Source organism: Candidatus Alcyoniella australis, assembly GCA_030765605.1.
Lineage (GTDB): Bacteria > Lernaellota > Lernaellaia > JAVCCG01 > Alcyoniellaceae > Alcyoniella > Alcyoniella australis.
Window position 1 is genome coordinate 1 of the sequence record JAVCCG010000117.1, and the last position, 50,816, is coordinate 50,816.

Annotated in this window: 43 protein-coding genes; 17 read left to right on the forward strand and 26 right to left on the reverse strand. The window is 62.9% G+C overall.

The window, feature by feature from the left end:
* The 10 genes from P9M14_13915 to P9M14_13960 all read right to left on the reverse strand — a co-directional run.
* Window positions 1-1,015: hypothetical protein (locus P9M14_13915; protein MDP8256841.1), on the reverse strand; the 1,015-nt coding region annotated here is incomplete at its 3' end.
* Window positions 1,008-1,640 (reverse strand): hypothetical protein, encoded by a 633-nt coding sequence (locus P9M14_13920; protein ID MDP8256842.1) that lies wholly within the window; start codon window positions 1,638-1,640, stop codon window positions 1,008-1,010. The genes P9M14_13915 and P9M14_13920, both read right to left, overlap by 8 nt.
* 132 nt (window positions 1,641-1,772) lie before the next feature.
* Window positions 1,773-2,465: a hypothetical protein gene (locus tag P9M14_13925; protein MDP8256843.1), complete on the reverse strand. Its 693-nt coding sequence runs from the start codon at window positions 2,463-2,465 to the stop codon at window positions 1,773-1,775.
* Between the two features lie 155 nt (window positions 2,466-2,620).
* Complete coding sequence (locus P9M14_13930) at window positions 2,621-3,250, reverse strand: tetratricopeptide repeat protein (protein ID MDP8256844.1); 630 nt, start codon at window positions 3,248-3,250, stop codon at window positions 2,621-2,623.
* A gap of 221 nt (window positions 3,251-3,471) precedes the next feature.
* Window positions 3,472-4,158 carry a hypothetical protein gene (locus P9M14_13935; protein ID MDP8256845.1) on the reverse strand — a complete coding sequence of 229 codons (687 nt, stop codon included), beginning with the start codon at window positions 4,156-4,158 and terminating at the stop codon, window positions 3,472-3,474.
* A 78-nt stretch (window positions 4,159-4,236) separates the two neighbouring features.
* The gene (locus P9M14_13940) at window positions 4,237-4,893 is read right to left on the reverse strand and encodes a hypothetical protein (GenBank protein ID MDP8256846.1); all 657 of its coding nucleotides are present in this window, start codon (window positions 4,891-4,893) and stop codon (window positions 4,237-4,239) included.
* 235 nt (window positions 4,894-5,128) lie between these two features.
* Window positions 5,129-5,659 (reverse strand): hypothetical protein, encoded by a 531-nt coding sequence (locus tag P9M14_13945; protein MDP8256847.1) that lies wholly within the window; start codon window positions 5,657-5,659, stop codon window positions 5,129-5,131.
* A gap of 2 nt (window positions 5,660-5,661) precedes the next feature.
* Window positions 5,662-7,665, reverse strand: coding sequence for a GMC family oxidoreductase N-terminal domain-containing protein (locus P9M14_13950; protein MDP8256848.1), 2,004 nt, complete (start codon window positions 7,663-7,665; stop codon window positions 5,662-5,664).
* Window positions 7,666-7,844: 179 nt separating this feature from the next.
* Complete coding sequence (locus P9M14_13955; protein MDP8256849.1) at window positions 7,845-8,705, reverse strand: hypothetical protein; 861 nt, start codon at window positions 8,703-8,705, stop codon at window positions 7,845-7,847.
* 92 nt (window positions 8,706-8,797) lie between these two features.
* Window positions 8,798-9,664, reverse strand: a complete 867-nt coding sequence (locus P9M14_13960) for a hypothetical protein (GenBank protein ID MDP8256850.1) — start codon at window positions 9,662-9,664, stop codon at window positions 8,798-8,800.
* Window positions 9,665-10,010: 346 nt separating this feature from the next.
* Between P9M14_13960 and P9M14_13965 the strand changes: the two genes are divergently transcribed.
* Both P9M14_13965 and P9M14_13970 read left to right on the forward strand, forming a co-directional pair.
* The gene (locus P9M14_13965; protein MDP8256851.1) at window positions 10,011-10,292 is read left to right on the forward strand and encodes an enoyl-CoA hydratase/isomerase family protein; all 282 of its coding nucleotides are present in this window, start codon (window positions 10,011-10,013) and stop codon (window positions 10,290-10,292) included.
* Window positions 10,211-10,621 carry an enoyl-CoA hydratase/isomerase family protein gene (locus P9M14_13970; protein MDP8256852.1) on the forward strand — a complete coding sequence of 137 codons (411 nt, stop codon included), beginning with the start codon at window positions 10,211-10,213 and terminating at the stop codon, window positions 10,619-10,621. Before P9M14_13965 ends, P9M14_13970 begins: the two co-directional genes overlap by 82 nt.
* On the opposite strand, the gene P9M14_13975 is transcribed toward P9M14_13970, so the two are convergent.
* Entirely contained in the window at window positions 10,610-10,996 is a 387-nt protein-coding gene (locus P9M14_13975; protein MDP8256853.1) for a hypothetical protein, read from the reverse strand. The two genes, P9M14_13970 and P9M14_13975, sit on opposite strands and share 12 nt — an antisense overlap.
* Window positions 10,997-11,378: 382 nt before the next feature.
* Here P9M14_13975 and P9M14_13980 point away from each other — a divergent pair, with 382 nt between their 5' ends.
* The 6 genes from P9M14_13980 to P9M14_14005 are packed head-to-tail and all read left to right on the forward strand — an operon-like array spanning window position 11,379 to window position 19,997.
* Window positions 11,379-13,148: a radical SAM protein gene (locus tag P9M14_13980; protein ID MDP8256854.1), complete on the forward strand. Its 1,770-nt coding sequence runs from the start codon at window positions 11,379-11,381 to the stop codon at window positions 13,146-13,148.
* Window positions 13,145-14,902 carry a radical SAM protein gene (locus P9M14_13985; GenBank protein MDP8256855.1) on the forward strand — a complete coding sequence of 586 codons (1,758 nt, stop codon included), beginning with the start codon at window positions 13,145-13,147 and terminating at the stop codon, window positions 14,900-14,902. The genes P9M14_13980 and P9M14_13985 overlap by 4 nt, the downstream gene beginning before the upstream one ends.
* Window positions 14,899-16,716: a radical SAM protein gene (locus tag P9M14_13990; protein MDP8256856.1), complete on the forward strand. Its 1,818-nt coding sequence runs from the start codon at window positions 14,899-14,901 to the stop codon at window positions 16,714-16,716. The genes P9M14_13985 and P9M14_13990 overlap by 4 nt, the downstream gene beginning before the upstream one ends.
* Window positions 16,709-18,361: a radical SAM protein gene (locus P9M14_13995; GenBank protein ID MDP8256857.1), complete on the forward strand. Its 1,653-nt coding sequence runs from the start codon at window positions 16,709-16,711 to the stop codon at window positions 18,359-18,361. Before P9M14_13990 ends, P9M14_13995 begins: the two co-directional genes overlap by 8 nt.
* Window positions 18,358-19,836: a methyltransferase domain-containing protein gene (locus tag P9M14_14000; protein ID MDP8256858.1), complete on the forward strand. Its 1,479-nt coding sequence runs from the start codon at window positions 18,358-18,360 to the stop codon at window positions 19,834-19,836. The genes P9M14_13995 and P9M14_14000 overlap by 4 nt, the downstream gene beginning before the upstream one ends.
* A gap of 2 nt (window positions 19,837-19,838) precedes the next feature.
* A complete protein-coding gene (locus P9M14_14005; protein MDP8256859.1) occupies window positions 19,839-19,997 on the forward strand; it encodes a DUF5989 family protein in 159 nt (52 codons plus the stop codon).
* A gap of 58 nt (window positions 19,998-20,055) precedes the next feature.
* Here P9M14_14005 and P9M14_14010 read toward each other — a convergent pair whose 3' ends face one another.
* A complete protein-coding gene (locus P9M14_14010) occupies window positions 20,056-20,928 on the reverse strand; it encodes a radical SAM protein (protein MDP8256860.1) in 873 nt (290 codons plus the stop codon).
* A gap of 321 nt (window positions 20,929-21,249) precedes the next feature.
* Here P9M14_14010 and P9M14_14015 point away from each other — a divergent pair, with 321 nt between their 5' ends.
* The 9 genes from P9M14_14015 (at window position 21,250) to P9M14_14055 (ending at window position 35,507) form a co-directional block, all read left to right on the forward strand.
* Window positions 21,250-23,904, forward strand: a complete 2,655-nt coding sequence (locus tag P9M14_14015) for a HEAT repeat domain-containing protein (protein MDP8256861.1) — start codon at window positions 21,250-21,252, stop codon at window positions 23,902-23,904.
* A gap of 23 nt (window positions 23,905-23,927) precedes the next feature.
* Complete coding sequence (locus tag P9M14_14020) at window positions 23,928-24,680, forward strand: hypothetical protein (protein ID MDP8256862.1); 753 nt, start codon at window positions 23,928-23,930, stop codon at window positions 24,678-24,680.
* Window positions 24,681-24,740: 60 nt separating this feature from the next.
* The gene (locus P9M14_14025) at window positions 24,741-26,744 is read left to right on the forward strand and encodes an aldehyde ferredoxin oxidoreductase family protein (protein ID MDP8256863.1); all 2,004 of its coding nucleotides are present in this window, start codon (window positions 24,741-24,743) and stop codon (window positions 26,742-26,744) included.
* Window positions 26,745-26,746: 2 nt separating this feature from the next.
* Window positions 26,747-27,031 carry a MoaD/ThiS family protein gene (locus P9M14_14030; protein ID MDP8256864.1) on the forward strand — a complete coding sequence of 95 codons (285 nt, stop codon included), beginning with the start codon at window positions 26,747-26,749 and terminating at the stop codon, window positions 27,029-27,031.
* 2 nt (window positions 27,032-27,033) lie between these two features.
* Window positions 27,034-27,312, forward strand: coding sequence for a hypothetical protein (locus tag P9M14_14035; protein MDP8256865.1), 279 nt, complete (start codon window positions 27,034-27,036; stop codon window positions 27,310-27,312).
* A 45-nt stretch (window positions 27,313-27,357) separates the two neighbouring features.
* Window positions 27,358-28,434 carry a pyridoxal-phosphate dependent enzyme gene (locus P9M14_14040; GenBank protein ID MDP8256866.1) on the forward strand — a complete coding sequence of 359 codons (1,077 nt, stop codon included), beginning with the start codon at window positions 27,358-27,360 and terminating at the stop codon, window positions 28,432-28,434.
* Entirely contained in the window at window positions 28,424-31,465 is a 3,042-nt protein-coding gene (locus P9M14_14045) for a PD-(D/E)XK nuclease family protein (protein MDP8256867.1), read from the forward strand. The genes P9M14_14040 and P9M14_14045 overlap by 11 nt, the downstream gene beginning before the upstream one ends.
* Complete coding sequence (locus tag P9M14_14050) at window positions 31,462-34,833, forward strand: UvrD-helicase domain-containing protein (GenBank protein MDP8256868.1); 3,372 nt, start codon at window positions 31,462-31,464, stop codon at window positions 34,831-34,833. The genes P9M14_14045 and P9M14_14050 overlap by 4 nt, the downstream gene beginning before the upstream one ends.
* A gap of 71 nt (window positions 34,834-34,904) precedes the next feature.
* Window positions 34,905-35,507, forward strand: a complete 603-nt coding sequence (locus P9M14_14055) for a TetR/AcrR family transcriptional regulator (GenBank protein ID MDP8256869.1) — start codon at window positions 34,905-34,907, stop codon at window positions 35,505-35,507.
* Between the two features lie 2 nt (window positions 35,508-35,509).
* Here the strand turns inward: P9M14_14055 and P9M14_14060 are convergent, their stop codons facing one another.
* From P9M14_14060 to P9M14_14125, 14 genes are all read right to left on the reverse strand, one after another.
* Entirely contained in the window at window positions 35,510-37,075 is a 1,566-nt protein-coding gene (locus P9M14_14060) for an ATP-binding protein (protein MDP8256870.1), read from the reverse strand.
* Between the two features lie 4 nt (window positions 37,076-37,079).
* The gene (locus tag P9M14_14065; protein ID MDP8256871.1) at window positions 37,080-38,120 is read right to left on the reverse strand and encodes a GntG family PLP-dependent aldolase; all 1,041 of its coding nucleotides are present in this window, start codon (window positions 38,118-38,120) and stop codon (window positions 37,080-37,082) included.
* 59 nt (window positions 38,121-38,179) lie between these two features.
* Complete coding sequence (locus tag P9M14_14070) at window positions 38,180-39,784, reverse strand: sigma 54-interacting transcriptional regulator (GenBank protein MDP8256872.1); 1,605 nt, start codon at window positions 39,782-39,784, stop codon at window positions 38,180-38,182.
* Window positions 39,781-41,985, reverse strand: a complete 2,205-nt coding sequence (locus P9M14_14075) for a S8 family serine peptidase (GenBank protein MDP8256873.1) — start codon at window positions 41,983-41,985, stop codon at window positions 39,781-39,783. The genes P9M14_14070 and P9M14_14075 overlap by 4 nt, the downstream gene beginning before the upstream one ends.
* 26 nt (window positions 41,986-42,011) lie before the next feature.
* Window positions 42,012-42,518: a hypothetical protein gene (locus P9M14_14080; protein ID MDP8256874.1), complete on the reverse strand. Its 507-nt coding sequence runs from the start codon at window positions 42,516-42,518 to the stop codon at window positions 42,012-42,014.
* A complete protein-coding gene (gspL, locus tag P9M14_14085) occupies window positions 42,515-44,128 on the reverse strand; it encodes a type II secretion system protein GspL (GenBank protein ID MDP8256875.1) in 1,614 nt (537 codons plus the stop codon). The genes P9M14_14080 and gspL overlap by 4 nt, the downstream gene beginning before the upstream one ends.
* Before the next feature lie 121 nt (window positions 44,129-44,249).
* Window positions 44,250-45,212, reverse strand: a complete 963-nt coding sequence (gene gspK, locus P9M14_14090; GenBank protein MDP8256876.1) for a type II secretion system minor pseudopilin GspK — start codon at window positions 45,210-45,212, stop codon at window positions 44,250-44,252.
* Complete coding sequence (locus tag P9M14_14095; GenBank protein ID MDP8256877.1) at window positions 45,209-45,862, reverse strand: type II secretion system protein GspJ; 654 nt, start codon at window positions 45,860-45,862, stop codon at window positions 45,209-45,211. Before P9M14_14095 ends, gspK begins: the two co-directional genes overlap by 4 nt.
* Complete coding sequence (locus tag P9M14_14100; protein ID MDP8256878.1) at window positions 45,859-46,362, reverse strand: prepilin-type N-terminal cleavage/methylation domain-containing protein; 504 nt, start codon at window positions 46,360-46,362, stop codon at window positions 45,859-45,861. Before P9M14_14100 ends, P9M14_14095 begins: the two co-directional genes overlap by 4 nt.
* Window positions 46,359-46,895: a prepilin-type N-terminal cleavage/methylation domain-containing protein gene (locus tag P9M14_14105; GenBank protein MDP8256879.1), complete on the reverse strand. Its 537-nt coding sequence runs from the start codon at window positions 46,893-46,895 to the stop codon at window positions 46,359-46,361. The genes P9M14_14100 and P9M14_14105 overlap by 4 nt, the downstream gene beginning before the upstream one ends.
* A 43-nt stretch (window positions 46,896-46,938) precedes the next feature.
* Window positions 46,939-47,400, reverse strand: coding sequence for a type II secretion system major pseudopilin GspG (gene gspG / locus P9M14_14110; protein ID MDP8256880.1), 462 nt, complete (start codon window positions 47,398-47,400; stop codon window positions 46,939-46,941).
* A 13-nt stretch (window positions 47,401-47,413) separates the two neighbouring features.
* Complete coding sequence (gene gspF, locus P9M14_14115; protein MDP8256881.1) at window positions 47,414-48,640, reverse strand: type II secretion system inner membrane protein GspF; 1,227 nt, start codon at window positions 48,638-48,640, stop codon at window positions 47,414-47,416.
* Window positions 48,640-50,343, reverse strand: coding sequence for a type II secretion system ATPase GspE (gene gspE, locus P9M14_14120; protein MDP8256882.1), 1,704 nt, complete (start codon window positions 50,341-50,343; stop codon window positions 48,640-48,642). The genes gspF and gspE overlap by 1 nt, the downstream gene beginning before the upstream one ends.
* A 3-nt stretch (window positions 50,344-50,346) precedes the next feature.
* The coding region (locus P9M14_14125; protein ID MDP8256883.1) for a hypothetical protein at window positions 50,347-50,816 on the reverse strand (470 nt) is incomplete at its 5' end.

Sequence of the window (50,816 nt, forward strand, 5' to 3'; positions counted from 1 at the left end):
GCGGCAGGAACGGCGCGCGGGTAAACAGCGAGATCTGCTCGCCCTGGCCGCCGGGCAGCGGCGGATAGAGCGCCAGATGGCGCAGGTTGATCGAGAAGGTGACGGCGAATCCGAAAACAGCGAGCACTATCGGCCAGGGCTTGAGCAGCTTGCGTTGGTACATGCTCAGGCCCACGCCGAAGACCATCAGGATCGGCAGGAAACGCAGGCCCATGCCCGAGACCAAGCCCAGTAACAGCCCCAGAGCCAGCGGCCCCGCGGACTGAGTAATCAGCAGGTAGAACAGCACCGAGCTGGTGGCCAGCGCGATGAAGTTGCGGTCGAGCACCGGTGTATTGAGCACGAAGGGGTTGAGTACGGCAAAGGCCGCGGCGATCAGGGCGTAGGCCCGCTTTTTCAGCAGGTGATGGACGCTTAAATAGCTGAAGCAGGCCAGGGTCGCGGCAAAAGCCGCGTGCACGCCGTGGATACCGTATTTCTTGAAGATCACCAGGGCGGTGGCGGGCCAGGGCACGTTGCCCGGGGTGGAGATGATCTTGTGGATCTGCTCCAGGCTCTCGGCCTGCGGTAGTCCGGGCGCGGCCATGGTCTTGAAGATCATCAGGTAGAAGCAGTAGGCGTCGTTGCGCAGGATCCAGGAGTAGACCTGGAACATCAGCTCGTCCTGGGTGTGGAACACCACGTAGAACGCGGCGCTGCCCCCGGCGATGCACAGCAGCAGCAGGTCGTCGAGCTTGGGCAGGGCGAGCCGCAGACTACGAAACCAACGCCACAGCGGAATGATGAAGATCAGCGTTGCCACGGCCGCCACGTTCATCAGGATTTGCAGCCTGATTAGCTGGCCGAGCATCAGCGCGATCCAGGCCGCGGTGAAGGGCACCACCAGCATTGAGACGAACAGCGTCAGCGCCACCTTGGCCCGCGTGGGAAGGTCGCTTTTAGCGAACAGCCAGTAGCCCAGGCCGATGCCCGGAAGTACGTAGAAGAACTCGATCAGCAGCAGGATTTTAAACACTTTCCCCAACATCAGCATTTTGTAGCGACCGCTTGTGCGCGTTGCGCAGCGTCAGTCCCGCGCGGTCGCAAAGGTTTTTAATGCTCGATCGTTTTTTCGGATTGCACTCAATGGAGAGGGCTATCGCCGCCTGGTACGCCCTGGCCAGGGCCCGGTCGCTTCTAGTAGACGAGCGCCCGATGATGCGTTCGAGATGATACAAAGCGCGGTCCACCAGTCCCAGGCGCCTGCACAGTGAGAAAATCGACCAGCGCATTACAAACGTCGCGCTGTTGAGGTTGTTCATCCGTTCGGAGTTGATGATGAACAGCTCCTTGTGCCGCAACGCCTTGCCGTAATTGCCGCGGTTGAAATGGATGGTGCCCAAGCCCAGGTGCGGGCAGGTTCCCTGGGGCCGGGCTTTCCAGTTGTCGATAGCCGCGGTGAACAGTTCCTCGGCCAGCTGCTCGTTCCCCTCGTGGTACAGGTAGACCTCGCCGAGGAAAACCTGGTTGCCGTAGTCGTCCTCTCCCTTGATCGAGCGGATCACCGCCTGCACCGAGGGATTCGATAGGTTCCCGAAGTCGAGGGCCGGATGACCATCAAGAAAGGCTTGGAGCGGATTGTGCCCGTAGAGATCGATCATCCGTCTGCTGCCGACCTCGCGCTCGACCGCCTTGGATGTGAGATCGTCAGCAGGATCAGGGCCGCGAGGGACAGCGCGCGCAATGTCTTGGAACGCATGGCGGCGCTTCGGGTCTTGCCCGGGGGAGAAGGATTATCGGGCATCGGCCACGTTGTCGGCGTTGATCAGCAGGCTCAGCCGGGCGATCAAGGCGGACTTCAGTGTGCGACTCGCCGGCCGGTCTTGGTCCTCGGGAAACGAATCGAGGATTTGCAGCGCCCGGCCGTACTCCCCGAGTGCGATTCGCAGCTTGAGCACTTGCCAACGTGTTTCGCGCACGATGTAGTCGTTGATGCCGTTGGCGTCGGCGTAGGTAAGGTAGTTTTCCCACTCGTCGGCCGCGGACTTGTAGTCTCCCGACTGGAAATAAACCAGGCCGAGCCCCTCGTTTGGGCAAAACACTGCCCCGTTGCCACGCTGCTGCTTGTTGATGGTGCGGACCAGCTGCCCTGTGACTTGGTTGGAATGGCCCGGATCCGCGCTGGAGTACTTGTAGGCCAGGAACATCGCGTCTGATTGGTCGCCGGCATAGGTGCTGCGCAGCACCGACTGCACTACCGGATCGTCGGTGTCAAAGTAATCGAGTTGTTGGTTGTAGGTAAACAGCACGCAGATCATGTTGATCGTCGGGGTCATCGATGCCTGCTCAATGCCCGTGTTCAACATCAGCGACCAGCTGGACAACATACAGATCGAGACGCACAGCACAGCCAGCAGCAGCGCCCGCCAGACGGAACTTTCACGTACGGTTATCAGAAGTTGTGCGATCCGTCGAGTAGCGAACATACTGATTGGTCCGGTCGGATTGTCTGTTGACTCCATAGATTCACGGCAGGCGAACCTGAGTATACCTTGGTTGCGGTTCAGTACTCCAGCCGGAGACGGTCGCATCGCGCGTTGCGAAATAAGTGCCGGGAGGGGACGGAGCTGCATTTTAATGATCAAGAGGTATGGGGATTCGTGTCGTAGTCTTGCATCTGGCGTATGGCGATCGATGAGAGCATTGCGTTGGCAATGGCCCGGTTGTAGTTCTTGGTAACCCGCTCGCCGAAGGTCTCGATCCGTTGCCGTGCCTTGTCCAAGCGACCCTGCTTGGAGTAGGCCAGGCCGAGCCGCCAGTAGGATGAACGGGTCCCGGCATCGTTGGAGCCGAGCCGCTCGGCGTTTTTCAGGTAGATCTCGAGCTGCTCGATGCCGGTCTGAACGTCCCCGTTGACAAAGGCGATCACGCCCAGCCCCTGATGGGGGCAGGTCGGCGGCGTTCCGTTCTGTTCTGATTTATCGATCGCCTCGCGGAACAGCTCGCTCGCCAACTCGTTGTGGCCCGGGGTAAGCATGTAGGTCTCGCCCAGGTCTTTGAGCAATCCCGGGTCGGTGTCGGCCCTGGCCGTTCGCAGCATCGCTTTGACCAGCGGGTCGTTGCGATCATAGAAATCGGTCTGCGGATTGTGGCTAAAGAACTGCCAGACCAAGTCGGTCTCGCTCACGGGCGAGCCCGGAGGCTGATCGAATTTGATTCGCTCCCAATCGAGCCGACTTTCGAGGATCGAACTGGCCGAGGTTATGCTCAACAGCAGGATCAAGGCAAAGCAGCAGCAGAGGATCAACCTATTAACTATTACCAATTTGGTGATAGTTGGTCTTGAAAAGCGGAATCGTTTCATAAAATAGAACTGCTGCCCAGCGGACTCCCGCCGGACTCTATTGTGTCATCATTTCCTTTAAAACTGATGATATAGGATGTGGAGCAGCACTGTCCAGTATTATGCAATCACAGTCTGCAGCTGCCGGGTCAGTCGGGCGTCATTGAGGCTTGCAGCGTGGCACAGGCCCACAGCAGGCCGGCACAGAGCCTGTCGTTGTGAGATTGCGCCAGGAGCGCGGCGGTCGGCAGATGGCGCAACGCCTGTTGCGGGAGATCGAGCCTGATCAGCAGCCGGATCAGCGACCAGCGTGTGATGCCGGTGTTGTCGTCCTCCACATCCGTGGCCGCGGCGTTGGTCAGGTAGGTCTCCCAATGTTCGATCGCCTGATCATAGTCGCCGTTGCGGAACATCAGCGTGCCCAGACCCTGGTGGGGGCAGGTCGGCAGCTCGCCCTTGGCGTAGATCCGATCCAGGGCTAGATAAAAGTAGTTCTCGGCGTCTTGGCGTTGTTCGGGCAATACCATCAGCTCCTCGCCGATGTCCACCAGCAGCTGGGGGTCGGAGTCGGCGTAGGCGAAGCGCTTGAGCGCCTGCACGTAGCGGTTTGAAGGGTCGTGAATGCTTACGTTTTCGATCTGGGAGAAGAAAGTCCAGACTGCGTTGATGTCATCGGGCGGGGAGTCGCGGTGGTTGAGGTCGTACTCGAAGTCCACGGCGTCGCGCATCTGGTTCGAGATCAGGGCAAAGCTGGCCAGCAGGGCGCCGATGAACAGCAGCGTGTACAGCACTCGGACGATCGAGATGTATTTCGGTCTCGCGCTATGCTCTGCCATTGGTCTCATCCAAGCGATCAGGCTATGCAAACTCGGATGTGCTGTCCAGCCTCGGCGATTACGATTTCGAATGATGGATTATTCATCGCCTCGCATTGTCTGGGCCCTAAGGCGCAGGGCCGCGCGTAGCGCATGGGCCAGGGCACGATCTTGGTCGTTGCGGGCCAGGGGGATGAAGCTCTGAACGTAGAGCAACGACTGCTGGTCGTTTCCCTCGATAAAGTGCACTACGGATAGGCTCCAGCGGATCAGATAGGTGTTGTCGTCCTCGATGCCCACCGACTCGGAGTTGCCGATAAAGGTCTCCCATTGTTTCAGGGCGGACTCGGTCTGTCCTTGAGCAAAGAAGATCGTGCCCAAACCGTGGTGCGGGCAGGTGGGCACGATGCCCATCTGTTCGGATTTGTTTACCGCGTCGCGCAGAAAGTCCTCAGCCTGGTTTTCGTACTCTGGATTATCGAGGTAGGCCAGGCCCATGTCGGTCAGCAGTTGGGCTTGATTCTTGATCAGCGCGTAGCGCACCAGCGACTGAACCAGCGGCTGGGAACGGTCGAAGATGTCGGCCCCCGGGGTCAGGCCGACGAACTCCCAAACCAGGGTGGTATCCCGCGGCCCCTCGATCGACTGCGCCATCGCCTGCTCGGCGGATAGGTCGAGAGCCGAGTAAGCCAGCAGCAGCCCGACATTACACGCCAGCAGCAGGCAGAACAGTGCTACAAGTGCGATGCGTCTCATGTGATATGGGAAGTATATTACATCGGCGCTCGTACGCGAATCAGTGAACGGAGGAGGGGGTCTCGCGCAGAACGCTGGTCGTAATCCGCGAGCTTTGCACCGGCTCATAGCCGGCCCTGCTCGCGCATACCCAAACATTATTACCCACCCCCACCATCGTCCGATGCGGGGCGGGTCGTGGCATTACGACCAGCGAACTACGCGAGCCTTACGGCGGCTCCAAGCCGCCACCGGCTCAAGGCGCTTGGCGGTGTCGTTCGAGGATGAAGTACGATCCCATGGTCTTTATCGGTCCGACCCTGACGTAGGCCCGTCCCAGGTAGAGGTCCGGATTTTCAGGATCGATCTGGACCAAATAGTCGCGCAACACCCAGGTGAACGTTTGGAGAGGGTTGTCGCCGTCGCCGTAGTCCAGGAACAGCGCGTGGGGATGGGCCGCGTCCTCATCGTCGGCCTGGTACGCCTTAACCGAGTAGAACCCGTAACGCTTGGGCGTCTCGTCCGAGGGTTTGGCGATCCAGGGATTGTCCGCGCCGTTTTGCTTGATCGGCACGTTGTAGCCGAAGGGCTGGCCGTCCTTTTGGAAGAAGCCCTTGGTGAATTTCTGAAACCCGAGCACGCGGGTGAACCCAGGATGGTTGTAGCCGCGGAACTCCCAGCCCGCGAGCTGCTCGAACTCCGGCGTTGTGCCGGCCTCGAACACTGCGTCGAGCTCGCTGGTCTTCATTTTAATCAGGTCTTGCATCGTGCGTTTTTCAGCGCTCATCGCTAGAGCCCCTCGTGGATCTTCTGCGCCATGCGGTCGGCAATGGCCATGATCGTGAACATCGGGTTCACGCCGGTCCCCTCGGGCAGGATGCCGGTGTCGGCGATGTAGAGGTTGTCGTAGTCGTGGCACTTGCCCGCTGGATCGACGACGCTGGTGGCCGGATCGCCGCCCATGCGCGTGGTGCCGAAGATGTGGTTGCCCGCGTTGACCATATCCGTGGCCTTGAGCGGGAAGGTTTTGATCAGCTGGGCCTGTTCGCTGCTGTTGATCATCGAGGGCACGCCGTGCAGGCCCGGCAGAATGTAGTCGGCGCCCGCGGCGAAGAACAGGTCGGCCAGGGCCCCCAGGCCGCGCTGGATCACCTTGACGTCGCGCTGGTCAAAGTTCCACTTGATGATCGGATTCCAGCCGCGCTTGGCCTTGACCGTGCCGAAGGAATGCTTGGTCCTGACGATCGTGTCCCAGGGCGCGAAGTTTTTCGCCATCGCCAGGTGCTCTTTATGCTTGAAACCGAAGTCCGGGAAGCGCACCGCCAAAATCGGCAGCGGCGACCACAGCACCTCGAGCTTGAATCCCTGATCGAGGAAGTGCAGCGACTGCCAGCCCTGGGTCGCGCCCTCCCAAGGATTGACCGGCTCGGGGAAGAATCCGCCGATGGCCGCGCCGGGGTGGTACTGCAGGTTGCGTCCGACTTGGCCGCTGGAGTTCGCGGCCTTGTTTTTTTGCAGGATCAACGGAGTGGCCATCACGCCCGCTGCCAGCACCACGGTCTTGGCGATGATCGTCAGCGTGTGCCCCGCATTGCCTTTGCGATCCACGGCGCGCGCGCGCATGCCGCGTACGCGACGCCCCTCGATCAGCAGCTCCTCGCCGCGCATCGATGTGTAGACCCGGCCGCCGGCCTTGATCAGGTCCGGCACGTAGTTGAGGTCCATCGATTTTTTTGCACGGGTTGGGCAACCGGTGAAGCACTCGGCGCAGCCCTTGCACCCGGTCTCGTTGCGCTCGATCGGCTGGTGGTCTAATCCGAGTTTCTCACAGGCGTCGCGGAACAGCGTATTGCGAAGCCCCAGCGACTCGTCGGCCACCGGACGAATGCCCAGATACTGATGCACGCGGTCGAAGTGCGGGTCGAGCGCCTCGCGGCTGATGCCCTCCAACCGGTGCCGCTCGCTCCAGCCGCTGTAGATGAAATCGGGCGGACGCGCGCAGATCGCGCTGTTGGTCACCGAGGTGCCGCCCAGGCAGTTGGCAGCCATGTTGGGCAGGAAGATGTTGCCCTGGGCCACGCGTAGACCATCCTCGCGGCACCAGCGGTGCATCGACTCGCCGGGCTCGAGCACGAAGTCGTCGGGACCGAAGATCGGACCCTCCTCGATCAGCACTACGTCGCGGCCCAGCTGCGCCGCCTCCTTGGCCACGATCGCGCCCGCGGGGCCCGAGCCCACGACCAGCACGTCGCAGCTCTCGCGCAGATCGCCGCTGTAGTCCTGGTACTGCTTGACCCCGGCGTAGAAGTCGACCCCCTCGGCCTCGGGCACGAGCTGTTCGCAGCCCTCGGGCCGGTAGACGCCCATCTGTTTCTGAACTTCGGCGTCGTCAAGGTAGCCCATGCTGAACAGCGCGCGCACCGAGGTGAACATCGTGCGCCGCAGGTAGAGCTTGCTCTCTTCCCAGCCTGCGAGGTAACGCTGCCGCTCCTCAACGCTGAGTTGGCTGAAGCGACGCCAGCTTGGCACAAAGATCAGCGTGGCCTGTTCGAGCATCACCAGCAGCGCCTTGATGCCAAAGGCGTAGAACGGCGCAATCTTAACGATGTACTCGTCGATGTACTTAAGCACTCCGGCCTGTTTGGCCGAGGGGCTGATCGCCCCGCCCTCGGGCAGCATCGCCTCGCCGATCGCCTCGACGATTAGCTGCTGGCGGCGGCTTAGATTTTTCGCCCGTGCATCAACCGCCGGATAACTCAGAAACAGCCGGCCTACAATTGCGAAGCCGACCACACCAACCGCGATACCGATTAGAAAAGTCATGGGAAGGGACATTAAGACCATGTCAGATCAAGGTCAATACCAGGACCGATTGATTACGCAGCAAGTCGATAAAGCGATGGCATAATTATCAAGCTAATCAATAGATTAGAGTATAAACCCTGATGTAATACTTTAGGTCGGTCGCGCTGCTACCAGCTGCCGCCCAGAGCCAGCCCGGGGTAGAGCATCCAGTAGTTGATGCCCGGCCCGTTATGGTACATGCCCACAAGCTCGGGCGTAATCGAGAAGTGTCCCCAGTGAAACTCGCTGCCCACGATCAATCCCAATTGATGGAACGACAGGCCGTACTCGATGGTGTGGTCGAACTCCTGGTCCAGGCCGCTGGTCTTGCGTCGGTAGTCGATGTCCGCGTAGTGGTAGACGTAGAGCGGGCCGATGTAGGGCGAGACGTGCTCGCCTTGGCGGCCGATGAGCAGCGGCAGTTCCGCGCTGAGCACGTAGCCGCTATAGGAGTCCTCGGCCTCGCCATCGCCGATGGTGTTCTCCGATTGATCGCCCTTAATGTCGCGGAAGCCTACTCCCGGTGAAATGGACAGCGCGCCGCTGTCGCCGAACTCGGCCAGCAGCACTTTGGCGTTGAGTCGGCCGTAGAGCGATGCGGTCAGCCGCGCTTCAATGTCGACCCGATCATGCACTCCCACGGCGTAGAGCAGCTCGAAGTCCGGCGCCAGCCCCAAGGTCGGGACGTAGAGCATGATCAGTACCGATTCGGTCAACACATCCTCGAAGATGTCCTCGAGGTCGTAGCCCACGCCGTTCTCGCGGGCCCAGTCGTACATCTCGTCGTTCATGTCCAGTTCGATTTCCGAGTAGACCGGGAAGATCACGTCGTGGGCCGCATTGGCGCCGATCATCAGTTTCATCTCTCCGGCGCCCAGGGTGTTTGCCGTTTGGTAGCGGTTGTAGCTCACCGGCGCGCAACCGACGCACAGCAGGCAGGTGGCAAGCAGCAGGCACAACGAGACTTTGATGGAACGGGTAATAATCATCACAATCCTCCGGGCAATGATTGTAAAATAAAAGCCGCCCCGGCGGGCGGCTTTTTTATTCTAATGGTTTGAGGCCGGAGTCCGGCGAGTTCCTACCAAGTCGCGCCCAGAGCCAGTCCGGGGTAGACCGAGAACATATCGAAGTATTCGTTGGTGTGGTACATGCCGACCACTTCGGGGGTGATCAGGATATCGCCCAGATGGAACTGCACGCCTGCGGCCAGACCGATTTGGTGTGCGTAGAACTGCTCGGTGATCTCGGTCTTGTAGGTCGGAACCACGTTGGCGTCGCGGGTGTAGTCCATCTCGATGAAGTGGAAGGCGTAAATCGGCGCGAAATAGGGCGCGACGTGCTCGAACTGCCAGCCGAAGATCAACGGCAACTCGGCGGTGTAGCCCTGGCCCTTGTAGGAATCGATGCACAGATCGTAATCGAGCTTGTACTCGCGCTCCTTGATCCAGTGCCAACCCAGTCCCGGCGAGATCGAGAACGCGCCGCGGTTGCCCAGCTTGGCGAGCATGATCTTGGCGTTGGCCCGCACGTACAGCGTGCCCGAGACCCGCAGCTCGAGGTCGATCTTGTCGGTCAGCCCGGCGGCGAACAGCACTTCCACGTCGGGCTGCGCGCCGTCAAAGCCGATATCTTCGAAGTCGTCCCAGAAATCGGAGTCGTTGATCTTGTCGGCCAGGTACTGGTACTCCGGGTATTCCAGAGCCCAGACGTCGAGCTTGTCTTCCATCTCGTCGATCAATTCCGGGGCGAGTTGGGAGGCCATGTCCGAGCCGAGGTTGGCCGCGACCATCAGCTTCATCTCACCTTGGCCCAGGGTCTGTGCGGTCTGGTATCGGTTGTAGGTGAAAGGCGCGCAGGCGGAGAGCATGACAATTGCTGACAAGGCCAGGATGGCAAAAAACGACTTCGTCAACCCGGGGTTGCCGCGGAAAAGCATCGATCTCATGTTGTCTCCTCGGATCGGGATAATTGACGGATGCCCCGTATGGTAAGCGACAGGACTGGAGAATAATTAACATCATCGCATCGGCAATTGCAACCTGATCGGTGTGATTGACAAAAGACTGAACAGGGCGGCTTTGGGCCAGCAGTTACGAGCCGCACCTAATGTACGACGGCGCACCATGCTCGTGGCTCAGCGGCGCTCGATGTCGATCTCAAAGGCGACCTTGAAGAAATTGAGCTGTTTCCAGAACAGTACGCGATTGGGCGCGGGCAATCACGGCCCGGCGTATCGATCGAGACCGGATTGCTGCATTGGTGAACGTGACGAATCCAGACTGGAGACCCGGATGGAATATGAACATATCAAACTGACACAAGACGATGGCGTGGCCGTGCTGACCCTCGACCGTCCGGAAGAGGGCAACGCAATCAATACAGCGATGATCGACCAGGTCGAGCAGGCCTGCCACAGGCTCGAGGACGAACGGTCCTGCCGCGCGCTGGTGATTCGCGGCTCCGCCTGTGCCGCGGCATTGATCTGCGAGATATTCCGCGCGACGCCAAGCCCGACATCCACGGGTTCGCGCGCTGGGAGCGCGCACTGCACGCCATCGAACGCCTGCCGCTGAACACGCTGTGCATCTACCACGGGCAGTGCCTCGGCGGCGGATTGCAGCTTGGCTTGGCCTGCGACGTGCGCTTGGCCACGGACGATGCACGCCTGGGGCTGCACGAGGCGCGCTACGGTTTTCTGCCTGGTATGGCGACTTTTCGCCTGGCCAAGTTCATTGGCCTGGGGCGAGCGCGGCGCATGGCCCTGGGCGGCCGGATTGTGGACGCGCAAGAGGCCGAGCGCCTAGGCACGTTCCGCTTTTACGGCAAGGAGATGATCGCCTGGCGCTTCGACCTGAAGCGTTGCGAGCGCGTCGCTCAACTGACCGAGCCGCTATCGGATTGAATCCCGGCGCGACAGTGCGAGCTGCCACAACAGCGGCAGGGCGCGCAGGTATTTTCCCAGGTCGGAGAAACGCCGGATCGAGCGCAGGTGGCGCAGCAAGGTGATCGGTCGCAAATAGAAACGACGGTAAAAGCGCCGATGGGCCGCGACGAGCTGCCGGGCGCTGAGCCCGTGTGGTACGAACACCGGTTGGAAGTAGGTGTAGCGCGACAGGTCGTCGGTCAGCAGCGTGCCGTGCTCGCGGTACTGCTCGTACTGCGGCGTGCCGGGCATCGGCGTGTTGATTTGCACGGTTAGGTCCTTAAGCGGTAGCGAGAGAGCGAAGCGCAGCGATTGATCGAGAGTACGCTGGGTCTTGCCAATGTGCCCGACCATGAACCCTTGACAGCAATGCCCACGCGATCCGCGTCGCGCGCTGGACGCCGTGTTCCGGGCAGTGCTTTTCCAGCCACACCGCGCCGTCGTCCACCACCACCCGCGCATCCACGATCTGCACACAGATCGGGCAAGTGCCCTTGGTCGTACGAAGGACTTCCGGCACTTCCATTAGCCGATTGCGCTGCAATGCCTCATCGCGGACAACTCACACGAAGAACACGTCGCGAGACAGTCGGCAACGGACCGGGACGCGGCACATCATCCGACGTTAGTGAGCGCCTCGGATATATCGGACTTGACTGGAGCGCTCCGGCTTTTAAGCTGTCCCCTGTTCGCGCTATGCTTATCGCGCTTTTCGCACACTGGAAACGGGGAACGAGTGAAAGTCCTCTTCGTATATTTCAACGTGGCCACCGGCAACGGTCCGCATTACAACCACGGCATCGGTTCGCTCTCGGCCGTGCTCAACGAGCACGGACACCGTCCGGGCCTGGTGACCGTCGAGCAAACGGACTTCGACCTCGCGCCCGAGCTCGAGGATTTCCGGCCGGACATCGTTTGTCTGAGCTTCAACTCGCACCAGCGCAGTTTTGCACTGCGCGCCGCGCAGCAGATCAAAAAAACGCTGCCCGACGCATTGCTGATTGCCGGTGGAGTGCACGCGACCCACGCGCCCCAGGACGTGATCGATTGGCCGCAGATCGACGTGCTGGTCCGCGGCGAGGGCGAGGGAGCGCTGGTCGACCTGGCCGGCGCGTTGCGTCAGGGTCGGCCCTACGATTCGATCGACAACCTCTGGCTGCGCAAAGACGGCGAGGTGATCCGCAACCCGTTGCGGCCGCTGATCCGCGACCTGGACGACCTGCCGCTGGCCGACCGCTCGATTTTCGACATGCAACGCATTCTGCAGGTCAATGCCTACGAAATGCCGATGATGGCCGGTCGCGGCTGCCCGATGCACTGCACCTATTGCTGCAACCACGCCCTCTCGCGGCTTTACAAGGACAAGGGTTCTTACGTGCGCTTTCGTTCGGTGGGCAACATCCTCGAGGAGATCGAGCGCCTGCAGCGGCAGTACCGCATCGACACGCTGTATTTCGAGGATGACATTTTCACCATCAAATCGCGCTTTGCCGTTGACTTCGCCGAGGCCTATCGCCGGCGCTTCCTGATCCCGTTTCGGATCTACGTGCGCGTCGAGATGGTGACGCGCGAGCTGCTGGCCACGCTCAAGCGCGCCGGACTGTACATGGTCAACATCGGCGTGGAGTCCGGCTCGGAGCGGATCCGCCGCGAGGTGATGAAGCGGCCGATGAGCAACGAGCAGATCGAGCTGGTGTTCCAGTGGTGCCGCGAGCTGGAGATCATCACCCGCGACTTCAACATCGTCGGCGTGCCCGGCGACGACGAGCAGACGATCCGCGAGACGATCGAGCTTAACCAGCGCGTACTGCCCGACCAGATTCAGGTCTCGATCTTCTACCCCTATCCCGGGACGCAGCTCTTTGATCAGTGCGTGGAACAGGGGCTGTACAGCGGCGAGGAGCGCACGACCTACTTCGAGAACGAGTCGGTGCTCGAGTTGCCGACCATCTCCCGTCAACGGATTACCGAGCTCTACCAGGAGTTCTGCGACGAGGCGCGGGCGATCGAGGCGCGCAAGGAACAGGTCGATATGCAGCGCGGCCGCCAAGGCTACTTCGACTTCGTCTCCGAGTTTTCGCGCGCTCAGCGTCGGCGCGGCGACGACGAGATGGTTCGCCTCGACCGCTTTCTGATCAACGGCGATCGGCGTTTCGTGCTGTTCATGCACCCGCGGTCGGCCCTGGTTTATCCGCAGGTGGAGATCCGACCCGACTCGCGGCTGCAACTGGCCATGGCGCTGGACCCCAAGTGTCTGGAGTGGGGCGGACGCGGCGTGCACTACCGCGTGCGCCTTGAGCGCGGCGACGAGAAGATCGTGGTCTTCAACGACTTCATCGATCCCAAGAACAAGGCGATCGACCGCGGCTGGCAGGAGCGCGAGGTGGCGCTGAACAATTTCCCCGGCACCTGGGACGTGGTGTTCATGACCGACCCGGACCGCACCGGCGATTTAACCGGCGCCTGGTCCGGCTGGGGTAGGCCGTACCTGGAGGGGGGCGCGTGAGGGCGCTGTGGCTTTACCTGGACATCGACAGCGGCTGCCCGGCGAGCTACAACCACGGCGTGGGCGATGTGGACGCGGTACTGCGCGATCAGGGGCACGACACGTCGCTGATCTACCTGACCAAGTTGCCCGAGTGCGACGAGCTGATCTCATGGATCGACGAACGCGATCCGCAGGTCGTGTTGCTGCCGGTCAACTCGCACCAATGGGCCTTTGCGCGCACGCTCAGCGATTGGATCAAGGAGCAGCGGCCGCAGGTTTACACGGTGGTCGGCGGGATTCATGCGATCCTGATTCCCGAGCAGGTGATCGAGCATCCGGCGGTGGACTTCGTCTGCATCGGCGAGGGCGAGCGGCCCCTGCCCGAGCTGTTTGATCGGCTCGAACGCGGCGTTGACCCGCACGGAATCGAGGGCCTGTGGTCCAAGCGCGGGTCCGAGCAGGTGCGTACGCAGATGCCGTTGCTGATCGAAGATCTCGACGAGCTGCCGATCTCGGATCGCTCGATCTGGCCGATGGACTTGATCCTCAAACAGAACTACCGCGAGATCACCGTGATGGGCGGCCGCGGCTGCCCCTACCGTTGCACCTACTGCGCCAACTCGGCGCGGATGAAGCGCTACAAGGGCAAGGGGCGCTTCGTGCGCATGCGCAGCCCCGAGCGCTATTTGCAGTTGGTCGAGCTGGTCGATCGGCTCTACGACTTTAAGTCGGTCTTCTTTGAGGACGACGTGTTCACCATGGACCACGATTGGACCAAGCGCTTCTGCGAGCTCTACCGCGAGCGCTTCAGCTACCCTTTCACCTGCTATGCGCGGGTCGAGACCGTGGACCGCGAAATTTTCGCCACGCTCAAGGATGCGGGCTGCGAGATGGTGGCGATCGGCGTGGAGTCGGGCAACGAGAAATTGCGGCGCGAAGTGCTCAACCGCAAGATGTCCAACGACGATATTATCCGCGTGTTCCGCTGGGCCGACGAGTTCGGGATCAAGACCTGGAACTTCAACATCGTCGGCATTCCCGGCGAGACGCCGCAGACGCTGGAAGATCTGTTCGAGCTCAATAAGATCATCCGGCCCAACCGGGCCCAGGTCAGCATCTTCTATCCCTATCCGCAGACCGAGCTCTACGATTTGTGCAAGCGCGAGGGATTTTTGGCCAAGCAGGAGCAGAGCAATTATTTCCACTCCACGATCCTCAATCTGCCGACCATCGATCCCGAGCAGGTTCAGGAGGCCTTCTGGCGTTTCCGCGAGATGTCCTGGAGGATCAAGGCCGAGAAGGAGGCGTTGGGGATTTTCGATTTCGTCGCCGAACTCGAGGCTGCGAGCGTAACAAGCGACGCGCCCGAGCCGGTTTCGCGTCGGCAGTTCAACGTCGAGGGCGACATGCGGCTGGTGCTGTTTGCGCACCCGCGTTCCGAGATCGCTTACGACGTCGATCTTCCGGACGGGGCCGAGTTCCGCGCGGCGATCGCCCTAGATCCGCTGTGCCTAAAATGGGGTGGCGAGGGCGTACTGTTCGCGCTGCTGGTCCAGGAAGATGACGGACCGCGCGAGCTGTGGTCGCGCTACCTGGACCCCAAACATCACGAGTCGGACCGCGGCTGGCAGCAGGTGTGCGTGCCGCTCGACGGGCTGGGCGGCCGTAGGCAGCGGCTGGTGCTCAAAACCCAGACCGCGCCCAGCGGCGATATGACCGGCGCTTGGTCGGGCTGGGGCGACGCACACATCTTTGCGGCGGCGAGCGAATGAGCGGCGTCCAGGTCGCGCTGGTGCAGTGTCCGTTCTGGACGGTGGAGGATCCGCCGCTGGGCATGGCCTATCTGGTGGCCGCGCTACGCAACGCGGAGATCGAGGTTGCGGCCTTTGACTTCGGCGTTGAGTTGCACAACGAACTGCCGCCTGAGATGCGACCGTACTTCCACGCCGACCGCGGCCTGGACCGCGACCGCGGCAGCATCGGCATCGATGAGATGATCCAGCAGAAGATCGAGGGTTGGGCCCAACGCGTGCTAAGCAGCGGCGCTCGGATCGTCGGACTCTCGATATTCTTCACCACCGAGGAGGTCTCGTTCAAACTGGCGCGCGCGATCAGGCGACGCGACCCGCAGATCGCGATCGTCTTCGGCGGGCCCTCGTGCAACCGCAACGTGCACGCCCAACGTTTTATCCAAAGCGATGTGCCCGACGCGGTGGTGGTCGGCGAGGGCGAGCGCACGGCAGTCGAGCTGGTGCGCTCGTTGCTCGAGACCGGCCGCTTCGAACCGGTTCCCGGCGCGCTGGTGCGGCGCGACGGCGAGGTGCTCGACGGCGGCGACCGGCCGCTGATCGAGCCGGTGGACCAGATCGCGTTTCCCGAGTTCGCCGACCTGCTGCCCCTGGGCTACGCCCGCGGCGACGTGCTGTCGGTGACCAGCAGCCGCGGCTGCCCCAACCACTGCAAGTACTGCTCGGAGCGCGGCTTCTGGCAGCGCTACCGCTGCCGTAGCGGCGAGAACCTGTTCGAAGAGATAAAGCTTCACGCCCAGCGCTTCGGCATCTACAAGTTCAACATGGTTGACTCGATTCTCAACGCCGATGTGCGCAAGCTCGAACGCTTCTGCGATTTGGTGATCGAGTCGGGCATCCCGATCCGCTGGTACGGGATGGCCATGCCGCATCGGCAGATGACTCCCGAGCTGCTGCGCAAGATGCGCGCGGCCGGTTGCACCATGCTGCAATACGGCATCGAGAGCCTCAGCCCTTCAGTGCGCAAATCGATGGGCAAGTCCGACGACATCGCGATGGTCGAGCGCGTGCTGCGCGATACGAACGCTGCGGGGATTCGCATCCACGGGCTGATGATCATCGGTTTTCCAGGCGAGCGTCGTCGCGATTTATGGCGCACGATGTGGGGGATCGTACGTCTGCGAAAGGTGCTGGACTATGTGGTGCGGCCCACATGCCCCTGCGTGCTGCTGCCCAACAGCCCGATCTACGAAGAGCGCGAACAGCTCGGAATCAAGCTTGAGGACGAGCTCTACGCTCAGTGGGAGACCGACGATCCGCCGAGCAACTTCGCCTCGCGCTCGCGCGATTTGGATCGCTTCAAACGGCTGCTGGAGCGGCTGAAGATTCCCGGCGAACTGGGCTCCGAGATCTTCGAGCCTGCGCCGGTCGCCTGGGCCTCGCGCGAACGTCTGGACGAGACCCAGCGTCGCGTGCGAATCACCGATGTCAGCGGACCGGCGAGCCTGGCGAACGGTCAATCCCGGACCTACCGCGTGAGTCTGCAAAACCCGAGCGAGCGCTACTGGGCGGGCAGGGCGCTGGCCTCGGGCACGCCCATCGGCCTGGCCTACCACTGGCGCGAGCGCGACGGCTCCGTGGCCGTGTTCGACGACTCTCAACGCGCCTACCTCGAGCGCACGCTGCCGCCCGGCGGCGTGCTCGATCTCGAGATCGAGGTCGCGGCTCCAAAGCGTAGCGGCGCGATGCTTTTGGAGTTTACCCTGGTGCAGGACAACGTCGGCTGGTTCGAGCCCGAGAATCCGCAAGCCGCTTCAATCGAGGTGCATCTTGACTGAGCAGCCGAGCAACAGGGCCGCGCTGATGATCGATCCTTTGGAATTGGCCAAGGCCCGCCGTCGCTATTTGATCCGCAAGGGAGTGCTGACCAAGCGCGCATTCGTCGGCCCGCTGGAGACCTGCATCATCCCCACCTATCGCTGCAACTACCGCTGCGTGTTCTGCGCGCTGGAGTGGGAGGCGCCGGGCAAGAAACCCGACTTGCCGCCGCAGACCATCGAGCGCGTGCTCGAGGACCTCGCAGCTCTGAACTGCGAGCAGGTTTCGTTCACCGGCGGCGGCGAACCACTGATGTACAAGCCGATCGACCGTATGGTGCAACACGCCAGGGAGCTGGGCCTGGCGGTCTCGATCTGCACCAACGGCTACCTGCTCAACGACGAGCGCATCGAGAGCTTCGCGCGCCTGGGCGTGCACCTCTCGATCAGCCTCAACGCGCCGGACGCCGAGACCTACGTCAAGACCCATCCGGGCACCAAGCCCGAGGACTTCGAGCGCATCACCGGCAATTTGGCGCGCTACGTGCGCATCGCCCGCGAGTGCGGCGGTCCGGGCAGCTTCGTCAGCCTGAACTTCGTGATCACCAACCTCAACTGGAACCTGGTGCCCCAAATCGACGAGCTGACGCGGAGCATCGGCGCCAACCAGATCCAGTTTCGATTGATCCAGCCGCGGCCGGTGCACAGCTACCTGTTTCTCAACCCTGAGCAGTTGCAGCGGACGCGCGAGGACGTGCGCCGTGTGGAGCTCGAGTCGCACGACAATGCGACCTACACCGTGCAGGTCTCGGAGATTTTACGCTCCGCGGACCTGCGGACCACCGGCCACGACGCGCGCGGCGACGTCTGCGGCCTGCTAGGCGTGGAGCCGATCGACGACTTGCAGCGCGTGCCGTGCATCGAAGGTTACATCGCCTCTTACGTTGATTCGGACGGCATTGTTTTTCCCTGCTGCCTGCGCTCCTGTTCGATCGAGAATCACTACATGGGCAACGTCAACGAGCAGCCGTTTGCACAGATCTGGAACGGCCCGAGCTACCAGGGATTCCGCGACGAGGCGTTCAACATCGACTACGACAAGGCCGAGCGTACCGAGAATTCCTGCGCCTACTGCCCCAAGGCCAAGGCTTTTCTGTACATGGTCGACGAGCTGGCCCCGGGCAACCTGGCCTGCCAGCAGTCGACATTGATCGACGAGCTGGTCGCGCGGCTCGAGCCGCTGGAACACGCGTTGGGACTGGGCGAGGGGCAGCAGCCGCTGACCCAGGAGGGCTGCCGCGTGCGCTTCATCAGTCACACGCTGCCCCAGCAGGCCCGGCCCGGACAGGAGCTGAGCTGCAGCGTGACGTTGGTCAACAGCGGCGCAGTGGCCTGGCGCGAGTTGTCCGCAGCGGGCGACTCGGCGGTTGGCCTGAGCTATCACTTGCTTGACCGGCGCGGCCGGATGCTCGAGTTCGACGGCCATCCGCGCAGCTACCTGCCGGTCGACGTGCTGCCCGGACAGAGCGTCAGCCTGCAGATCGCGGTGACCGCTCCGCCCAAGAGCGGCCGTTACCAGGTCGAGTTCACGCTGATCCAGGAGCACGTGGCCTGGTTCGAGCAGCGCGGGGCCGCGACCCTGCGCGTGCCGCTGAGGATCGTGTGAGGCAGACCGAACAACAGATCCGCGGCGAGCTGGACTTCCGCAGCTTCCACGGCGAGTTCGTGGATCGCTTTATCGGCCTGTTTCAAAGCCTGCTGCGCATGCGCGTCCCGACTTTCGACCGGCTGGTTTTCGAACGAACCCTGCGGCCGCCGTTTCTCGAGATCGGCGCGGAGCTGGGGCTTAACGGCGCGTTACTCGCATCGCGACACGGCTATCGCGGATTCTGCCTCGACATCAGTCCCGAGGCGTTGCTCACCGGCCGGGAATATCGCCGACGAATGGGATTGGAGCGCGAGGCGATGCTGATCTGCGCGGACGCGCACAACCTGCCGCTACGCAACGACAGCCTGCCCACGGTCTTCGGTTGGGGTACGTTCCACCACTTCCCCGACCCGCTGCCCGTGCTGCGTGAGGCGCGCCGGGTGCTCAACCCGAACGGTCGTTTTCTGTTCGAGGAAGAGCCGATCAAGCGTAGGCTGAGCCTCAATCTGTACAACACCGGCACTCCGCCGCACGAACTACGCTGGTTCGAGCGCGTGCTGTTCCGCCTCGGGCTGCTGCCGTTTATCGCGGTGCCCGGCGGTCGCGACGAGGTGGCGCGCGGGATTCACGAGGGGACCTTCGGCGTGGCGCAGTTGCGCCGATTGCTCGGTGTGTTCGACGAGCAGCATGTGAGCTACACGCCGCAGCTCACCGGCGGAATAGCGGCCGAGGGACGGCCGCTGCGGTGGTTGTTGCCCAGGATGCTTGGCGTACAGCGCGCCTTTGCTTGGGCCACGCGCTGGTTCGGCGGAGCTTCGGCCGGTTGGGCAATCAAGCACACCATCGGCTGTCGAGTGCTCGACGGCGATCCGCGGGTGGCGCTGGTCAAACGCCGCGATCCGTTGGATAGGCTGACTTTGTATTTTGACGCGCCGACCGCTGTGCGGCTGATCGATGGCGGAGGGTCGCCACAGACCACCCAAGACGACGATTCACTGCGCGTGGACCTGCCGCAGGATTGGCGCGACGAGGTCGTGGCCCTCGAGCTGCAGGGCGAGGCGCAACTACTGCGGGTCGACCTCGAGTCCAGCAGCGTGCAAGGGGCGTTCTATTCCTGGCGTCCTGCTGATGAGCACGAGGATGCCGCAACCTTGGAAAGCCGACTGGGCTGCCCGGAGTGCATCACGGTCAGCGATCGCTGCCTGGCCCCGCGCTGCGGTTGGCCCTGCGTGGCCGCCTGTCCCAACGGCGCGCTGACCCGCGGCGAGAAGGGACCGATGCGCGACGCGCAGCGCTGCACTTTGTGCCTGGATTGCCTGCACGCCTGCCCGTTCGGCGTCTTGGATCGCGCGCCGCTTGAGCTCGAGGGCGAGCTTGGCGGCGAGGGTCGGCTGACTTGCCGCGATTGCGGCCGGTCGTTTATAATCCGTGATGGAATCGCAATTTTGCTGACTGCGGAAAAACAACGCCTGATGGGCGATAGGTGGAGATGATAATGGCAAAGATGGGAATCGTCAGGGAGTTTCTCCAATTCCTGGTGGAGCGCAAGCTGATGTGGATGGCGCCGATCGTGATCATCCTGCTCGCGCTGTCGCTGTTCATCTTCTTCACCGAGGGCTCGGTGGTTCTGCCGTTCATATACGCGCTGTTCTAGAACCGATATACGCTTGATATTAAGAGGTTCCGTAGCCCGGCCGGGCTACGGAATTTTTTTACAGCGCGCGCAGGAATTCGGGGCGCAGTCGGCGCTGGTCCCCGGAGTCGATCACCTCGTCGATCATTTGCAGTGCGTGAGCTTTCTGCGCGGGCAGCCTGACCTTGAGCGGCAGGTAGTTGCTGGCGTGGTTGCTGGTGAACAGGCAGTTGTTCAACTCCAATCCGGCGAGCATTGTGCGCAGTTCGCCGAGCATCTCGAACACGCCGGGCATCTTGAAGCTGTTGTCGAGCATCTGTTCGTATAGCGGGCTGCCGGGCACGACCATCAGGGTCAACGCTCCGACGTAGTCCGGCTGCATACTGTTGAGCACTTCGGCGGTCAGCCGCGCGTGGCGCTCGCCGCCGTCCTTGCCCGCGATTCCCAGCAGCACCGTGACCGACAGCAGGATTCCGGACTGCTTGACCCGCTGGGCCGCCTCGATCATCTGCTTGGGCGCGACACCCTTTTTAATCGCATCAAGCACCTGCGGATCGCCCGATTCCAGGCCCAGATAGATGATGCCCAGGCCCAGCCGCTTGAGCTCGCACAGGTCGTCCACGCTCTTGCGCAGGATGCTTTTAGCGTTGCCGTAAATTCCCACGCGCTCCAGGCCGCGGATCTTGTTGCTCAGCCGGGCCATGATCGCGGTCAGCCGCGGCTGGGGGATGATCAGCGCGTCGCCGTCGGCCAGAAACACCCGGCGGTAGGGAAAGAGCGACGAGACCTCGTCGATTTCGGCCTCGATCTGTTGTTGGTCCTTGATCCGGAAACGCGTGCCCTTATAGGTCGGGCAGAAGGTGCACTTGTTGTTCGAACAGCCGTGCGTCACCTGCAGAATCAGGCTGCGGGCCTCACTGGGCGGTCGGATCACAACGCCCTGGTACTCCATGCTCGATCACCTCTTGCGGATTTTGACCGCGGCTAACTTACATCATCGCGCGCTGCTGTCAACACGGATGCTTACACACCCAAAACGCCCGCTACTTGGCACGGCTGGAGACCGCAATCGCTCGAAGCCCCGTAATCGTTCAATTTGACAGTCCCAGCGGGTATATTTATCATCAGAAATACTATTGATCTTAGTATGATATCATTGCCTAACTCGGATTGTTGATGAAGGCTCTTCATAGTAATCCGGGCAAAAGATCCGGAGGATCCGATGACGCAGGCTGGACGAATTGATGCGACGGCCGACATCGGCAGACAGTTAATGACCGCCATACGCGGGGCTAAAACGATCGTCGACCAGACGACGGTTATGACCAAGGTGCTTTCCGACGTCCCGAGCAGGGGATTGGCCGAGATTTTTCTTTACGTGGCGGACAAGGCGACCGAAGACCTGTCGTACGCCAAGGTGATGCTCAACCTGATCGACAACGGACGCTTCCAAGAGGCGACCGACAAGAAGACCTTTGATCAGATGGTTCAAGGGCTGCGCAATTCCGAGAAGGGTAAGTCGCTGGCCAACCTGCTCGAGCGCACAGGCCAGGTGCCCAAGGACAAGGTCAACATCCTGCGCGCCAAGTTTACGATGTACATGCAGTTGCTCAGCCTGATCGCCGAACGCGCCGAGGAGGACGGTCTGCCGCCGCTGAAGGTCAACGCGATCGACTCGGTGAACACCGTGCTCGACAACCCGGATCTGCTGGAAAAAAGCTTCAACGTTGACCTCAACTGGATCAACCGCCTGCAGTGGAACATCGCGAAATCGATCCTCGAGGAGGCCGATTTCCGGCGCAAGGGAGTGATCTACGAGCTGGTGATATCCGACGTGGCGATCAAGACCAACGCCGCGGGCGTCGGCCTGGTCAAGGCCGGAACCCAGGAGGCCGGCGGCGGCGGACTCTCGGACGTCGCAGTGGCGCGCATGGGACAGAACATTATCCGTCGCGTCACGCTGCTGGTGCGGATGCTCGGCATGTACCCGATGGATCACCCCAGCGTCGAGCCGGCGATCGAGACGCTGGTCAATACCCTCGACGAGCTGTTGGGGGAAAGGGAACGGATTACCCTCAGCCGCGTGGGCTCGGACATCCTGGTCGACGACGTGCGGATCAAGCGTCGCAGCAGGTTCCTCGACGACTTCGTCGCCGCGCTGGATACGCGCAACATCAACTCGGTCAGCTTCACCAAGGGCGTGACCCTCGATGAGATCACCGTGTTCATCAGGATCTTCGCCATGACCGAGGCGCAAGTAAAAAAGGCCGGGGGCGCCAAGGGATTCCTGGACAAGATGCACGTGAGCAACATCACCCTCGACCAGTTCCGCTACGGCGTGATCGCGGGCGAGGACGAGCGGATACAGGTGCAGGACGCTCGCGACTCCGGCGACCGTTTGATGTCCAACGTCATCCTCTCCGAAATCGTGGGCAAGATGCAGGGCGGCACCGACATGACCGAGCTCAGCGCCGAGAAGATCGGCCAGGCCTTCAAGTCGCTGTCCCAGGCCGACGTGTCCTCCGATCCCACGGCCCGGCGCTACCTGATGCAGATGGTGCTGGCGATGGACCCCAGCCTGCTGGACAAGACACTGTTCAGCGAGGGCGGAATCCGCGACGAGTTGTCGTGGTCGACCACGCGCAAGATGGTCGAACAGCTGCTGCAGGACATCGCCACCAGCAACTTTGAGACCAAGGTCGCTGCTCTGGACAACATCCTGAATATGACCGATGTGGCCATCGCCAAAAACAAGGACACCACGCTGGTCCAGGTCATCGACAACCTCACCGGCAGGCTCGCGGGTAAAGAGAAAGACCACGAGGTAGTCAATAAAATCTTCTCGACCATGGGCACTCTGGCGCAGAAGCTGATCATTTCCGACAGGCTGATGATGGCTCAGCGCATCGTGCTGGGCTTCGACAGACTGCGCCGCAAGCACGAGGCGGCGCTGAACAACGACAGCGACAGCCTGATGGACAAGGTAATGGTCGAGTCCTCGATCAAGGGGCTCAAGAGCGTCGCCGATGCGGAGACCGTCCAGGTGATGCTGCGCAATCTGGTCGAGGAGGATCGCGAGCACTCCGAGGCGGTCAGCCGCATTCTGCGCGTGCTGCGATCGAGCGAAGTGATCGACGGCCTGTTCAATATGTTCTCCGAAGACGACCGCTCGATTCGCCGCAAGGCGTTTACGATTCTCAGCGACATGGGCGCGCCGGCGCTGGAAGCCTCGCGCTGGAAGATCCGCGAGCTCGAGAACGGTAAAATCTACAAACGCACTGCCCAGGGCATGCTCAGTGACCAGGACTACTTCATCGTGCGCAACGCCATCGACCTGGTGGCCAAGCTCGGCTCCGGGGCCGACGTCCAGACTCTCGCGGACGTTAAGGAGGATAGCGATCCGCGCGTGCGCCGCACGGCGGTGACCGCGCTGCCCGCATTGGGTCCGGAGGTCGCGGCCCAGATCGCCGGGGAGCTGCTTTTCGACAAACAGACCGAGGTCAGCGAGGCGGCGGCCCTTGTACTGAGCAAGCTGCGTGCGCACGATCAGGTGCCCAAGCTGATCGAGATGTTCTATGCCGAGCCGAGCATGCGCAAGACGCTGGTGGCCTCGCTGGCCAAGCTCGGCGGCAAGGAGGCCCTGGAGATGCTCGAGCCCGCGACACACGCTGCGCTGTTCGAGCGTTCGAATTTAGTTAAAATCTACCGCGAAGGCCCAGAGCTGCGGGTGGCGGCGATCAAGGGCCTGGGAGAGAGCGGCGCCGCGGAAGAGCTCAACGGTCTGAAGCGGCTGCTGCGGCGCTACAACATGCCGCTGTTGCGCATCGTCTTCGTGCCCCTAAGCCTCTGGCGGCATCGCAAGGCGATCGTCGACGCGACCAAGGACGCCATCGCCAGGATGGAATATCGACTGCACGGCCGCAAATAATCGATATATCGGGGGAGCACTGAATGTATTTCAGAAATGAGGGAGTCCTGATTGGAACCGCGCTGTTTGTGGCGTTGCTATTCTGTATTCCGGGCGCAACGGCCCAGGATTCCGGGAGTTTGATCGCCCAGGGAGACGCACTGTACTTGCAGCGCTCCAGCTCCGACGATTTCGTGCTGCAGGCGGTCGCCAAGTGGGAGCAAGCGTTTCAGGCCGACCCGGCCAGCGCCGACGCTGCCTATCGCATTTCGATGGCCTACTACTTCCTCGGGCGTTTCGCCCCTGCCGACAAGCGCGAGGCGCTGTACGTCAAGGGAACCCAGTGGGGCGAGAAGGCCTATACGGCCGACCCTCAATCGGCCGGCGCCCACTACTGGTACGCGGTCAACCTGGCCAAGAGCTACGAGGAAAAGAGCACGTTTTCCAAGATGACGATCGTCGGCGACGTCCAAGACAACCTGGCGGCGGCGCTGAAGCTCGACCCGACATTTTGGTACGGCGGGCCGGATCGCGTGATCGGCATGGTCTACTTCAAATCACCGCTGGCTCGCAATTCCACGGCCGTCGAGCACTTGAAGAGGAGCCTGTCGTACGCCCCGAACTACAGCCTGACGTTGGTCAACCTCGGAGAGGTGCTGATCAAGGAAAAAGAGTATAATGCCGCTTGCCAGTACCTGGAGAAGGTGCTGACGTTGACTCCCGACCCCGGATTTGAAAAAGAGCTCGAGGACGACAAACGGCTGGCGCACGAGCTGCTGGCCTCGATCCCCCAATAGGCCCACTGGGCGAACCCGACGACGGGGTTGCGCCCTGCAGTGAAAAAATAAGGAGCATTCATGCCTAACGGATACGCGGGAAAAGTTCTGTGGGTAGATCTGACCAACAAGAGCTGGGAAGAGCAAGATATCGACGAGCAGATGGTCCGGCAGTACATGACGGGCTATGGCCTGGCTGCAAAGCTGATCTTCGATCGCACCAAGCCGGGCATCGATCCGCTGGGCCCGGAGAACATCCTGGGATTCGCCACCGGATTGCTGTCAGGATCGACAGCGTTTTTCTCCGGCCGTTACATCGTGGTCGGCAAGAGCCCGCTGACCGGCGGCTGGGGCGACGCCAACTCCGGCGGCACCCTGGGCCCCGAGATCAAGAAGTGCGGCTACGACATAATTTTCTTCATCGGCGCCAGCGACAAGCCGGTCTATTTCCTGATCAACGACGGCAAGATCTCAATCGAGGACGCCACGGACCTGTGGGGGATCGACGCCTTTGAGACCGAGGATCGGCTGGTAGAAAAGACCGGGATCAAACGGCTCAAAGTGGCGAGCATCGGTCAGTCCAGCGAGAAGCTGAGCCTGATCTCGGGAATCGTCAACGACAAGGGCCGTCTGGCCGCACGCAGTGGTCTGGGCGCGGTGATGGGCAGCAAGAAGCTCAAGGCGATCGCTCTTAAGGGCAAGGCCAAGACCGAGCTGGCCGACCGCGACAAGATCAAGGAGATGAATAAGAAGCTCAAGGCCTACATCGATAAGGGCAACTTCCTCTACCCGACCAAGCCGATACTGGGCAAAACCCTGAGCCTGGCCGGAAAGCTGACCTGGAAGTTAAAGTTCTTCCCGCGCGACGACGCGATGGCCTGGAAGCAGATCCTCAAACGCTACGGCACGATGGGGACCACGGCGATGAGTTCGCAGAACGGCGATTCGCCGGTCAAGAACTGGAAGGGCGTGGGCTATCGCGACTTCCCGCTGAGCAGCAAGGCCCACAAGATCAGCGACGAAAGCCTGCTGAAATACCAGGAGAAACGCTACGGCTGCAGCTTCTGCCCGATTCACTGCGGCGGTGAACACAAGATCGAGCATGGGCCGTACCCGCTGGAATGGACGCACAAGCCCGAGTACGAGACGCTGTGCATGTTCGGCACCTCGTTGTTGATCGACGATCTGTTCACGATCTACAAAGTCAACGACCTGTGCAACCGCTACGGACTGGACACGATCAGCGCCGGCAGCACGATTAGCTTTGCCTTCGAGGCCTACGAGAAGGGGCTGCTCACCGACAAGGACACCGACGGCCTGCAATTGCGCTGGGGCAACGCCAAGGTGCTGGTGCCGCTGATCGAGAAGATGGCAATGCGCGAGCCGGGGATCGGCGAACTGCTGGCTGACGGCGTTAAGCGCGCGGCCGAGAAGCTGGGTCGCGGCTCCGAGGAGTTCGCGGTTCACGCCGGCGGACAGGAGCTCCCCGCGCACGATCCGCGCTACGACCCGGGCTTTGGCGTGACCTACGCCCTGGAGCCGACGCCGGGGCGCCACACGACCACGGGCCTGGGCTTTGCCGAGCTGACAGAGGTCGATGTGCGCTTCATGGGCAAGCGGCCGATGTTCTCCAGCCACGCCAAACGCTACGAGTATTCGGGCAAAGGCAAGTTCCTGCAGCTTGGCTCGACCATCAACCACGTGGCCAACGGTGCTGGGATCTGCCTGTTCGGCCTTCAGTTGGGCAAGCCCTATCCGATCTTCGATTATCTCAATGCCGCCACCGGCTGGGACCTGACCGACGAGCAGTGGATGGAGGCTGGCGAGCGGATCCAAAACATCCGCAAGGCGTTCAACATCCGCGAGGGAATCACCCTCGAAGATACCCGGGTCACGGGGCGGGTGATGGGCGTACCGCCAATGGCCGACGGACCCAACGCCGGGGTGACGATCGACCAGGAGACAATGTATCGCGAGTTCCACGAGGCTTACGGCTGGGAGTACCCCTCGGGCAGGCCGACCAAGAACAAGCTTCAACAGCTTAAACAGACCGACCTACTCGAGTTCTATTACAGCGGCGAGTAACAATGGCGGTCAAACTCAACGTGAGCCTGATCGTCGCTGCTCGGATGGACCACCGCAGCTTCGAACTGCCCGCCGATGGTGTGAACAGCGTGCAGCAGTTGTTCGACTTCGCGGACAAGCAGAAGCTGCTGGGCCGTAAATTCTTCAAACGGCTGTTCGCCAAGCACAAGAGCGGAGTGTTGACCGTGCTGCACAACGGTCGGCGGCTCAAGTTGCCCGATGAACTGGCGCAGCCCGTGGCCGACGGCGACGAGATCACACTGTTGACGCCGACTATGGGAGGCTGAGCATGACGGGGCGGCCCAACTGGCAAGTCTATGCGCAACAGCCCGGTTGGGGGATGTTTCGCGACTTCTGGCTCGGCTGTCTGGTCTTGATCGGCCTGGTGGCCTTGTTCTTCGTGATCGCGTTGCTCGGCGCCTTGATCAAGGGCACGCTGCTGATCATTTTACCGATCCTCAAGTTTCTGATCGGAATCGTGGTCACGGTGGTGGCCGCGGTCTTCCTGCTGGTCGGCCTGGGGATGCTTGCCCGCGGCGTGTATCAATGGCGCAAAGGATCTAAATAATTTGCAACCCCGTGCGTATTGGGCGTCGATGTCGGTGAACGGGCAATGAGCGTCTCGCCGCTGCTGTTCAAGCGCTATCCGGGTCTGGCCCGGCTCCCCTGGCTGCCGCTGATCGACCGGCCCACGCCCGTGGCGCCGCTGGAGAGACTGGCCGCGGCCCGCGGTCTGGGCGAGCTGTGGATCAAGCGCGACGATCTGACCAATCCGGACTACGGTGGCAACAAGCCGCGCAAGTTCGAGTTCCTTTTCCCCCGCGTGCTGGCCGACCGCGCCAAGGGAGTAGTGACCACCGGCGGCATCGGCACCAACCACGGGATCGCCACCGCGGTTTACGCCCGGCGCTTCGGTTTGGAGTGCCACGTGGTGCTGTTCAACCAGCCGCTGACCGACCACTGCCGCAAGGCGCTGCGGCTGATGCACTACTACGGCGCGAAGATGCACTGGGCCGGCAATTATCCGATGACCGCGCTCAAGACGCTGGGCGCGCTGGTCGGCTCGCGGCTGCACGCCGACCCGCCGATCGCGCTGATTTTGCCCGGCGGCAGCAACGCGCTGGGAACCTTAGGATTCGTCGAGGCCGGACTGGAACTGGCCGAGCAGGTCGCGCGACGCGAGCTGCCCGAGCCGCGGCGGCTGTTCGTGGCCACGGGCTCCTGCGGTACCACCGCCGGGCTGCTGATCGGCCTGAGGCTGGCCGGGCTCAAGACGCAGGTGATCGGCGTGCAGGTGGCGCCGCGGTTCGTGGTCAACCCGCGGGTGGTCGCCGGACTGGCCAACAAGGCCCTGGGCCTGATGCGCGCCAACGATCACAGCGTACCGCAGCTCGAGTTCGGCCCGGACGACATCCCGGTCCTCGCAGAGTTTTACGGCGGCGCCTACGGCCAAGTGACCCAGGAGGGGCTCAGCGCGGTGCGCGACCTAGATCAGCACGAGGGGCTGAAGGTCGAGACCACCTACACCGGCAAAGCGCTGGCCGCGATGTTGGCCGTAACGGCTGACGATCCGCAGTATCCGACGCTGTTTTGGAACACATTCAGCTCCGTCGACCTCAGCCGCCAGGCCGACCAGGTCGCGCCCGCCGATCTTCCCGCGCCGTTCCAACGCTTCTTCGATGGGAACTGAGCCTGACCGCATCCTGCTAGCGGGGAGTGCGGGTTCAGGCAAATCAACGTTTTTGCGCGAGCGCTTCATGCGCGCCGATCCGCAACAGCGCATGCTGCTGCTCCCCACGGCCTCAATGGTGCGCCACGTGCGCGATCTGCTGTGCCCCGACCACGGTTCAGCGGTCCTCGATGGCGGCCTGCACACCCTGCTCGATCTGAGCCTCTCGATCGTTTCGCGCCACGACAGCCTACGTTTCGCTGGTGACGCGCTGTGTCAAAGCTGCATGCGCCGGGTCCTGGAATCCGGGGAACGCGAGTTGGAGCCCCTGACCCAGGCCGCACAGTTCCCGGGGCTGGCCCGTACAGCCCTGCGTTGGCTGCGCGAGATCCGGCAGGCCGGGCTGGAGCCTGAAGCGTTGCGGCGCTCCAGCCGGCCACACGGTCGGGCGATGGCTGCGCTGTACGAGCTGTACCAAGCGCAGCTGGACTCGCGCAGATTGGTCGACCTCGAGTCGGCGATCGCTCTGGCGGCCCGCAGGCTGGCCCAGGGCGATCGTCCGTGCCTCGAACTGTTGGCCGTAGACGGCTTCTACGAATTCACACAGCTGCAATCGCGGTTGCTGCGGCAACTGATCGACTGTGCGCAGAGCTGTGTGGTCTCGCTGGTCGATCCCCGGGGCCGCAGATTCGAGACATTGGAGCGCACCAGGAATTGGCTGCTCTCTATCGATTTTACCGAGCAGCGCCTGGATGACGTGCGACGTTTTCGCTCAACGGCGTTGCGCGTGGTGGAATCCGGGCTGTTTGCCCAGGGGGCGGACCAGACGCACGCCGGGCAAGGGATCGAGCTCTACGCGGCCGCGGACCCAGAGGACGAGGCGATGTGGGTGGCGCGCGATATCGCCCGCCGTCGCGTTGCGGGCGAGCCGTACACCAGCTTTCTAGTGGTGCGTCGCTCGCTGCATCAGTGTGCCGCGGATTGGCGCCGGGCCTTTGACGAGGTGGGCGTGCCTCTGGATGTTTTGGCCGCCGCACCGCTTAGCAGGCACCAGGCGATAAGCGAACTTTGCGGGCTCTACCGCTGCCTGGTCGACGATCTGAACGCCATGCCCTGGGCTCTGGCAGCTCGCGGTCTGGATGTGCCGGATTGTGAGCTGTCCGATCTGGTCGAACTGTGGATGTCGATTGAGCCGCCGCAGACCCTGGAGCGGGCCGCGGCCCTCGAGGGTCTGGAACAACTGCCCACGGCGCGCGCGGCCCTCGAACTGTTGGTTGGCTGGTCGCGGCGTCTGCGCGAGGCTGCCTCGGCCAGGGCGGCCTTCGAGGTGTTGGACGCCTTCGCGGCCGAGGTGGCGGTGGCCGGTGCGATCAAGCTTTACACCCAATCCGCGCACGAGGACCATTTGCTGCGCGCCGCGGCATTGACCGCCGCCCGCTCGGCTTTGGCCGATTTGGCCGCCTGGAGCGCTCGAGATGCCGAGGGGAGCCTCGATCCGCGCCGGCTGGTCGAATCGGCGATTTCCCAATTCGAACATAGTCGATTGTCGCTCCAGACGCGGCGTAGCGACGCGGTGCGGATGGTCGATGCGCTCGAGGCGCGCAACTGGGAGGCTGACTGCGTCTACTTCACCGGCCTGACTCAACAGGAGTTCCCGCCGCGCGTATTCGACGACGCGCTGCTCGGTGACGAGGAACGCAGCAGGATTTCCGGCGTGGCCCTCAAGACCGCCGAGGGGCGGATGGACGAGGAGCGGTTGCTGTTCTATTTAGCGGCGACCAGGGCTGCCAAACGCATGGTGCTGTGCTATCCGCAGCGCAACGTCGCGGGCGTGAGCCAGACGCGCGCCTTCTGGCTTGAGGATCTGCTGGCGCTGTTCGAGCAAAGCACAATCGTGCGCCACGCCTCGGGCGCGGGGCGTATGCCGTTGCTGGACACGGCCACGATCCGGCGCGATGTGTTGCGCGGCTGCGCCGACGCAGTGGGCAGACGGCGGGCCGGGCTGCATCCGGACCAGCGACTGTTGGCCGCGGCCCGCGGCCTGGCCGACCGCGACTCGGGCTTCCGCAATCTATTGCAGCGCTCCCAACGGCGCGGCCGGGCTGCGTTGAGCAGGCCGCAGACGATTTTCAAGCTGCGCGAACTGGTCGAGCCGCTCTCGCCCTCGCGTGCGGACGACTTGGCGCAATGCCCGTTCCGCTTTTTCTGCGCCAAGCTACTGCGCCTCAAACCACCGGCCCGGCGACCGGCATTCGACAACCTGGCCGAGGGCGCAGTGATCCACGAGGTGCTGCGCGAGGTGTTCCAGCACCAGGCTTTTAGCTCGTGGCCCGACCTGCTCGATCGGCAGCTCGACAGAGCGTTGCGGCGCTTCGGCCATCCCGACGATCCGGCTCGGGTCCGCATGCGGCTGCTGTCGGCATTGAACGTCACGATCCGCGAGGAGCAAGAGCGGATCGAGGCCGGTGGAGCCGAGCCCGTGGGATTTGAACAGGAGTTCGGCACCGCCGAATCAACGGCCTGCGCGATCGAGGTCCCGCAATCCCTGCGACATCGATTGCCCGCGCCCGAGCTGACGCTGCACGGCCGCATCGACCGCGTAGACGTGATCCAGGGCGAACTGGGGCGCGTGGGCCTGGTCGTTGATTACAAACTCTCGAAAATGGGTTGGAACGAACGGCGCAAGCGGGTCGAGAGTGGATTGGACAACCAACCCGCGATTTATCTGCTGGCCCTGCGTCATGCCTTTAACGTACAGCCCGGCGGGATGTTTTACGTCGGCTGTTACGATGGACGCCGCGATGGTATTTACGCCGCGGACCGGCTGCCCGAGGGAGCGGTCGAGCCCAGTTCCAAGACCTTCGTCATGAACTCCGAACAGCTCGATCAGTGGCTCGACCAGCAGCAACAACGGCTGATTGAGTTGGTGGCGCGCGCCTATGGCGGACAGATCTTAGCCCGTCCGGCGAGAATGGATCGTTGCGGCGCCGAGAACTGCCCCTTTGCCGACGTCTGCCGCTACCGTCCGCAGTGGGAGGGAGAGGCCCAATGAGCGCGCAGCGGGTGATCAGCGTGGCCGCGGGCGCGGGCACGGGCAAGACCTATTCGTTGACCGAGCACTTCGTCTCGCTGGCGCTTAGCGGCGTTCCGGTGAGCGAGATCCTGACGATCACCTTTACCGAGCTGGCCGCGGCCGAGATGCGTGAGCGGATCATCCATAAGCTCGACGAAATCGGTCGGCATGCGCAACGACGCGAGGTGGAATTCGCGGTGATCGGCACGATCCACGCGTTGTGCGCCAGAATCCTGCGCGAGAACGCGCTGGTCGCGGGGCTCGATCCGGGCTTCGGCGTGGCGAACGAGGATCGCGCGCGGCTGCTGTTCGAAAAAGCGTTCCAGGCTGCGGACCAGCGGTTCCGCGTCGAACGGCCGCAACAGTGGGATGCACTGCGCGGCAGCGTGGGCGTTGCGGGCAACCGGCCGAGTCTGCTGCGGCGCGAGGATCAATGGGTTGTAGCGTTCCAACGCCTGTACGGATCCGTGCGCCAGCTCGACGATTGGGGCTTGGGCTGGATGGAAGTTTCAGAGAAGGGGAACGCGCCGCTGCTCAACTTGCTGATCGCGGCGGAGAAGGCGTTGGAGGAGTTGGAGCATGCGCCCGACAAATACGATCAGCGCCGTTCCGAACTCGGCGCGGTGTTGGAGCGACTGGTGCAGATCGATCCGGACGAGCTGCGGCCGGAAATCTTCACGCTGTTCGAGAGTATCCGCCATGCGGTAAAAGGCAACGTAATTGCCAAGCTCAAGGAGCCGTTCAACGCGGTCAAGGATGCGTTGGATCAAGCCCGGCTGTTCGTCGCCGATCGTTTGGCCGCACGAACGGTTCCGGTGCAACTGTTCATTGAGGACTACCTTGTAAAAGAGTACGAGGGCGTTAAGCGCCGCGCGGGATTGCTCGACTTCGATGACCTGGAGAGCAAGGCCGTGGCGCTGCTGGCCGAAGATCAAGGCTTGAGAGAGCGGCTGCAACGGCGCTGGACGCAGATACTGGTCGACGAGTTCCAGGACACCAGCCCGATCCAGAACAGGCTGGTAGAGCTGCTAAGCGATAACAGTGGGCTGTTCGTGGTTGGCGATGAGAAACAGGCGATTTACGGCTTTCGCGGTTCGGACGTGGAGGTGATCCGCAGGGTGCACGAGTCCACACCCGAACAGGGGCGCCGCACGCTGAAGGTCAACCGGCGCAGCAGGCCGGAGATCCTCGCCTTTGCCAACCTGCTGTTCGAACGGATGTGGGATACGGACAGGAACACGCGCAATCGCATGGAGCGCCTGGAGCCGTGGGATGAGAAGCAGTGGCCGGAGCGTTGTGGCGTACGCATCCGTCTTGGAGTATCGGCCAGCAGCGACACCCGGCGCTTTCAAGAGGCGCGTTGGGTGGCCCAGTCGATCGAGTCGTTGATCTCACAGGCCGGGTTCTGGGATTTCGAGCGGCCGGTCGAGCCGGGGTCGATTGCCGTGCTGGCGCGCACCACCGGCGGTCTGGGACCGATCCAGCGCGCGCTGGCCGAGCGCTCGATTCCCTTTGACCTGATCTCGGGCGATGGCTATTTCGAGTCGTGGGAAGTGCTCGACTTGGCCAACCTGCTGCGCTGTATTGTTGACGAACGCGACGAGATCCGCCTGGCCGCTGTGCTGCGCAGCCCGCTGGTCGGGCTGTCCGACCAAGGGTTGCTCGAACTGTGTCTACACGCCAGGGATACCAGAATCAGCCTGCTCGAGGCCCTGGCCGACCTGCGGGCCACGGAACGGCTGGAGTCCGAGGTCGACCGGCGCGCGGTCGAGGACTTCGCCCGGCGTCACGCAATGCTGCGCCAACGCTCGCGTCATTTGCGTGCGGACGCGTTGCTCGCGCAAGCGGCCGAGTTGTTTGAGGCCGAACTGACGGCGCTGGCGGCTGTGGACGGCCGACGTAAGGCTGCCAACGTTCGTCGGCTGACTGTACTGGCGACCGAGTTGGTCTCGTCCGGGATCGAAGATCCGCTTAAGCTGGCCGACGAGTTGGTGCGGCTGCGCGCCACGCGTTCGCGTGCGGTGGAGCCTACGACGCCGGACTCTGACCAGCGTTCGAGCGTCCGGCTGATGACCGTGCACAAGGCCAAGGGCCTGGAGTTCGACGTGGTGTTTGTGGTCGACGTCGGCCGCTCGCCCAAGGGGCCGAGCGAGACTTTCAAAGTCAGCCGCAAACTCGGAGCTGCGTTCAAGCTGGTCGACCCGCGCAGTATGAGCGTGATCAGCGACGATCGTTGGAAGCTGGTCAAAGATGCGCTCAAACGCGAATCGGACGACGAGGAGCAGCGGCTGTTGTACGTGGCAATGACCCGGGCCAAGGATCTGCTGGTGCTCAGCGGCACGCGCACCAAGAAAAAGCAGCATTGGCTGGGCAGCCTGGCACAGGAGCTGGAGCTTCCCGACGAGCCGGGCGAGGGTGCGATCGAGCTCAATGGCTGCCGACCCGCGGTCTGGAGCGTGGTGGACCTCGACGCGGAGCAGGGGGCTGAGCTTGAGGATCCGCAACGGGAAGAGCCGCTGTCCGCCGTTGCGGTCGAGCTTGAGCCCGTGGCGGACCGGGCCCCGGCGCCGCAACCGCGGCTCGATGTGATCAGCGCTACCGGGCTGTGGACCTTTGATCGATGTCCACGGCGCTTTGAGCTGGGGTACATGCTGTGCATGCCGCTCGATCAGCCCCGCGACGAGGAACCATCGCTCGAAGACGCGGCGATAGAAACGCCGCTCGTTGCAAATTCTATCAGCGGTGTTGCTTGGGGTCAGGCAGTGCATTTAATTCTCGAGCGGATCGAGTTGGACGGTACGGGCGATCAGCGGGCTTTGGCACAACTTGTGCTCGAACAGCTCGATTTGGAGCCGGACACCGCGACGATCGATCGGCTGGCCGGTGTGGCCGCGGACTTTTTACATTCACCGATCGGCATGCAGGTCGGCGCGGCGCAGAACGTGCTGCGCGAGCACAGCGTGGCACTGCGCTGGGGATCGCTGCTGATCGAGGGCAAGATCGACCTGGCCTTCGACTCGGGCGATGGCTGGGTGCTGGTCGATCACAAGACCGACCGGCCGCCTCAGGGAGATCCGCGGCTGCTCGCAGAGCGTTACCGCTCGCAGCTGCTGGTCTATCGGCAGGCGTTGGCCGGCGCCCTGGGCAATCCGCCGCTGGAGTGCCGCCTCAATTGCGTGGGGCGCGCCGCGGTGAAGGTCGAGTTCGAGGATCCGGCCGGGGATCTCGACGCGCTTGTTGTGCGTCTGAATGCGGCTGTGCAATCAAGCGAGTTTCCCCGCAGCCAGGGCGAGTATTGCGCTCAATGCCGCCAACGACGGCTGTGCCTGCCCGGGAGCAGCGCTTGACACCATCGGGCCCGTTACCATAATTTGCGATTGATTAATCAATCGGGCCCTGCCCATTAAGCGGTATTTCGATGGTAAATGAGGCGACGGACAAGCGAAGTGTGATCATGGCAGCGGCGATCAAGACCTTCGCCCAGAAGGGTTATCACGGCACGCGCGTTTCAGATATAGCCAAAGAGGCGGGCGTAGCCTACGGCTTGGTCTACCACTATTTCGAAAATAAAGAACAGCTGCTGAACTCGATCTTCCACGACAATTGGCAGGTCTTCCTACGCGCGTTGCAGCAGATCTGCCTGTTGGAGAAGCATCCGTTTCAGGAACGGGTGCAGAACCTGGTTGGGTTCCTGCTCGACACCTACGAGCACAACCCGGAGCTACTCAAAGTGCTGATCGTCGAGGTGACGCGCTCCAACCGATTTCAGGAGACCGGCAGCCTGCAAATGTTCCGCGAGGCGTTCGATACGGTCGCCAAGATGATCCGCCGCGCTCAGAAGAGCGGAGAGGCGCGCAAGGATATCGACGCGCGGCTGTCTGCCTTCGTGTTGCTGGGATGCATCGATACCGTGCTCAGCGCAATGGTCGTCGGCGTGTCGACCTTCGGCCACAAGGACACCGAGCAGCTCAAGCTGGCGATTGCCAACTACGCTCTGGGCGGACTCACGGCGCGCCCCTGAGTTTAGGCCACTACCGGCCCCGCCTTCAGCACTTCACACAGCAGCGGATGGAGCCGATAGCGTTCGCTGCCATCGGCGGTCAGGGTTTGGACCAGCCCCATCTCGCGCAGCTTTTGCAGCTCGATCGAGGCTGCGCCCGCGCCTAATTTGTCGCGCAGGTCCGATTGTAAAAAAGATGGTCCTGCCGTTGCGGCGAACAACAGCACGTTGCGCAGTTCGACGTTGACCAGCAACTTGGAAAGCGCCCAGCCCAGGGCCTGGCGCACCGCCTGTTCGCCTCCCTCTTCGTCCTCCGGGTCGAGGCTGAGGATTGAGCGCTGCTTGATTTCGTCGGCAAAGCGTTGCGGATCCTCGCCGGTCCAAGCGAGGATCGAGGACAGCACCTTGCACGCCAGCGGATGTCCGTCCAGGGAGCGCGCGATTATGCCCAGCTGGTCCAGGCCGACGTTGTAATTTGGGCAGTGGCCGCGGCACAAGGCGATCGAGCTGGTGAAGTCCAGGCCGCCCAGGCCGCAATCGGACCCGGCGGGGTAGCCGATCTCGCCCTCAATCCCCGCGCCCGGGACGCGCGAAGTCGCCAGCAGTTGAAACGCGCGCAGGGGGAGGGCGTTGAGCAATTCGATCATCCCGACTGCATCGCCTTTTAGGGGGCCGCGGTCGATATCCCTGATCAGCAGCAGTCTGCGGCCGCTGTATAGCTCCTCGGGCAAACAGCCCAGGGCCTCGGCCGGGCTGAGACGAGCGGCTTGGTCGCCCAGTAGAAAGCCGGCGACGCGCAACCAAAGCTCGTCCACCGAGCGATAGCTCGCGGCGTCGATAGCCAGTACGCCGTCGTAGCGGCTGCGCAGACTCTCCACGGCCATTCGTGCCAGGGTCGAGCGCCCGACACCCGGGATTCCGTGGACAATCACGCAGCGTGCGCCGCCGGAGTACAGTTCGCAAAGCTCGTCGCGCTCCTGCTCTCTGCCCAAGGCGCGCCGCGGTAGTGTGATCTCGCCTAGGTCGTGCTGGGGAGTTATCAGCGTGAGCTTGCCGCTACGGCGCTCGTCGCGGATCGTCTCAACGCGGTCGGAAAGCAGACCCTGGCTCAAGCCGAGCTCGGCGCTGAGCTGCATTAACAACAGCCGCACGTCCTCGTGGTCTTTATCGAGCCGGCCGATGATGTACTGCGTGGCCAGCCGCAGCAGCACCTGGTCATGGCTCAGCTCGAGGTCGGCGAGCTTAAACAGTTCGAGCAGCAGCCGGTTGAGCTGCGGCAGACGCTCGCCCTTGATCTCGGAGGAGATCCACGAGGCGAGCAGCGTAGTGCGCTGGAACATGTCCGGGTCGTCCTGCGCCTCGATCTGCGACAGCTTGGAGTAGATGAACGGTGCGTCGCGCAACAGGCGCTCAAGGCGCGAGCGCTGGTGAAACAAAGAAGCATATTGAGCGCCGGAGACCAACAGTTCGACAGCCTTGTCCCAGGGCTTGGACAGCAGTTGGCGCGCCGCCTCCTGCGCCTGGCGGCTGAGGCTGAAAGACGCCGCTACCAGGGTTAGAAATCGGTTGAGCTCGACCAGGGCGCTCAAGCGTTTAGCCCGCAAGCACCTTGCCGAAGATCTCGATGGCGCGGTCGATCTGTTCGGCTGATACGTTGAGGTGGGTCACGGCGCGGATTGTGTCCGGCCCAAAGGGTACCGTGAGCACGCCGTAGGTTCCGAGGATCTCGACCAGCTCGATCACGCCGTGGAGGCAGTCATCGAGCCTGATTAAAACGATATTGGTCTCGACTTGCGACAGCCGGATCTGGATTTGCGGCAGGGTCGCCAGCCCCTCGGCCAGGCGTCGGGCGTTGGCATGGTCCAGCGCCAGTCGGTCAACGTTGTTCTCCAGAGCGTAGAGACCGGCGGCGGCGATAATCCCGACCTGGCGCATGCCGCCGCCCAGGCGCTTGCGCACTCTGCGGGCGTGTTCGATCAGCTCGGACGAGCCGGCGAGGACTGAACCGATGGGGCAGCCCAGCCCCTTGCTCAGGCAGATGTTCACCGTGTCGGCACAGGCCGCGTACTGCGCCGCGTCGATCCCCGAGGCGATCTGGGCGTTGAACAGCCGCGCGCCATCGAGGTGCACGGCGATCCCCAATTCGTGTGCCGTGTGCGCCACGTTCTGCATCGCGTCCAACGGGTAGACCCGGCCGCCGGCCTTGTTGTGCGTGTTCTCCAGGCAGATCAGTCGCGTGATCGGCTGGTGTACGTTTTGGCCCAAGTGCACGCGGGCCTTGATCTGGTCGGCGTGCAGAACGCCGCCGACCCCCTCCAGCAGCTTGACGGTCACGCCCGACAGGGCCGCTGGAGAGCCGCTCTCGTTGTTGGGGATGTGCGCGTTGGCCTCGCAGATGATCTCGTCGCCGGGACGGGTATGTACCACGATCGCCGTCTGGTTGGACATCACGCCGCTGGGCATAAACAGCGCCGATTGCTTACCCAGCAGTGCGGCGACTTTGCGCTCGAGCAGCGCCGTTGTCGGATCGTCGCCAAAAACGTCGTCGCCCACTTCGGCCGCGACGATGGCCGCGCGCATCGCGTCTGAGGGTCTGGTTACGGTGTCACTGCGCAGGTCGACGATCTGCTCCATTATGCGATCCTCCTGGGCGAGCATGTCTTCTGGCAAAGTCCGTTCGTCGCGCGACAGTATTATGAATTCTCTGCGATGCCGTAGCGCCGCAGTTTTTCGTAGAGCGTAGATTTGGCTATGCCCAGCGCCCGGGCCGCTTTGGTGCGGTTGCCGCCGTGGCGCGCCAAAGTGGCAATGATCGCCTCGTGTTCGATCTCGGACAGCGTAAGACCGTTCTCGCGGGCCGCGCCGCCAGGCCCCTGGGCCATCTGGCGTGCTTGGACGATCGTCTCGGTGCCGATTGTTTCGGATTCGCTGAGCAGCGCGGCGCGCGATAGCACGTTGCGCAGTTGGCGCACGTTCCCGGGCCAGTCCAGATCGCGCAGCATCTCCAGAGCAGCCTCATCGAGCCGCTTGTCGCGTGAGATGTCGGCGAGCAACACATTGGCGATCAGCTCGATGTCCTCGGGCCGCGTGCTTAGCGGCGGAATGTGGATCGGGAAGACCGAGATCCGGTAGTAAAGGTCCGTGCGGAAAGTGCCGTTCTCGACCTCGACCGCCAAGTTGCGGTTGCTGGCGGCGACGATTCGTACGTCGACCGGCACCGGAGTGTCTGAACCAACCGGGATCGCCTCGCCGGACTCAAGCACGCGCAGCAGTTTGGCCTGCAGGTCCAACGGCAGTTCCCCCAGTTCGTCGAGGAACAACGTGCCGCCGTCCGTGGCCATCAGCAGCCCGGGACGTGATTTGGTTGCGTCGGTGAACGCGCCCTTAACGTGGCCGAACAGCTCGCTCTCGAAAATCTGCGAGGACAGGGCCGCGCAGTTCACCGCGATGAACGGGCCGTCGCAACGGGGCGAGAGATCGTGAAGTGCTCGCGCCGCGAGTTCCTTACCGACTCCCGTGGCACCGCTGATCAGTACCGGTACGTCGACCGGGGCCAGCCGTTTGAGCAACGCGAACAGGCGGCGCATCGACTCGGAACGGCCTGCCATGCCGCAGAAGAGATGATCAGGTTCGAGCTCGAGCGCGATGTGCTCGGAGCGCGTCTGGATCGCCAGCAGCGTATTGCCCAAACGAATTTGGGCGCCGGGAGGCACGGCGGCCGAGGCGACGCGCACGTCGTTGACAAAGGTTCCGTTCTTGCTTTCCAGGTCGCGTAGCTGCACGTCGGCGTCCGTAGGGAACAGCTCGATGTGCCGGCTGGAAACGCAGCTGTCATTGAGCACCAGGTCGCAATCAGGCGCTGCTCCGACCACGATCGGCGAGTCGATGTTCAGCTTCATACCCGCGTCGGGACCGGAAACGATTTTGAGCTCGACGATCGCAAGCTCAATCCCCTGCTCGTCGACTTTGATCAGCCGCGTGCCCGGTCTGTCGAACGGTCCGAAATTTGAGCGGCGCAGATCCTCGTAGTTGAAGCTGTAACTGCCGACCTCGATCTTGCCGCTGGACGCGATAGGCTGGTCGGCGTCGGCAAGCGCGTCCGCAGCGCTCCCTTGGGCCTGGAGGAACAGCTGCGGGCCGCGCCTGATGAATACCAGCCGGAAATCACGTGGGTCGTCCGGAGAGGGAGGGGGGAGCACCAGATCGTTGTGCTGTTCGGTACCGATCGAGAGCACGCCGAGATTGGTCAGGGAACAGACAACATCGTTTCCGTTGCAGACCGTGACCCGGATACTCATTTTGCCCGTCGCCTGCGGGCGATGAACAGCAGGGCGGCCAGTGCGGTTAGCAGCGAGGCGGCGACCCGGGAGCTGCTCGTGGAGAGCGCGCACAGGCCGTCGCCGGAATCTTCTTCTTCCTCCTCGTCGTCGCCGAAAATGTCATCGGGGTCGACTTCGTCGCAATCCTCGTCAACCTCGCCGTCGCAGTTGTTGTCGATCCCGTCGTCGCAGACCTCGCGATGACCCGGATAGGCATCTGCCTCGTCGTCCTCGCAGTCATTGCCGCGGCAGGGTGCGCCCTGGGCCATGTAGCCGTCGCCGTCGGCATCGCAGATCGCGCGGCCCAAGGCGCCGCCGGCCAGGGAGAAGCGCTGCGGTTCGCTGAGCTCGTGGGCCACGACCAGCAGTTCCCATTGACCGGCTTGCGGGTCCTGGACCACAACCTGTTCGACATTGTTGCGACTGTCGCGTCCGCGCTGGGCAGCCTGATCCGGATATTTAGGATCGGCGACCAGCGGACGATGTTCAACTCCCTCGGGGTCGATCAGCAGCAGGTCCAGGTCGTTGATCAGCGTTCCGGACGAGCCGGGCGCGGCCGCGGGGTCGTCCCAGGCCAGTGTCACGCGCAGCTTGTTGATCCGCGGCGGCAGATCGAACGTTTCGCTGTACTCCTCGCTGGTCTCATCGAGTTGGGCCACGGCGTAGCCCCCTAGCTTGGTCAGCGTAGCGGCATGCCAGATGTTGAGCCTGCCGAATCCGTACTTGAAATCAGGGCCCTCCAAACCAAGGTCGAGGGCTGTCTGCAACAGGATCGCTTTAATCAGCGAAGGCGGCGTATCGGACTCGCCGTTGTCGCGCAACTGCTCAAGGACCAGCGCGGCCGATCCCGAGACCACCGGCGCGGCCATTGATGTGCCGCACCAGCCCTCGGCACCGTACTTGTGATTGGGCAGGGTACTCTTAATGTAGCCTTTGTCGTCGCCGTCGCAGCCCGGGGCCACGATATCCGGCTTGACCCGGCCGTCGTCGGTCGGACCCCACGATGAGAAGGAGGTCATGTCGTCGGTGGTCGATTGCACGGCGCCGACCACGATCGTGTTCTTGGCCGAGGCGGGCGGCGGTAGGGAATCCCAGCCGTCGAACGGGTCGATGCCGCATTCGCCCATGTTGCGCTGATTGCCGGCGGCAAAGACCACGACTAATGTTGCGCCCGCCGTGCCGGTGATCACCTGGTCGTAGCCGCGAGCCAGGTCCCCGTAGTGTCCGAGGCTGTCGCAGTTGTCCAGACTGTCGGCAACGTAGCTGCCCCAGGAGTTCTGGCTGATGTCCACGCCGAGCTCCACGGCGCGCTCGAAGTCCGTCAGCGAGCCGTTGAAATCCCAGGAGACGATCTGCGCGCCGAGAGCCATGCCGCGCCACTGACGGGAGTCGCCCCCCTGGTCTTGCGAATGCGAGCCGTCGCCGGCCATGGTGCCGGCCACGTGCGTGGCGTGGGAGCTGATCTCGGAAATGTCCTCGGTCTGGAGCCTGCCTGAAAAATCCTTATGTGCGAACACGTGTCCGCCGTCCCAGATTCCGAGCACCACGCCCGAGCCGTCGAGGTTCAGCGGCGAGGATTGGGCCTTGTTTGCGCCGACGCTGGGACGAATCGAGTCGTTGAGCAGAATCAGCGGCCCGTCGGCGCGCTCGATGTAGAACACGCCGTCGACTTGTAACGCGCGGCTAAGCTCGGTTCGCTCGATCGTGCCCACGAGCTGTCCCAGGAAGCTTCGTGATTCTTCAATGCGGAAGCCGCAGGACTCGAGCTGCGAAGCGGTGCGTTTGAAATCGACGTCCGGGCTGATGTGGAGCACAACGCGCGGCCGTTCGCCGGCCCGCGACAATAGCGGATCGATGCGGAACTCCTCGCGCCAGGCCAGTGCCCCGCTGAGCATGCGCTCCAGGCCTGTGGACGCGGACGGGACCCGAATAAGCAGGGCGCCGCCGGAGACCGGGCCGATCACGACGACGCCGGATTGGGTCAGGCTGCGCGAATTGTAGCCCGGTGCGGGCGTGACCAACGCCAGGGAACCGGCCAGGCCGGCAAGGGTCTGTCGCAGTTGCGGGGTCGCCTGCTGCCCAAGCTCCACGTTGCCGGTCGCGAGTCGCAACTCCGCACTCAAGGCGGCAAGCGGCAGCAGGATAATCAGCGCCAGAATCGATGTGAAAAGCCGTTTCATACTGCCTTCCGTGCGAACGCCAAGGCTCACAGGGGCTTGAACGTGGAGATCTCCAGCCGCACGTCGAGCACCGAGGCGTCGCGCGCCCGGCTCTTGATGCTCGCGTTCTTGATGCTCAGCAGCACCTCGGAGTCGCGCAGGGCGAGCATGTATTCGGCGAGCTGCTGTAGGCTGATTCCGCGCAGACTGATTTCGACCGCCTCCTCTCTGTAGTGCGGATTGGTCGGCTTGCTGCGGTTGATCGCCTCGTCGATCTGGATTCCCAGCGGCGAGGCCAGCGACTCCAGGGTGGTCAATAGCGAGGTGTTGCCCGCATTCTCGATCTTGGTCTGGGAACTGCGCAGACGGGCGCGGATCGGCGCGTACTGCTGTGCCAGCTCCTGGACCGCCAGCAGTTCCGAGCGCGGGTCGTCGGATACGACCGCTGCGCCCTTGCTGCCGAACGAGCCGCTGAGCAGGATCAACATCAGGATCACCAGCGCCGCTGAGGCGGCACCGATTAGAATTTTCTCGCGAGCGCTGATCGGCCTCATTTGGTCACCAGGGAGATGATCAGTTTGAATTTCACCTTGCCGTCCGGCGTGCGGTCGACGTTCTCTTTGCGGATCGAGGAGACTCCGTCGAGCTGCTTGAGCACCGACTCGACGCGGTCAACGTCCTCGAAGTCGTTGACCTCGCCCTCGATGCGCACCACGTCGGTGGTGATCTCCATGCGTTTGAAGTCCACGGTCAGATCGCTCGCCGGGGTCTTGTCGGACATCCGGTACAGCAGGTCGACAGTCGAGACGCTGCCGTCGCCGAGCTCACCGATCAGCTTGAGTTTCTCGCGATCGACGCGGATGCGTTCCTCAAAGGTCGCGCGTACGTTGCTGGGCACCGGCTCTCCGGGGAAGTTCTCGCGCCAGATCGTCGAGATATGCTGCTGCGCCTCGCGCGACTTGCCGCGGGTCGCGGCGTAGCCCATATAGCAGTTGGCGATCAGCAGCACGGCGAGCACCGCGGCCATCACGATCAGTGGTTTGGCCTTGCCGCCGAGCTGTTGCGAAACGCGGGCTGCGGCAAAGGGCCCGGTGCGGAAGTTGAGCTTGCTCGAGCGCGGGGAGCCCGCTCCGACCAACGCCAGTCCGGCGCAGAGCGCGGCATACGGCGCGGTCGCGGGGTCGGGCTCGATCTCGCGTTGAGGCACGGCGGCGAACGGGTCGAAACGCTCCACCGTCGTCTCGAGCTGATCGGATAGCCAGTCGGCGAAACCCTGCAGCGTGCTCGTCCCGCCGCTGATCAGCACGCGTTCGATCTTGCGCTCCCCGGCCAGGCCGTTCAAAGTCTGGCGCAGGTCGGTCATCCACGGCTCCAGCGCCCGCAGCACGATCTCGCGCAGCCGCGCCGTGGTCTCGCCCGGCTGGTTCGGATCGAGGTTGACCTCTTGCTGTTTGCCGCGTTCGGCCTCGGAAAGGGAGCAGTTCAGCTCGCGGGCCAGCGCCTCGGTGATGTCGCGGCCGCCGCGGCTGATCGTGCGCACGGCCCGTGGACCGCCGTTGTCGAACAGTGCGAGCAGGGTGTTGCGATAACCGACGTCGATCACGACTTCCAGGCCCTGGGAACCCTCGAGCGCCGGGCGCGCGGCGTTGATCAACGCCCAATGGCCCGGCGTGATTACTCGCGGGTCGACGCCGAACTCGCCGAGCTTGGCCAGCTGCGCGGCGATTACTTCCTTGCGCGTCAGGTAGACCCCGATCAGGCTCGTGTTGTCCCGGGTCTGGAGCAGCTGGGTGTTGAGCAGCATCTCGCTTAGGTCGTAGGGCAGGCCGGACTCGACCTCGAAGGGAACTACCTGCTGGATCTTGGAGCGCTTGGTGAACGGCAGCTCGAGCGTGCGCCAGACCACGCTACGCGCCGGCATCGCCACCACGATCTCGTCGAAACCCGAGTCGATCTGCAACAGGAAATCCCGCAGCGCGCGCAGTGCCGGACCGAGCAGCTCGGCCTCGTCCTGTTCGGCCGCCGCGGGATGATCCTCGCCCGACGTGGGGTCGATGGCCATCTGGTGGTGGAAGACCAGTTTGCGGCCTCGCAGCGAGGTCTCGATTACGGTTCCGCAGATGCGATCGGCCGCGATGTCCAGACCTAAAATACGGTGTGCCATTTCCTTCCAATCAACTCTGATCAGGGCGATCCAGGGCACCCCTGTAACAGACGTTAGTTATGCTGTCAAACCAGCAGAGATGGCCGATCGAGCGCGATCCGCGCCGCATTCGGGCCGCCCCTTAAATCGTCCTGAGATAGACCAAGTCTACACGGTCCTTTTGGCGCACCAGCACCGCGTTTAGAACCTTGGTCGTCTCGTTGGTGGTCGCAATAACCTTGATGTTGAACGTTCGGGTTTTTACCGTGCAGGCTTTGTTCAACTGGCGCGCCAGGTTGCTGGGCAATCCCAACCGTTTTAGGTCGCGTCGGATGTTCTTTTTCTTGAACGGCTTCTCGGCCCGCGATTCGACGATCACGTCGGCCCAGTCGCCGCTGGTCCCGGGCTCGATCGACTCGATCAACGCGGCGAGGACCTCCACCGGCGCGGTGTTGATGTTGATCCGACTGCCGCCGAAGATCGTCACGTACGGCTCGACCTTGCTGAAAATCTCGTCGTTGAATCCGGCGACCTGGCGCAGCTCGCTGAGCGAACTCATCGGCCCGTTGCGCGGCTGGACCGACGGCGTCATCTGCGAGTAGCCGTAGGCCGAGTCCTCGTAGACACCGGAGACCACGTCCTGGTCGTTCGGATCGATCCAGTCGATGATCGGGTTGACCAGCGCCGGGTCGATATCGAGGCTGACGAACAGCGCGGCGAGCTGGTCCTGGGTCCGCTTGTTGATGCTGCCCGAGGTTCTGACCAGCCGGTTGAGATTGAGCTTGCTGTTCTCATCGACGATCTGCACCGTTACCATCCCGTCGCCGATGGGGATCGGCGGCAGCGGCATGGCCCAATCCTCGTTCAGGTGGTCGTACTTGTTGTCGTTGTAGTCCTCGACCAGGAACTTGCCGGCCACGTTCATACCGCTGAGCGCCAGGTAGTTGGCGCGCAGATCGTCGGCAATGTTGTTGGCGATGGCGAAATTTACCCGCGCGTTAAAATGAAACTCGAGCACCAGGATCGAGAGGATGGCGATTATCAGCAGCACCATTATCAGCGCCACGCCGCTTTGGCTGCGCGGATCGATCGGGCCGCGGCTCATCGCAGTTCCTCGTGGGCCTCGGCCAGCTTGAGTACGGTGCGGCTTTGAAAGACCTCGTCGCGGTCGTCCAGGCCGGGAAGGATCAGCGTCAGCTCCACGGCGTAGGGCAGCTGCATTCCGGACTCGGCCTCGCGGCTGTCCCACGAATCGTGCCAGCTGCTGCCGTCCCAGAAGCGAAAGTTGATCCCGCGAATATCGGGGGCCATCTCGTAGGTCACGCCGCCCTCAAGCGGGTCGAGGTCGAGGCTGCCGTCCTCGCGGCGCATCAGGTAGCGCACCTCGTTGGAGCTGTCCTCGATCACGAAGTAGCTCAGCTCGCACTCCTCGCTCTCGCGGTTGTCCACGCCCATCGGCACGTGGGAGAAGCTGGTGAAGGTGATGCTGTCCATCGGATAGCCCCGAAGCTCGGCGTCCTCGCCCAAAAACAGCGTGGGATTGGCCTGACGCGACGGGCTGAGGAAGGCCAGGCTCAGTTCGCGCTGGGCGCGGTCGAGCACCTGGCGGCTGGTCTGGTACATCTCGTTGTAGGCTTCGACCCGTGCCTTGGAATCCACAGTGGTGCTGAAGATCGCGAACACCGTGGATGTGACCAAGCCCAGCACCAGCAGCGCGACCATTACCTCGAGTAGAGTGAAGCCCGCGCGACTCACAGCGCCCTTTCCGGCGGAGCCTCGCTTACCGGAGTTCCCGCGTCGTTGATCCCGCCGCCGCCGAACGCACCGTCGCCGTCGCCGTCGTCGTCGTCGGGGATGCCCAGCCCCTTATCTTGGCCGTCGTTGGGGAACGGGCCGGTGTCGGCGATGAAGTACAGTAAGTCCAGCTCGCGCGGGGAGGGCCCCTCCTGCCAGAGGATCAGCAGGTGCACCTCGCGCACGTCGGGGAAGAAGCTCTCGTCGACCTCGACCCGCCAGGTGAAGCCGGGGAACAGTTCGCCGAAATCGCCCTCGTCGTCTTCCAGCGGCGGGTAGCCCAGCAGCTCGATGTCGGTGATCTTCAATCGCGCCAATTGGGCGGCCAGGGTCTGGTTGCGCGCGCTCTCGGAAAGGCTGATCGAGAACGCGTGGTTTTGCAGCAGCGCGACCATCACCGTGGCCATGATCGCGATCGCCACCATCACTTCGAGCAGGGTAAAGCCTCCGCGGCGACTCACGGCGTCTGCTCCATGCCCTCGAGATCGATGTAGCCCTCGAGGATCTCGCAGCGGCCCGACAGCGGCTTGACGATCAAGGTAAACACCTCGCCGCTTTCGCTGGCGATGTGGATCACGCTGGGTTCGGCCATGCCCGTGGGCAAGAACATCGTCGTGGTCTCGCCCTCGTCGATCTTGCCCGCGTGCAGCGTGACCACGTCCTCGAAGCGTACGCCCACCGGCAGTTGGGTGCGGCCGATGATCGACAGCGGGTCCTCGAGGAATTCGCCGGTCTCGGTCAAAGTGGTGATCCAGTATTCGTTGGTGTCGATGTTGTAGTGCAGGCGCACGTAGTTCTTCTGCATCGCGGCCTGGTTGAAAGCGTATTGCACCGTGCCGGCGAGGATCCGCGTTGAGCTCTTGAACTGTACGTCGAACACGCGGCTGAGGCTCGGGTAGACCACGGTCATCACCAGCGCGAAGATCAGCAGTACGATCAATACCTCGAGCAGAGTGAAGCCCGAGTTTTTGCGACTGCCGCCCGGCATGTTCATTGATCCGTGTCCTCGCCTTAAAGGTCGAGCCCAGCGGATGCTGCTACTGTCCGAAGACGTCGTCCTCGGTGTTGGGCACGCCGTCCGCCCCGGCCGAGAACACGACGGCCATTCCGCCCTGGTTGAGATACAGATAATCCATCTGCCACGGATCGAGCGGCAGGAAGTTGGAATTGAGGTATCCGCCGGGCTTCCAGCGCATCGGAATCCGGCCGCTGGTCGGCGGCGCGACCAGCACCTGCAGCGTCTGCTCGGTGTCCGGGTAGAAGCCGTTGTCCAGCCGGTAGAGGTCGAGGGCTGACTTGAGGTTGGCGATCTGGGTCTGCGCGGTCTGGATTCGCGCGTCCTCGACGCGGCCGATCACGGCCACGCCGACGATTCCGGCGAGCAGGCCGATGATGATCAGCACGACCATCACCTCCAGCAGAGTAAAGCCCGCCTCGCGCCGGGACTGCGCGAGCATGCGGGCCTGCTTGTCGTCAATCGAATGGTCGTGTCGAGTCATTTTATCGATCTCCTCACTTTAGACCCTGAGTCATCTGTAGGATCGGAACCACGAGCGAAAGGGCGATGAAGGCCACAAACCCGGCCATCAGCAAAATCATCACCGGCTCGAGTACGGTAGTCAGGTTGTTCACCGCGCGCTCGACCTCCTTGTCGTAGGAGTCCGAGACGCGCAGCAGCATTCCCTCGAGGTCGCCGGTCTTTTCGCCGGTCATGATCATGTGCGTCACCAGCGGGGGAAACACGCCGCTGCGACTCAGCGGCCCGGCGATGCTGGTCCCCTCGGTGATCGAGTCGCGCGCGGTCTCCACCGCCTGGCGGATGATCACGTTGGTGATGATGTTGCTCACGATGTCCAGCGACGCCAGGATCGGCACGCCGCCCTTGAGCAGCGTGGCCAGCGTGCGTGTGAAGCGGCCGATGATCACCTTGCGCGTCAGTTGGCCGAAGATCGGCGCGCGCAGCGCAAAGCGGTCGAAGCGCTCGCGTCCCTCGTCGGTCTGCAGCCAGCGGCGCACCAGCCAGGCCGCGGCCGCGACCACGATCAGCAGCGCCCACCACCAGTCGGTGAGAAACGCGCTGGTGCCCAGCAGCATCCGCGTCAACAGCGGCAGGGCGCGGCCGGTGGCTGCGAACACCGTGCCGATTTTGGGCAGCACCCAGAAGACCATGATCGCCAGCACGCCCAGGCCGACGAAGGTCAGGATTATCGGGTAGAGCAGGGCGCCGCGGATCTTGGCGCGCAGCTCGACCTGGCCCTCGATGTATTCGGCCAGGCGTTCGAGCACGATTTCCAGCGTGCCCGAATTCTCGCCGGCGCTGATCATGTTGACGTACAGGTCGGAGAACACCGCCGGGTGCTCGGCCAGCGATTTGGCCAGGCTCTGCCCCTCGTTTACCTTCTGTTTGACTTGGCTGACGATCTTTTGCAGCAGCTCGTTCTCGATCTGTTCGGCCAGCGCGCCGAGGGACTCGGAGACCGGGATGCCTGCGCCGAGCAGGGTTGCGAACTGACGCGTGGCCAGCGAAAGGTCGTCGGCCGGTACGCGCATTAGAAGCTCGCGGACGTTGGTCTTGAGTGTGAAGCGCGTGGGATTGCGTACGTTCTCTTGTTTGAGGTTGGTAGGGAAGATTCCGTCGCGGCGCAGCTTGGCCCGCGCGGCGCGGGCTGATTCGGCGTCAACGATTCCACTGGCCGATTTTCCCGCGCTGTTCAGTCCGCGATAGGAGAAGACCGGCACTAGAGAAGATCCTCCTGGGTGACGCGCAGCACCTCGGAGACCGAGGTGATTCCGGAGAGCACCTTGCGGGCGCCGTCGTCGCGCAGGGTGTGCATGCCGTTCTGGATTGCCGTGCGCTTGATCGTGGACGAGTCGACGTTGCTCATCACCATCCGCCGCAGCTGATCGTCGATCACCAGCTGTTCGTAGATCCCGGTACGGCCGCGGAACCCGGTGCCCATGCACTCCTCGCAGCCCGTGGGTCGGTAGAATTGCGCGTCGCCGACCTGCTCGGGTTTAAGACCGAGGTTGGCGATTTCGCCCGGCTCGGGCTTGTAGGCCTCGCGGCAGTCCGGGCAAAGCACGCGCACCAGGCGCTGGGCGATGATCCCGATTACCGAGCTGGAGACCAGGAATTGCTCAACCCCCATGTCCAGCAGTCGCGTGATCGCGCCGGAGGCGTCGTTGGTGTGCAGGGTCGATAACACCAGGTGGCCGGTTAGCGAGGCCTGGACCGCGATCTCGGCGGTCTCGACGTCGCGGATCTCGCCCACGAGGATGATGTCCGGGTCCTGGCGCAGGAAGTGACGCAGACCCGAGGAGAACGTCAGCTCGATCTTGGGATTGACCTGCATCTGGCCGATTCCCTTGACCTCGTACTCGATCGGATCCTCGATGGTCAGGATGTTGACGTCGGGCTTGTTCAGCGTGGTGATCGCCGCGTAGAGCGTGGTGGTCTTGCCCGAGCCGGTGGGCCCAGTGACCAGCAGGATGCCGTGGCTCTTGCGGATCAGCTTGGCGAACTCCTTAAGGGTGTCGCCGAGCATCCCCAGATCGGTTAGGTCGAGGTGTACGGCGCTCTTGTCCAGCAGGCGCATCACCACCCGCTCGCCGTGGGCCGTGGGGATCACGCTGGTGCGGATGTCGATGTCCTTGCCCGCGATCTTGATGCGGATCCGGCCGTCCTGGGGCAGCCGCTTCTCGGCGATGTTGAGCTTGGCCATGATCTTGACGCGGCTGATGATGCTTTGCTGGAAGCGCTTGGCCGGCTTGATGATCTCGTAGAGCACGCCGTCGATGCGGAAGCGCACCGCCATCTCGTTCTCGAACGGCTCGATGTGGATGTCCGAGGCGCGCTGTTTGATCGCCTTGTACAGCAGCGAGTTGACCAGCCGGATGATCGGGGCCTCGTCGTCCGAGTCGATGATGTCGCGGATCTCGTCCTCGAGGTTGATGTCCTCGATGGTTTCGGTCTTCTCCAGGTCGTCCATCACGTCCTCGGCCTGGGATTCCGAGGCCCTGTCGTAGGCCAGGTTGATCGCGTTGACCACTTCGGATGGCGGCATCACCAGCAGCTCGAGCTCGGCGCCGAGCATCTGGCGCAGGTCGTCCAGCGCGCTGACCTCCAGCGGGTTGCCCGTGGCGACCTTGACCAGCCCATCCTCGCGCGCATAGGGGAACAGCAACGCACGTTTGGCAAACTGAATCGGCACCTGGTTGAGCAGCAGCGGGTCGATGTTTTCGTCGGGCAGGGTCTCGCTGAACGGCAGGCCGATCAGCTCGGCCCAGGCGCGCAGCACCTCGACCTCGCGGGCCAGCTTGAGCTTGACAACCGCCCGGGCAAAGCTCAGTCCCTTCTCGTCGCTGTAGGCGCGGGCCTGCTCGACCTGCGCGACCGTGAGTACCTCGCGCTGCTGCAGAATCTGGGCCAGATTGCGTTTCATGGTCTATGCGCCGTCGTCCTGCTGCCGGTCGTCATCGTCTTGCGTTGCATCGGGTTCGGGCTGCCCAGCAGATTCATCGTCGGTTGCGTCGTCGTATTTGTCGCCCTGTTCCGGGTCCTCGAGGTTCTCGTGCAGAACCTGCTCGTCGCTGGGAACGCCGGGCTCGATCGTTTCGTACGGCGATCCGGTCGGTTCGTCCGGACTGGGCGTGAAGGTTGCCGGGTCGGGCAGTGGGTCGCCCTGACGCGGCGGCACGCTGTTGACCTCGCGGAAGCGTTCGAACTGCTGGTGGCGCAAGCGGGTGACCGCCTCGAGGTCGCGGGCGTCCTTGATAATGTACGGCGTGAGGAAGATCACCAGGTTGGTCTTCTTGTTGGATCGATTCTGGTACTTAAAAAGATAGCCCAGAACCGGGATGTCGCCGAGGATCGGCACCTTGCTCTCGATGATCGAGGAGTCCTCTTTCATCAAGC

Bases quoted from the DNA above. Each gene is read 5' to 3' on its own strand.
- gspE (MDP8256882.1), bottom strand. From the start codon at position 50,343: ATGAAACGCAATCTGGCCCAGATTCTGCAGCAGCGCGAGGTACTCACG.
- P9M14_13925 (MDP8256843.1), bottom strand. From the start codon at position 2,465: ATGTTCGCTACTCGACGGATCGCACAACTTCTGATAACCGTACGTGAA.
- P9M14_14070 (MDP8256872.1), bottom strand. From the start codon at position 39,784: ATGAGTATCCGGGTCACGGTCTGCAACGGAAACGATGTTGTCTGTTCC.
- P9M14_13960 (MDP8256850.1), bottom strand. From the start codon at position 9,664: ATGAGATCGATGCTTTTCCGCGGCAACCCCGGGTTGACGAAGTCGTTT.
- P9M14_14055 (MDP8256869.1), top strand. From the start codon at position 34,905: ATGGTAAATGAGGCGACGGACAAGCGAAGTGTGATCATGGCAGCGGCG.
- P9M14_14040 (MDP8256866.1), top strand. From the start codon at position 27,358: ATGAGCGTCTCGCCGCTGCTGTTCAAGCGCTATCCGGGTCTGGCCCGG.
- P9M14_13965 (MDP8256851.1), top strand. From the start codon at position 10,011: ATGGAATATGAACATATCAAACTGACACAAGACGATGGCGTGGCCGTG.
- P9M14_14105 (MDP8256879.1), bottom strand. From the start codon at position 46,895: ATGAACATGCCGGGCGGCAGTCGCAAAAACTCGGGCTTCACTCTGCTC.
- P9M14_13990 (MDP8256856.1), top strand. From the start codon at position 14,899: ATGAGCGGCGTCCAGGTCGCGCTGGTGCAGTGTCCGTTCTGGACGGTG.
- P9M14_14075 (MDP8256873.1), bottom strand. From the start codon at position 41,985: ATGAAACGGCTTTTCACATCGATTCTGGCGCTGATTATCCTGCTGCCG.
- P9M14_14050 (MDP8256868.1), top strand. From the start codon at position 31,462: ATGAGCGCGCAGCGGGTGATCAGCGTGGCCGCGGGCGCGGGCACGGGC.
- P9M14_13940 (MDP8256846.1), bottom strand. From the start codon at position 4,893: ATGAGACGCATCGCACTTGTAGCACTGTTCTGCCTGCTGCTGGCGTGT.
- gspL (MDP8256875.1), bottom strand. From the start codon at position 44,128: ATGGCACACCGTATTTTAGGTCTGGACATCGCGGCCGATCGCATCTGC.
- gspG (MDP8256880.1), bottom strand. From the start codon at position 47,400: ATGACTCGACACGACCATTCGATTGACGACAAGCAGGCCCGCATGCTC.
- P9M14_14015 (MDP8256861.1), top strand. From the start codon at position 21,250: ATGACCGCCATACGCGGGGCTAAAACGATCGTCGACCAGACGACGGTT.
- P9M14_14080 (MDP8256874.1), bottom strand. From the start codon at position 42,518: ATGAGGCCGATCAGCGCTCGCGAGAAAATTCTAATCGGTGCCGCCTCA.
- P9M14_13975 (MDP8256853.1), bottom strand. From the start codon at position 10,996: ATGGTCGGGCACATTGGCAAGACCCAGCGTACTCTCGATCAATCGCTG.
- P9M14_14030 (MDP8256864.1), top strand. From the start codon at position 26,747: ATGGCGGTCAAACTCAACGTGAGCCTGATCGTCGCTGCTCGGATGGAC.
- P9M14_13945 (MDP8256847.1), bottom strand. From the start codon at position 5,659: ATGAGCGCTGAAAAACGCACGATGCAAGACCTGATTAAAATGAAGACC.
- P9M14_14020 (MDP8256862.1), top strand. From the start codon at position 23,928: ATGTATTTCAGAAATGAGGGAGTCCTGATTGGAACCGCGCTGTTTGTG.
- P9M14_14025 (MDP8256863.1), top strand. From the start codon at position 24,741: ATGCCTAACGGATACGCGGGAAAAGTTCTGTGGGTAGATCTGACCAAC.
- P9M14_13935 (MDP8256845.1), bottom strand. From the start codon at position 4,158: ATGGCAGAGCATAGCGCGAGACCGAAATACATCTCGATCGTCCGAGTG.
- P9M14_13955 (MDP8256849.1), bottom strand. From the start codon at position 8,705: ATGATTATTACCCGTTCCATCAAAGTCTCGTTGTGCCTGCTGCTTGCC.
- P9M14_13920 (MDP8256842.1), bottom strand. From the start codon at position 1,640: ATGATCGATCTCTACGGGCACAATCCGCTCCAAGCCTTTCTTGATGGT.
- gspK (MDP8256876.1), bottom strand. From the start codon at position 45,212: ATGAGCCGCGGCCCGATCGATCCGCGCAGCCAAAGCGGCGTGGCGCTG.
- P9M14_14010 (MDP8256860.1), bottom strand. From the start codon at position 20,928: ATGGAGTACCAGGGCGTTGTGATCCGACCGCCCAGTGAGGCCCGCAGC.
- P9M14_14035 (MDP8256865.1), top strand. From the start codon at position 27,034: ATGACGGGGCGGCCCAACTGGCAAGTCTATGCGCAACAGCCCGGTTGG.
- P9M14_14045 (MDP8256867.1), top strand. From the start codon at position 28,424: ATGGGAACTGAGCCTGACCGCATCCTGCTAGCGGGGAGTGCGGGTTCA.
- P9M14_14005 (MDP8256859.1), top strand. From the start codon at position 19,839: ATGGCAAAGATGGGAATCGTCAGGGAGTTTCTCCAATTCCTGGTGGAG.
- P9M14_14065 (MDP8256871.1), bottom strand. From the start codon at position 38,120: ATGGAGCAGATCGTCGACCTGCGCAGTGACACCGTAACCAGACCCTCA.